We start from the raw sequence: 56,491 nt of genomic DNA, 5'->3' as shown, positions 1-56,491 counted from the left end.
CGGAGATCGCGCGATCCCCCCGACCCTGGCCGACCATGGGACGGAGGTGACCCGATGACCGAAGTGTTCCTGCTGCTGGTGGCGGTTCTGCTGTCGCTGGCCTGCGGCGGCTTCGTGGCGGCGGAGTTCTCGCTGACCACGGTCGAACGCAGCGAGCTGGAGCGTGCCGTGGAGCGCGGCGAGCGGGGCGCCTCCGGCGCCCTCAAGGCCGTACGGAACCTCACCTTCCAGCTGTCCGGCGCCCAGCTCGGCATCACCGTGACGAACCTGGTCGTCGGCATGCTCTCCGAGGCGTCGATCGCCAAGCTCATCGCGGGTCCCCTGGAGTCGATCGGGGTCCCGCCCTCGGCCTCGAACTCGGTGGCCCTGATCATCGGAACGGCGCTCTCGACGCTCTTCCTGATGGTCGTCGGCGAGCTGGTGCCCAAGAACTGGGCGATCTCCGCGCCGCTGGCCGTGGCCAAGCGGGTGGCGACGCCGCAGCGCTGGTTCAGCGCCGCGTTCCGCCCGTTCATCGCCCATCTCAACAACACGGCGAATCGTGTCGTACGCCGCTTCGGCCTCGAACCCGCCGAGGAGCTGGCCTCCGCCCGCGGGCCCCAGGAGCTGGTGGCGCTCGCCCGGCACTCCGCCAAGGAGGGCGCGCTGGCGGCGGACACCGCCGAGCTGTTCGTGCGCACCCTGAACCTCGCCGACCTGACCTCGGAGAACGTGATGACACCGCGCGTCCAGGTGATAGCGCTGGACGTCCAGGCCACCTGCGAGGACGTGGCGAACGCGACCCGGGCCACCGGGCTGTCCCGTTTCCCCGTCTACCAGGGAACCCTCGACGAGGTCGTCGGCGTCGCGCACATCAAGGACGTGCTGACCGTGCACGCCTCGAGCCGGACGCAGACACCCGTCTCGCAGATCATGCGCGAGCCGCTGCTCGTACCGGAGTCGCTGACGGTCGACCGGCTGCTGGACCGGCTGGCCGGCAAGCGCACCATGGCTGTGGTCATCGACGAGTACGGCGGTACGGCCGGGGTCGCCACCCTGGAGGACATCGTCGAGGAGGTCGTCGGCGAGGTACGCGACGAGCACGACCCGCACGAGACTCCCGACCTCGCTCCGGCGGGCACGGACGACGAGGGCCGGGCGCTGTACTCGGCCGACGGGTCCGCCCGCACCGACCAGCTCGCCCGGGTGGGGCTGCGGGTGCCCGACGGGCCGTACGAGACGCTGGCCGGTTTCGTCGCGGCCGAGCTCGGCCGCATCCCCGTAGAGGGAGACACCGTCGAGGTCGCCGGGTGGCGGCTCGACGTGGTGGACGCCTCGGGGCGGCGCGCCGCGCGCGTGCTGCTGCACGCACCGCACGACGCCGAGGAGGGCGCGCGATGACCGCCGTACAACTGCTGATCGGGCTCGCGACGCTTGTCGTGAACGGCTTCTTCGTGGGCGCGGAGTTCGGGCTGATCTCGGTGCGCCGCAGTCAGATCGAGCCGCACGCCGAGCGGGGCGACCGGCGGGCGCGCAGCGTGCTCTGGGGCCTCGAACACGTCTCGGTGCTGCTCGCGACGGCGCAACTGGGCATCACGCTGTGCACCCTGGTGCTCGGCATCGTCGCCGAGCCCGCGATCGCGCACCTGCTGGAGCCGGTGTTCCACGCGCTGGGTGTTCCGTCCGGTGCGGGCCACGCGGTCTCCTTCGTCATCGCGCTCACCCTGGCAACGTATCTGCACATGCTGCTCGGCGAGATGGTGCCGAAGAACGTGGCACTCGCGGAACCCGTGCGGACGGCGCTGACGCTCGGACCGCCGCTGGTCACGCTCTCCCGCGCGCTGCGCCCGGTGATCTTCATGGTCAACGCCTTCGCCAACGGGCTGCTGAAGCTGTTGCGGGTCGAGACGAAGGACGAGGTCTCGGCGACGTTCTCCGACGACGAACTGGCCCGGCTCGTCCAGGACTCCAGCGCCGCCGGGCTGATCGACCACCGCGCCCAGGAGCGGCTGCACGACGCGCTGGAGCTGGGCCGCCGTCCCGTGCACGACGTCGTGCTCCCGGTGGAACGCGTCGTCTACGCGCGCGTGGGCGTCACTCCGGAGGGGCTGGAGCGGCTGTCGGCCGAGTCGGGCTTCTCCCGCTTCCCGGTCGTCGACGAGGGGCGCCGCATCGTCGGCTATCTGCACGTCAAGGACGCGCTGGACGCGACCCCGCGCGAGGAGCCGTTCCGTGTGGAGGACATGCGGCCGATCGCCCGCGTCCGGGAGAGCACTCCCCTGGACGACGTCCTGACGGCGATGCGCCGCAGTCGTACTCATCTCGCGGGCGTCATGGGCAGCGACGGTCGGCTCACGGGGCTGGTGACGATGGAGGACGTCCTCAGGGAGCTGTTCGGGTAGCCGGTGTAGCTGTTCGGGCAGCCGGTGCAGGAGAGCCGTGCACACCGTGGACACCATGCGAACCGCACCGGTCGCACCGGCCGCAGCAGCCGACCTGCCGACCGGCTCCGGGCGGCACCGGCCGCCCGACCCAGCCCGACCGACCGATGAGTATGTGTTCGGGTTACCATCTTTCCCGCCATGCAGATGAATGCCACCTACACCAGCCTCGTCGCGGTCGGCGACTCCTTCACCGAGGGCATGTCGGACCTGTTGCCCGACGGCTCCTACCGAGGATGGGCCGACCTCCTCGCGGCCCGGATGGCTGCCCGGACACCCGGTTTCCGCTACGCCAACCTCGCCGTGCGCGGGAAGCTGATCGGGCAGATCGTCGCCGAACAGGTGGACGTGGCCGTCGCCATGCGACCCGACGTGATCACATTGGTGGGCGGCCTCAACGACACCCTGCGGCCCAAGGTCGACATGGGACGTGTGCGAGGCCTCCTGGAGGAGGCCGTGGAACGGCTCGCCCCCGCCTGCGAGCGGCTCGTCCTGATGCGCAGCCCCGGCCGCGACGGTCCGGTCCTCGAACGCTTCCGGCCCCGCATGGAGGAGCTCTTCACCGTCGTCGACGAGCTCGCCGCGCGGCACGACGCGTTGGTGGTCGACCTCTACGGGGCGCCCTCGCTCGCCGACCCGCGCGTGTGGGACGTCGACCGGCTGCATCTGTCCGCCGAGGGGCACCGCCGGGTCGCCGAGGCCGTCTGGCAGACCCTCGGCTACGAGGCCGAGGACCCTGAGTGGCGCACCCCGATGGCGCCCACGCCGCCGCCCGGCTGGGTCGCCCGGCGCGGCGCGGACGCCCGCTTCGCCCAGCAGCATCTGCTGCCGTGGATCGGACGACGGCTGACCGGCCGCTCGTCCGGGGACGGACGTCCGGCGAAACGACCGGAGCTGCTGCCCTACGAAGGTCCTGTCGCGGGCGGCCACGGCGGCTGAGTGCGTGGTCCACCGAGGCGACTCCGGGAGCCGCGGGCCGCGTCCGTCCGTGGTGGAGTCCGCCGAGCCGCGGGGCGCGTCCGTCCGTGGTGGGTCCGCGTGGCGCCCGTGCGGTGCCCGCGAGGGCTGAAGGGAGCGCCGGCGGGACGGCTTCCGCCGTGCCCCTCTCTCGAGCGACACGGCGGCCCATGCTCCGCATGAAGGAGGACGCTACCGGTTCGCCCCTCGGCCGCCACAGGGCGCACGGGGGGCGCTCGACAGCGCGGGTGTGCCGTTGATGCGCTCACCCACGCGCCCCGGTACTACGGCCGGGCCCGGCGCGTACGCCGGGCCCGGCCGACGGCCCCTCCAGCTTTGCGGAGCATGGAGAGGAGCCGTCTCGCCACCCTGGAGGGGATGGCAAGTAACAGGCCAGCCGGGAAACCCCGCTGGAATCAACATCAAAGCACTCATGCGTGGGCCTGAGAAGTACGCCCCTGAGCACCGCCCATTGAACTTCCTGGCGCCTCTCTGTGGGCGTGGCCGGGGCAAAGACGCGTGCGTACCTTTTGGCACCGACACGCCATCGGTGGACGGATCAGGGCCGATGTGCCCCATCGGCACCGTTGCGGGGAACTGTCGGGAGGGTGGGAAACCAGCCACGTCGAGCGATGGCGCCTACTGCTGATCAGGGTTGCTCTGCGCCAGGTGCAGTACAAGACCCGGCGACATCTGTGGACGCGGGGCCCTGGTTCACCTCGTGCAGAGGTGAGGGGCGCCATGGATGAGAAACGGCCAGCGGAAGCGGCGGCCCCCGCCGACGATCACGCACTGTCCCCGGCCATTCCGTCGGAGGGGAGGGGGGTGGCCGTCAGCGGGCCGTGCGCCATGACGATCGAAGCCAGCGGATAAGGGGGGCCGTCCGTGCCTCGCAGGATCAGCAGGGGCATACCGCGCTCGTCCTGTCTCCGGCCGAGGGACAGCCAGATGCGATCGGTCCGGTCGACCTGCCCCATTCCGAGGTCGTAGATCCGCCCCCAGAGGTAGAAGGGGTCGGCGGCCGCGTCGCTCGCTTCCTGGAGGAGTTCGGGGACGCCGTGCGCGGTCAGGTGGACAGCGACTCCGTCCAGGGTTCCCGCGGCCACCTGGGCGTGCCCGGCCGTCCTGGTCCGGACGTTGCGAGAAGCCCCGATGGCGTCGAGCCAGTACTCCCAGTCGGCCAGGCACGTGGCCTTGATCGCCACCGTGACCCGCTCGCCGTCCGCCGAGATCTGCATGGCTTCCAGGCGCGCGAGGTGGTCCGACTGCAGGCCCGCGGCGACGGAGACCGCGCGGGCGGAGGCACTGCCCCATCCGACGGCGCGCGGACGCGCGGCGGCCGGCCGCACCCGCGGAACCTGGCCGTCGATACGCCTGGGCACCGACGCCGGCCCGTAGTCCGCCATGGACCGTCCGGCGCCCCGGTCGGCGAGACGCAGCACGATCGCACCGCGTGCGGCCGGCACGAGCGGCGAGGACTCCGAAGCACGGTCGTGCCGCACTTCGGAGTCCTCGCCGTCGGGAACCGGCCCGTTGCGGCTCGGCGTCGACGCGGGAGCATGGTCGGGGCGGGGCTCGGGGCCTTCGCCACCCAGGGCCGGCCCGTTGCGGTTCGGCCCGGAGACGGGCGCACGATCATGCCGGGGCTCGGAGTCCTCGCCACCGGGAGCGGGCTCCGTGCGGTTCGGCGCGGACGCGGGCGCGCGGTCGGGCCGGCGCCCGGAGTCCTCGCCGCCCGGGATCAGCCCCTTGCGGTTGAGCGCGGTGGCGATCCTCATCGCGACCTCGCTCGGGTAGCCGCAGTCCTCGACGATCGTGTCGACGGCCGCGTGGTAGGCCTCCGGGAAGTTCTGCCAGGCCTCGACCTGTGCCCGCAGCCGTTCGAGGACCCCCGCACCGCCCACCTCCACCAGGCGCCCCTGCGCCTCCAGCTCGGCGACGAACTCCCGCGCGAACGTGCCGAGTTGCTCGGCAAGGTCCGCTTCGACGGCCGTGCGGATCCCGGGCACCGTGGTCATGCCGCCACCCCCAGGTACTCGCTGCGCAGCTTGGCCAGAGCCCTGAACTGAAGCGTCTTCACCGCGCCTTCGGACCGTTCCATCTGACGCGCCGTCTCCAGCACCGAGAGCTCCATGAGGAACCGACGCGTGAGGACTTCACGTTGTGGCGGTCGCAGTTGCTCCAGAGCCTGCAGCAGCAACTCCTCGTCCAGGTTGATCAGTACGGTGTCCTCGGTGCTGACAGTGAGGTCCTCGTCGAAGCCGAGCATGTCCTCGACGACGAACTCGCGACGCTGGGCACTCTTGCAGTGGTCGATGACCTTGTTCCGGGCGATGGTGATCAGCCACCCGACGAAGCCGATGCCGCGGTAGGTGAAAGTGCCGCGTTTCATCCAGGCGTTGAGAAAGGTCTCACCGGTGATGTCCTCGGCGACCTGCCGATTGCGTACACGGCGCTGTACGTAAGCCAGCACCGCGGGGTGGTGCAGAGCGTAGAGCTCCCCGAACGCGTCCCGGTCACCCGCGAGTGCACGGGCGATAAGGGCCGGTTCTCTAGTGTCGAACCGCGGTGTGGCGGCGTTAGCCTCGGCGATCAAGGCCTACTCCGTTCATGAGTGGATGAACTGTGGCGGGCAGGTGCTGCGACGGTCCGCTCCGGCCATGGCCGGCCTCGGGCGCCGGATGACCGGGTCGTCGTGTCCGAAGGTTTCGAGGCGTCCCCCGCAGATGCCTCGCAGCTCCGGAGCCTGGTCGAGCTGACGTCGAGGCGGTGCAAATAGGGTCCCCTCAAAGGGACTTGCATACGTGCGACTAACTCACAGTCATGCAACATATGCAACTTGCGTACACGTACGCAAGTTGCTTCGCCGGTATGACGACGAGACTTTTTGTTGGGAACTGGAGTGCGAGCCGTCCCCCTTGGCCTGCCACGACACCCACACGCCCGTTGACCTGCGAAGATGCACGCATGCAAGTCGCGTGCAAGTTGCATACATGCGCGCTACTCTCCGGGCATGCGGAGCATGGAAGAGTCCCCCCACGAGTCCCGCGGTGAGCGACAAGCTCTCGCAAGGAGGGTTGGCGAGTACCTGACGAATGCCGCGACAGCGGCCGGGTACGACGTCCGCCCACGAGCCGGTGGCCGGGCTCAGCTGGCCATCTCGATTGGAGTCAGCCTGACGACGATCAGCAGAACACTGGAAGGGAAGACCCTCCCCCTCCCCTCGCAACTGAACACATGGGCGTCAGTACTTGGCCTCGACCAGCGAGAGATGTTGGTCAACAGCGGGATGCTTCCGCCGGAACACGGGCCTCAGCCTGCGGTACGGAGGGTAGCCTCAGTCACACTCACCCCGGAGGAGGCCATGGACGCATGGGGAATCACTGATCTCAGAATCCGCACAATGCTCAGCGGGAACATCGTCCAAGCTATCGAGCTCCAGAAGGATCTCGACGCCGACGACAACCGGGGGGCCACTGCAAGGGGGTAACGAAACGTGGCGTACAGACTGGCATTCGCGTCCGCCGCCAGCTGCACAGCCGGCTGGACATTCGTGGGCGAAGGCGTCTGGCACCATACATGGGAGTTTGCGGCAGTCGGGGTCGGCCTGTTAACCGTGGGAGCGGCCGGGGTCCTTGCGGCCCTGCTCCGTCACACGATCAACCAGGTCGACGCCCGCACACGGCATGATCTCAGCGTCCTGGCGGAGCATCGCAGACGTCTCGAGCTGGACATGCACAAGCGCGAGCTGGAGCTGTCCCAGCGAGAGAAAGCCATGGCCCGCAGGGCCACCGTCACAGCCATCAGACTCGGCAGCCATGCCAGAGCCCTCGACGAGGCGCGCAACGCGAACACCGCACTGCGCGCCAAGAACTCCCAGCTCATGCAGGAGATCGAGGAAGTCAACGATGAGCGCAACCAACTGATCACGGCAGAGCTCACCCTCGCCCACGACCGGTTCACCTCGAAGACGTACGGGGGTCTGCGCGCTGTAGTCGGCAGCGAGCAGTCCCACCCCGATCCCCATGCGCAGGCGGGCTACGGAAGTCGCCCACCACGTTCGGGATCATGAGAACGATCCTGCGAAAACGGTCCACCAAAATATCTCTCCACTACATACGATGAACAACTCCCTTCTACTCAAAGGAAGTTGAGCGTCTTTTCGCCGGGACCACCGGCGAACGGCAGGAGCGACGACGCGGTCTGTGGTGCCCGCGAAACGCGGCACCTGGTCCCGTCCCCGCACCTCTCACGCACACCCCGGTCCGCCGGGGGGTGCCGCTCCGCCCCGACCTGCGCATTCGGGACGCGGCGGACCTGACAGGCCCGGCTCCGGACAGCCGGTATGCTCCATACACGTGACTGCCGCGCCTGCAAAGCCCCGTATCCCCAACGTTCTCGCCGGACGCTACGCCTCCGCCGAGCTCGCAACGCTCTGGTCCCCCGAGCAGAAGGTGAAACTGGAGCGTCAGCTCTGGCTCGCCGTGCTGCGCGCCCAGAAGGACCTCGGGATCGAGGTGCCGGACGCCGCCATCGCCGATTACGAGCGCGTCCTCGACCAGGTCGACCTCGCCTCCATCGCCGAGCGCGAGAAGGTCACCCGGCACGACGTGAAGGCGCGGATCGAGGAGTTCAACGACCTCGCCGGGCACGAGCACGTGCACAAGGGCATGACGTCCCGCGACCTCACCGAGAACGTCGAACAGCTGCAGATCCGGCTCTCCCTGGAGCTGATGCGCGACCGTACGGTGGCGGTCCTCGCCCGGCTGGCCAAGCTCGCCGGCGAGTACGCCGAGCTGGTCATGGCCGGCCGGTCGCACAACGTGGCCGCGCAGGCAACCACCCTCGGCAAGCGCTTCGCGACCGCCGCCGACGAGCTGCTCGTCGCGTACGGCCGTCTCGAGGAACTGCTCGACCGCTACCCGCTGCGCGGTATCAAGGGCCCGGTCGGCACGGCACAGGACATGCTCGACCTGCTGGGCGGGGACGCGGCCAAGCTCGCCGACCTGGAGCAGCGGATCGCCGGGCACCTCGGCTTCTCGCAGGCCTTCACCTCCGTGGGCCAGGTCTACCCGCGCTCCCTGGACTACGACGTCGTGACCGCGCTGGTACAGCTGGCGGCCGCCCCGTCCTCGACGGCGAAGACCATCCGGCTGATGGCCGGGCACGAGCTGGTCACCGAGGGCTTCAAGCCCGGCCAGGTCGGCTCCTCCGCGATGCCGCACAAGATGAACACCCGCTCCTGCGAGCGCGTCAACGGCCTGATGGTCATCCTGCGCGGCTACGCGTCGATGACCGGCGAGCTGGCCGGCGACCAGTGGAACGAGGGCGACGTGTCGTGCTCGGTCGTCCGCCGGGTCGCGCTGCCGGACGCGTTCTTCGCGCTGGACGGTCTGCTGGAGACCTTCCTGACCGTCCTCGACGAGTTCGGCGCCTTCCCGGCCGTCGTCGCCCGCGAGCTGGACCGCTACCTGCCGTTCCTCGCGACGACCAAGGTCCTGATGGGCGCGGTGCGCGCGGGTGTCGGCCGTGAGGTCGCCCACGAGGCGATCAAGGAGAACGCCGTCGCCTCCGCCCTCGCCATGCGCGAGCAGGGCGCGGAGCGCAACGAGCTGCTCGACAAGCTCGCCGCGGACGAGCGGATCCCGCTGGACCGCGCGCAGCTCGACGAGCTGATGGCCGACAAGCTGTCCTTCACGGGCGCCGCCGCCGACCAGGTTGCCGTCGTCGTCGGCCGTGTCGAGGAGATCGTGAAGCAGCACCCGGAGGCCGCCGCCTACACGCCCGGGGCGATCCTCTGACGCGGCTCACCCGAGCGGACCTGGAGGCCGCCCGCGACCGGCTGGTGCCGGATGTCGTCGCGGACGGCCTCTCGGTCCTTTTCTGCGGCATCAATCCGGGCCTGATGACGGCGGCCACCGGCCACCACTTCGCCCGGCCCGGCAACCGGTTCTGGCCGGTGCTTCATCTCTCCGGGTTCACCCCGCGGCTCCTGAAGCCCTCCGAGCAGGACGAGTTGCTCTCGTACGGACTCGGCATCACGAACGTGGTGGCGCGGGCGACGGCCCGCGCCGACGAGCTGAGTGCCGAGGAGTACCGCGAGGGCGGGCGGCTGCTCGGCGAGAAGGTCGAGCGGCTGCGCCCGAGGTGGCTGGCGGTGGTGGGGGTGACCGCGTACCGAGCGGCGTTCGACGACCGCAAGGCCGGCATCGGCCCGCAGGATCGGGTGATCGGGTCGAGCCGGGTGTGGGTACTGCCCAACCCCAGTGGGCTCAACGCGCATTGGACCGCGGCGACGATGGCCGAGGAGTTCGGCCGCCTGCGGGCGGCGGCGCAGGCTCCCTGAGTCAGGGTGGGTCCGTCTCGGTGATCACCGCCAGCAGCTGGAACGGCAGTTCGCTGTCCCACCGCGAGATACCGAGGGCGACCCAGCGGTCGTGGCCCTCCGGCTTCCAGAGGTGCGCGTCGGGCACGTGCGAACTCAGGACGCCCCAGGGCTCGGGTATGTCCTCGCCGTCCGTCACCCGGTCGAGAACACCTGCCAGGCTGAAGACGTACGGGCTCCCCCAGCGGCGGGTGAGCACCTCCGAGAGACCGTCCCGGTCGGCCTCGAACTGCTCCTCCGTCTCCTCACGTGCCGCGCCGTCGGCTTCCCGGAAGTCCTCGCTCGTCACCAACTCGGCGATGTGGTGGCCGGGTCCGCCCGTGCCGGCATCCGACCGGCCGCGCTCCGCGGGAAAGTCCTCGGAGCACAGCCGGTCGATCACGGCGAGCTGCTGCGCGATGGCCATGACGTCCAGTAAAGCGGCCGCCACCGACAATTGGTGAGGCGTCAGGAGGCCAGTGCGGTCAGGCGTCCCGGCGCCGGACGCACCACGCGCCCGCGCCCAGTGCCGCGGCGGTCCACAGCGCGGTCACCGCGAGCCCGCTCCAGGGGCCCAGAGCGCCGTCGGCCGTCTCGTGCAGGACCGCCTGCCCCGCCTTGTCCGGAAGGAAGTCCGCCACGCTCCCCGACGCTCCCCCGACGACGAAGGACACGATCAGGAGGAAGGGGATCAGGATGCTCAGCGTGGCGACCCCGCTGCGCAGGACGGCTGTCAGGCCCGCCGCGAACAGCGCCATCAGGGCCAGGTAGATCGCGCAGCCGACCACTCCCCTCAGTTCCTCCGTCCCGGTCAGCCCGTCAGCCCGGGAACCGAGCACGGACGTCCCCACGACCAGACCGGCCACTCCCGTGACCAGGCCCATGACCAGAGCCGGTCCGCCGATCGCCACCGTCTTCGCCAGGAACCAGCGGCCCCGGTCGGGAACCGCCGACAGCGAGACGCGCAGGGCGCCGCCCTGGTACTCGGCCGAGACCGCCTGCGCCCCGAAGGTGATGGCGGCGATCTGGCCGAAAACGACACCGAAGAAGGTCGAGAAGAGCGGGTCGAACTCCGGGTCGCCGGAGTTGTCGAGTCCGGCGAGTGCCGAGAACGCCACCGTGGCCGCGAGGACGGCGAGCAGGCCCCAGAGGAGCGAGCGCAGGGTTCGGATCTTGATCCACTCCGCGCGGAGTGCGGGTGCGAAGGACACGGTCAGGCCTCCTGAGGCTGGGTCGGGGCGGCGGCGAACTCGGTCTCGGTGGCGGTCAGATCCAGATAGGCCTGCTCCAACGTGCCTTCCTCCGCGGCGAGTTCCAGAATCGGAAGACCGGCGGCCGAGGTGAGGCGCCCGATGTCCTCCAGCCGCGCGTCGAGGGCGGTCCAGAGGCCGTCCTCGCCCTCGACGGCCTCGATGCCGTGCTCCGCGAACAGGCTCGCCAACGCGCCGCCGTCCGTGCTGCGTACCCGGACGCGAGGCTGCACGCGTGCGTGGATGAACTCGCGCATGGGCATGTCGGCGAGCAGCCTGCCGCGGCCGAGGACGACGAGCTGGTCGGCGAAGGACGCGGTCTCGTTCATGAGGTGGCTGGAGACGAGGACGGTGCGCCCCTCCCGGGCCAGCCGGCGCAGCAGCTCCCGGATCCAGATGATCCCTTCCGGATCGAGCCCGTTCGACGGTTCGTCCAGGAGCACCACGGGCGGGTCGCCGAGGAGCGCGGCGGCGATGCCCAGACGCTGACGCATTCCCAGGGAGTACGTCTTCACCCGGCGCCGGGCCACCGAGGCGAGCCCCGTCTCCTCCAGTACGTCGTCCACCCGGCGTTCGGGGATGCGGTTGGTGGCCGCCAGAGCCCGCAGATGGTCCCGGGCGGTCCGCGATCCGTGCGCGGCCCCGGCGTCGAGCAGGGCGCCCACCTTCCGGAGCGGCTCGTCGAGGGTGGCGTAGGCACGGCCCCCGATGGTGGCGGTGCCGGACGTGGGCCGGTCCAGGCCCAGCACGAGCCGCATGGTGGTGGACTTTCCGGCGCCGTTCGGGCCGAGGAATCCGGTGACGCGGCCCGGGAGAACGCTGAAGGTCAGGCGGTCCACGGCGCGCTTGCTGCCGTACTCCTTGGTCAGGTCTTGGACGTCGATGCTGGTCATGGGCCCAGCGTGGCGGCCGCGGACCGGCTCCCGCCTCCCCCGCGGGTGGAGATCCTCTCCCCCGCCCGGGGGAGGTCCGTTGTCAGTGCCTGCTGGCACGATGACGCAATGGCCCGATTTCTGCGCCCGCTGCTGTGGGGGACGACGTACACGCGTTTGCTGCACTTGTGGGTGCCGATGCTGTTCACCAGTGTGTGGCTGTTCATCGACTCGTCGAAGCCGTGGGTGCCCGCCGTGATGGTGATTCCCCTGGGCCTTATCCCGGCCGTGCGGCGGGGCGAGGGTGTGCAGGCCCGTTTCATGCTGGCGCCGGACGAGCGGACCGGTGAGGACACGGCGTTCTCGATCGCTCCTTCGGTCGGGTGGCGGGACCGGTGGCGGACCGTGCTCTGGCTGGAAGCGCGCATCCTGCTGGGCTGGGCGGCTTGCGGTGTCACCGTCTGGCTGCCCGTGTTCGCCGTCGATCTCGGCAGGGCGGCCACCGGCTACCGGCCCACCGACGATCCGGTGGTGATGCTCCTGGACCCGCACTGGACCTGCGCGCTGCTCGTCCCGCTGCCCCTGATCGCCCTGTACGGCGTGGTGGTCGGCCTCGGCGAGCTGACCACGGTGCTGGCTCGGCAGCTCCTCGGTCCCTCGCCCACCGAGCGGCTCGCCGCGCTGGAGGAGCGGACCGAACAGCTCCTGGAGCGCAACCGCATCGCCCGCGAGCTCCACGACTCCATCGGACACGCGCTGACGGTCGCGGTGGTACAGGCCGGTGCCGCGCGGGCGGCCGGCGACCCGGCGTTCACCGGCCGGGCCCTGGTCGCCATCGAGGAGACCGGACGAGCCGCCCTGGAGGATCTGGAGCGGGTGCTGGGCGTGCTCCGCGAGGCACAGCGTCCGGTGAGCGGCCGCCCCACGCTGGCCGACGCGGACCGGCTGCTGGAGTCGGCGCGCACCTCGGGGGCCAAGGTGGACGCAGAGGTCTCGGGCCCGTTGGAGACGGTGGCCGGTCCGGTGTCCAGAGAGGGCTACCGCATCCTCCAGGAGTCGCTCACCAATGTGCTGCGGCACGCCGGGGGCGTCCCGGTGCGGGTCCGTATCGAGGTCAGGGACGGCGCGCTCACCCTGGAGATCCGCAATCCGCTGCTGGACGGCAGAGCGGGGCCCGGACGCGGCAGCGGCCTGCGCGGCATACGGGAGCGGGCCGCGCTGCTCGGCGGCAGCGCCCGGACGGGCCCGCACGAAGGCGACTGGCAGGTGCACGCAGAGCTGCCGTTGAGCTGATCTACGCTGGCCGGATGCCGGTCACCGTTCTGCTCGTCGACGACGAACCACTCGTACGCGCGGGGCTGCGCGCCGTTCTGGAGGCGCAGCCCGACATCGAGGTGGTCGGTGAGGCGGCCGACGGCGCGGCGGTGATCCCGCTGGTCCGGCGGTTGCGGCCGGACGTGGTGGCCATGGATGTCCGGATGCCGCTGATGGACGGCATCGAGGCCACCCGCGCGGTGCTGCGGACCGTCACCGATCCGCCGAAGATCCTCGTCGTGACGACGTTCGAGAACGACGAATACGTCTACGAGGCGCTGCGCGCGGGTGCTGACGGTTTCCTCCTCAAGCGGGCGCGGCCGGCCGAGATCGTGCACGCGGTACGTCTGGTGGCCGAGGGCGAGTCCCTGCTGTTCCCCGCCTCCGTACGGCAGTTGGCCGCCGAGTACGGGGAGGGCGGGGGGAATCCGGCGGCGCGTGCCGCCATGCGGCGGGCCGCGCTGACCGAGCGCGAGGCGGACGTGCTGCGGCTGATGACCCGGGGGATGTCGAACGCCGAGATCGCCACGCGGCTGGTCGTCGGGACGGAGACGGTCAAGTCGCATGTCAGCGCCGTACTGGCGAAGCTGGGGGCCCGGGACCGTACCCAGGCGGTCATCGCGGCCTACGAGTCGGGGTTCGTGGCACCGGGCTGAGAGCGATCCGTCGGTGGGAAAGGGTCCCCGGCCCTCGCCGGGGACCCCCGCGACGAGTACGATCCGGCCAACACGCGCACAAGCTGGGAGGACGGACGTTGGGGCGGTTGACCGGCGGGGATCCCTCTCTGCTGCGACGGATCAATTCCGCGGTGGTGCTGCACGCCTTGCGTGCCACGGACTGCGCGACCCTCACCGAGATCACCCGGGTGACCGGATTGTCACGGCCCACGGTCGAAGGGGTCGTCGAGGGGCTGATCGAGAACGGGCTGGTCGTCGAGAAGGCGGCCGAGGAGGGCGCCACGCGGCGCCAGGGGCGTCCGGCGCGCAGGTTCCGGTTCCGGGCCGAGGCGGGGCATCTGCTGGGCCTGGAGATCGGCCCGCACCGCGTCGCGGCGCTCCTCGCGGACCTGGACGGACGCGTGATGGGCGCGATGGCCAAGGACGTGGACGAGACGGCGTCCGCCGACGAACGGCTGGAACGGCTTCGGCTGGCGGTCGCCGAACTGCTGCGCAGGGCCGGCGTCGCCCGTAGCTCGCTGCGGGCGGTGGGCGTGGGAAGCCCCGGCATCGTGGAGGCGGACGGCACCGTACGCCTGGGCACAGCGCTGCCGGAGTGGACGGGCCTGCCGCTGGGCGAGCGGCTGAGCCGTTCCTTCAAGTGCCCGGTGCTCGTGGAGAACGACGCCAACGCGGCGGCTGTCGCCGAGCACTGGAAGGGTGCGGCGGCCGAGTCCGACGACGTCGTGTTCGTCCTGGCGGGACTGAGTCCGGGCGCCGGCTCGCTGATCGGCGGGCGGCTGCACCGGGGATACGGCGGGGCGGCCGGCGAGATCGGCGCGCTGCATCTGCTGGGCCGCGACGTCACTCCCGAGACGCTGCTGTCGACCACGGACGAACCATTGCACCCGCTCGACGAGCAGGCGGTCGCCAAGGTGTTCGCGCTGGCCAAGGGCGGCGACCTGCGGGCGCGCGCGGCCGTCGACCGCTTCATCCAGCGGCTGGTGCACGACGTGGCGGCCCTGGTCCTCGCCCTCGATCCGGAGCTGGTCGTCATCGGCGGCTGGGCGGCCGGTCTGGACGGTGTCCTGGAGCCGCTGCGGCGGGAGTTGGCGCGCTACTGCCTGCGCCCGCCGAAGGTGGCCCTCTCCATGCTGGGCGAAGCGGCCGTGGCGACCGGGGCGCTACGCCTGGCCCTCGACCATGTGGAGGAGCAGTTGTTCGCGGTGGAGGGGACCGTGACGGCGCGCCGCTGACCCGACAGCGACGCGGCGGCTGCTGCCTCAGCTTCGTGTGCAGGTACAGCTACCTCTACAGGGAGCTACAGCCACAGCTACAGATATAGCTACAGCTACAGCTACAGCTACAGCTACAGCCACGAAAAAACGTCACGCCCCGGAGTGTTCCGGGGCGCGACGGGTGTTGTCCGGGACGCGTGTCGAAGCGCGCGGCGGTCCGGGCGGAACGGCTCAGGAAGCGCGACGCTCCGGGTCGTGGTGGATCTCCACGCCACCGGAGTCACCGAACGTGAGCCGGCAGGTGTCCGCGCGGTACGTGGCCATGGAGACGGCGGCGGTACGCCCCTCGGCGAAGAAGCGGGTCGTGACGACGAGAACGGGCGCTCCGGGAAGGCGGTCGAGCTCCTTGGCGTCGTCCGCGCGGGCCGAGCCGAGCTCGACGGCACGGTCCTGGCCTTCCAGTTCCAGGCGCTGGAGTTCCCGCAGCACGGCACGCGCGCGTGCGGCGCCCGAGGGCGCGTCGATCGCCGACAGGTCCGGCACCGAGGACGCCGGGATGTACAGGAGCTCGGCGGCGACGGGCTGACCGTGCGTCACCCGGGAACGGCGCACCGTGTGCACCAGCTCGCCGGCGGCGGTCTCCAGGATGCCTGCCACTGACGCGGGCGGTGCCACCACGGTGCAGTCCGCGGCGTGCCAGGCGTCGCCGGCCGCCCCCGGCCACACGTGCTGTTCGGTTCCGACGGCCACACCCATACGCGGCGGCGCGACCGTGGTGCCCACGCCACGACGGCGCTGCAGCCGGCCTTCCAGTTCGAGCTGTTCGAGCGCCTGGCGCAAGGTGGCCCGAGCGACGCCGAAGCGGGCCGCCAGATCACGTTCGTTGGGCAGGATCTCGCCCACGGTGAATTCGGAGTCCAGTGCTTCACTGAGCACGGTCTTGAGATGCCAGTACTTAGGTTCCGGCACCGATTCCAACTGCGTGGTCCCCACCCTGTCCTCCGCAATCGCCGTGGCCCGGCGGCATTTTAACGCCCTTGTTTATTAAAGGTTCCTGCACTATCCCTGCGACGATAGGGCCGCCCCCACCCTTGGTCAAGACCAATCCTCGATCCCTTACCGATTGCACAGGCGGCCTGCAGCAGAGCGTTCACGAGGTGTTCTCGCTGGGCGATGTCCGTGACACGACGGCGAAAGCCCCCGTCCGAAGACGGGGGCTTTCGCTGTCCTCCGGCGCCTCGGGCCGAGGTGTCCGCGAGCGGTCAGTCGACGGAGAGCGACACCAGCTTCTCCGGGTTGCGCACGATGTAGACGCACTGGATGCGGCCGTCCGCCACGTCCAGTTGGATGACGCTGTCCGGCTTGCCCTCGGACAGCGCGAGCACCGCGACACCGCCGTTGACCTCGAGGAAGCGGAACGACAGGCCGGGCACACCCTTCCTGGTGACGCCGATGACGAACCGCCCGACCTTGTCGGCGGAGTCGAGCACGCGCAGCGGCGCCTGGGCCAGGCCTCCGCTGTCGCCGATGAGCCGCGCCTCCGGTGCCAGCAGGGACATGAGTCCCTCCAGATCGCCCTCTCCCGCCGCGGCGAGGAACCGCTCGGTGAGGTCACGGCGTTCGTCGGGGTCGACCTCGTAACGCGGCCGCCGTTCCTCTACGTGCTTGCGCGCCCGCCCGGCGAGTTGACGCACCGCCGGTTCACCCCGGTCGAGGACCACGGCGATGTCGGCGTAGGGAAATCCGAACGCCTCTCTCAGGACGAACACCGCGCGTTCCAGCGGTGACAGGGACTCCAGGACGACGAGGACGGCGAGGGAGACGGAGTCCGCGAGGACGGCCCGGTCGGCGCTGTCCGGGACGGTGTCGCCGAAGTCGGTGACGTACGGCTCCGGGAGCCACGGTCCGACGTAGGCCTCGCGGCGCGACTGGACCTGGCGCAGCCGGTCGATGGCGAGCCTGGTGGTGACGCGGACCAGGTAGCCGCGCGGTTCACGGACGTCCGACCGGTCGTCGGCGGACCAGCGCAACCACGCTTCCTGGACGACGTCCTCCGCGTCGGCCGCCCGCCCGAGCATGCGGTACGCCACGCCCATCAGGACGGGGCGATGTTCTTCGAAGACATCGGTCGCGGTGTCGATTGCCACCGCACCATCCCACCCGACACCTTCCTTCGTGTCCAGGCGAAATCGCCGTCCCGGAGCAGAATGGCCGCGGGCCCGCCGTCGGCCCGCGGTCTCGACACGGGAGGTACGACGATGCGGTACGGGGTTCTGGGCACGGGCGACGTGGGACGCGCGCTTGCCGGCAAGCTGGTCGAACTGGGCCACGAGGTCTCTTTGGGCTCGCGCACGAAGGACAACGCGGCGGCCGTCGAGTGGGCCGGCGGTTCGGGTCCCACGGCCCGTCACGGCACGTTCTCGGAGGCCGCGGCGTTCGGCGAGGTGGTCGTGAACGCGGTGGGCGGGCGGGTCGCGCTCACCGTGCTGGGGTCGGCGGGCGAGGAACACCTGGACGGCAAGGTGCTGCTCGACGTCTCCAACCCCCTCGCGTTCGAGGACGGCGGGATGCGCCTCTCTCCCGTCGAGTCCGACAGTGTGGGCGAGCAGATCCAGCGCGCGTTCCCGCAGGCCCGCGTGGTGAAGAGCCTCAACACCGTCAACTGCCAGGTGATGGTCGACCCCGCCAGGGTGCCGGGCGAGCACCAGATCTTCGTCTCCGGTGACGACGCGGGCGCCAAGGAGCAGGTGACGGCGCTGCTGGGCGAGTTCGGCTGGCCGGCGCACCGGGTGCTCGACCTCGGGGGCATCCGGACGGCACGGGCCGCGGAAATGTATCTGCCGCTGTGGCTGAGCCTGTTCCAGGGCATCGGGCACGCGGATTTCAATGTGGAGGTGCACAGGGCGCGGTAGCGGGCGACGAGGACGGGGCGGGTTCCGGAGACGGGGGCTACCCGCTGGTAGCAATTGCTGACAAGCTGTCTACAGATGGTTCGTCACGGCGTCCAGACGAGGAGCAGTCCCATGTCCGACACGGTCACCGTCAGCCTCCCCTCCCCGCGCGGCCCTAGGACGGTCACCCTGTCCTACGCGCGCGTGGGCACCGGTGAACCGCTGCTCCTGCTGCACGGGATCGGCCACCACCGGCAGGCCTGGGACCCGGTCATCCCCATCCTCGCGGCCGAGCGCGACGTCATAGCCGTGGACCTCCCCGGCTTCGGCGAGTCCCCCGCGCTGCCCGAAGGGCTCACCCACGACCTGTCGACGGTGGTGCCCGTGCTCGGCGCGCTGTGCGAGGCGCTGGGCTTCGAACGGCCCCATGTGGCCGGCAACTCGCTCGGCGGGCTGCTGGCCCTGGAGCTGGGCCGCGAGAAGCTCGTACGGTCCGTCACCGCGCTCTCGCCCGCCGGCTTCTGGTCACCGGTGGAGCGGCGCTACGCCTTCGGTCTGCTGATCGCCATGCGTGCGGCGGCCCGGCGCATGCCGCTGCCGGTCATCGACCGGCTCTCCCGCTCGGCGGCCGGGCGTACGGTGCTGACCAGCACCATCTACGCCCGGCCCGGCCGCCGTTCGGCGGACGCGGTCGTCGCCGAGACTCTCGCGCTGGCCCACGCCCAGGGATTCGACGAGACCCTCCGGGCGGGCACGAACGTCCAGTTCACGGACGACATCCCCGCGCTGCCCGTCACCGTGGCCTGGGGCACCCGCGACCGGCTGCTGATGCGCCGCCAGGGCGTCCGGGCCAAGCAGATCATTCCGCGGGCGCGGCTGGTGCGGCTGCCCGGCTGCGGCCATGTCCCGATGAACGACGACCCCGCCCTCGTCGCCCGCGTCATCCTCGACGGCAGCCGCTGAGCCGTCCCCGGCGCCGGCCCGTGAGCCCCGTCCCACGACGAGGCCCAACGCGCCTGATCCGAGGGCGACTCCGAGGCCCACCAGGACGCTTCCCGCGGCCTGCGCGACCCCGTAGGCGCCCGTGCCCACAAGCGGCGCCGTGCAGGCGGCGGCGACGGGAACGAGACCCGAGAAGAGCGTGGCGCGCTCCGCGCCGATGCGCTGGACACCCATGTACCAGCAGACGAAGCCGACGACCGTGACGACCGCCGCCTGCCACAGCAGCGCGGTCGCCTCGGTGGCGTCCGGCAGGCGCAGCCACGCTCCACCGCCGGTGATCACCCCGGCCACCGCGGACTCGACCGCGGCGATCCCGCACACGGTGGCCGACAGCAGCCGTGGCCCGAGGGGACGCAGCACCGGTACGGCCAGGACGGCGAAGCCGGCTTCCCCGGCCAGCGCGCCCACGGAACAGGCGATCCCGGCCCCGTCGGTGCGGCCCCACCCCTGAACCGCGAGGGCGCCCAGAGCGACGAGCGACGCCCCGTACAGGACACGGCGTTGTGGACGACGCCCCTCCTGAAGAGGCACGAGTACGGCGACGACGACCGGGGCGCACCCCACGAGGACGCCGGGAACCGCCGGTTCGGCCGTGCGCTCGGCGGCGAGCACCGCGAGGTTGAAGCCGACCATGCCGACGGCCGCGATCAGCGCGAGGCGCCCCCACTGGCGGCCTGTGAGCCGCCGCAGCGGGGCGGCACCGCCCCGGCCCACGAGGGGCAGCAGAAGGGCACACGCGAAGCTGTAGCGCAGGAACTGACCGCCCGCGTAAGGGTAGTGGCCAAGGACGCTGTTGGCCGTGAAGGATCCTCCGACGAGGACACAGGCGAGGGCGGCGAGGAGCGCGCCCCGGATGGTGGTGGCGTTCATGAAGGTGACGCTACGAACGGACCTGGTCCGGTTTAAGGTCCACTTCCATGACGTCATCGGGGACCAATCGAGGCGGGCCGCCGAACTCCCTTCCAACCATCCAGGCCCCCTGGCCGGCCGCCTGGGAGCTGCTCCTGCCCGCCGCGGCGGCGCCGGCACGCGCGCGTGGACGCACACTTCAGACCGCGCTGCGCGAGGCGGTCCGGTCCGGGCGGCTCGCTCCCGGCACCCGGTTGCCTTCCAGCCGTGATCTGGCCGGTGATCTCGGTGTGTCGCGGGGGCTGGTCACCGAGGCGTACGAGCAGTTGACGGCGGAGGGGTATCTGCGCAGTGACCGCGGTGCCGGTACCTGGGTCGGCGAAGCGGTCCGTGCGGTCGGCCCGCGCGCGCGTGACCGCGCCCCACGACGGGCCGGGGTGCTGGCCGACTTCGTGGCGGGAACGCCCGACCTGTCGCTCTTCCCGCGCTCCGCCTGGTCCGCCGCGCACCGCGGAGTACTGGCCGAACTGCCCCACCAGGCGCTGGGATACCCGGATCCGCGCGGTCTGCCGAGGCTGCGGACCGCCCTCGCCGAACTGCTCGTGCGCCGCCGTGGCGTGGTCGCGGACCCGGAGCGCGTCATCGTGGTCTCCGGGGTCGCGCAGGCGATGACCCTGCTCGGATTCGTGCTCCACGCGCGCGGGACGCCCGGCGTGGGCGTCGAGAATCCCGGCAGCCCGGAACACGGCTCGCTGTTCGCCTCGGCCGGTATCGGGGCCGTGGCGCTGCCGCTGGACGGCGAGGGCCTCGCCATGGCTGAGCTCAGGGCCTCCGGTGTACGCGCCGTGGTGACGACGCCCGCCCACCAGTTCCCCACGGGGATCGCGTACTCCGCGCGGCGCCGCGCGGAACTCCTCGACTGGGCCCGGTCCGTGGACGGGCTGTTGATCGAGGACGACTACGACGGCGAATTCCGCTACGACCGGGCCCCGGTGGGTGCCCTCCAGGGGCTCGACCCCGAGCATGTGGCGTACACGGGCTCGGTCAGTAAGTCGCTCGCCCCGGGACTGCGGCTCGGCTGGCTGCTCGTCCCGGCGTCCCACGTCGAGGAGGTCGTCGAGCGCAAACGCACCATGGACCTCGGCAACCCGGTCCTGGACCAGGCGCTCCTGGCCCGTTTCGTCGAGCGCGGCGACTACGACCGTCAGCTGCGCCGCTGCCGGCGTGCCTACCGGGAGCGGCGTGACGTCCTCGTCGCGGCCCTGGAGGAGCACTTTCCCGGCGCGCGGGTGTCCGGGATCGCGGCGGGCCTGCACGTCGTCGCCGCGCTGCCCGGCCGGTACGGTCCGCAGGACCGCTTCCTGGCACGCGCGGCGGCGGCGGGGGTGACGGTCCGGCCCACGGCACACTACGGGGAGACGGCCGTGGACGGCGTACGGCTGGTACTGGGATACGCCCATCTGCCGCCCGCGCGGATACGGGACGGCGTGCGCCTGATGGCGGACGCCGTGCGCGACCAGGGCGCCCGTCGGGAGCCCTCGGCGCCCTGAGGCACGCCGGCGAACGGGGACATCACACGGGCGGCGTCACCCACACCGGCGCGCGCCACCCGGGACGTCCGCTCCGGGCCGGGCCAGGCCGCCGGGCCGCGCCGAGTCCACCGAGCCAGGCCAGTCGCCGGGCCGGGCCGGGCCCACCGAGCCGATCCCACCCAGCCGAGCCAGGCCAGGCCGAGTCGGTCCGACCGGGCGGGTCCGGTCCCCCGGTCCCACCCCGCCTCCGACCTGAGCCACCCACCCCAGCCCGCCCCGGCCCGGCGAAACCCGGTCACCAGCCCCGCTATCACCATCACCGCGCCGCCAATTCCCGACTTTCCAGGGCCAGTTGTTCACCCGTGGTTTCCGTGTGCGCTGCGGCGCACCAGTAGTTGTGGCACTGCACACTGGCCGAATCCGTCCCCGGAGGCGTATCCATGTCGCACCGTCCGCCCAGCTCGTTTCCCGGCCGCCGCAGCGTGCTGCGCGGTTCCCTGGCCGCGTCGGCGGCACTGGCTCTGCCCACCGCGCTCGGTTCCGCACCGGCGTTCGCCCTGTCCGGCCGGCCGAAGGCGGGCTGGGGAGTCCAGGCCGGCGACGTGAGCGCCGACTCCGGCCTGGTGTGGGTCCGCTCCGACCGCCCCGCCCGGATGATCGTCGAGACCTCGGCGACCGGGACGTTCCGCAACCCGCGCAGATGGCACGGCCCGCTGCTGGGCACGGACACGGACTTCACGGGGACCACCCGGCTGCGCGGACTGCCCTCCGGCGAACAGATCCACTACCGCGTCCTGCTCGCCGACCCCGACGACCCCCGGCGCACCGGCGAGCCGGTGAGCGGGACGTTCCGTACGACTCCGCACGGGCGGCGCGACGGCGTTCGCTTCCTGTGGTCGGGCGACCTGGCGGGGCAGGGCTGGGGCATCAACCCGGACATCGGCGGCTACCGCATCTACGACGCGATGGCCCGGCTCGACCCCGACTTCTTCCTGTGCAGCGGTGACAACATCTACGCGGACGGCCCGATCGCCACGACCGCCGCGCTCCCCGACGGCAGCACGTGGCGGAACATCACGACCGAGGAGAAGTCCAAGGTCGCCGAGTCGCTGGCGGAGTTCCGCGGCAACTTCCGCTACAACCTGCTCGACGAGAACCTCATGAGGTTCAACGCCCAGGTGCCCTCCGTCATCCAGTGGGACGACCACGAGGTGCGCAACAACTGGTACCCGGGCGAGGTCATCGCGAGCACGGACGCGCGCTACACCGAGAAGAGCGTCGACGTCCTGGCGGCTCGGGCCCGGCGCGCGTTCAGCGAGTACTTCCCCGTCTCGACCCTGCGGCCCGGCGACCGGGAAGGCCGTGTGCACCGGGTCGTGCGCCACGGGCCGCTCCTGGACGTGTTCGTCCTCGACATGCGCACCTACCGCAACGCCAACTCCCCGGACAACCAGACCACGGACCCGCAGGGCATCCTCGGTGCCGAACAGCTCGAGTGGCTGAAGCGCGAGCTGTCGCGCTCGCGTGCCGTGTGGAAGGTGATCGCCGCGGACATGCCGCTCGGCCTCGTCGTGCCGGACACGACCGAAGGACAGCCGAACATCGAGGCCGTCGCCCAGGGCGACCCCGGCCTGCCGCTCGGACGTGAGCTGCAGATCGCCGAACTGCTGCGGTTCATCAAGCACCGACGGATCACGGGCACCGTGTGGCTCACCGCCGACGTGCACCACACGTCGGCGCAGCACTACCAGCCGTCGCGGGCCGCCTTCACCGACTTCGAGCCGTTCTGGGAGTTCGTCTCCGGGCCGCTCAACGCCGGCGCCTTCCCGGCGAGCACGCTGGACAACACGTTCGGCCCGGAGCGGGTGTTCGTGAAGGCGCCCGTCGCCTCGAACGTCTCGCCCGCCGGCGGCTATCAGTTCTTCGGCGAGGTCGACATCGACGGCGACAGCGGCGAACTGACGGTGCGGCTTCGCGAGCAGGACGGGACCGTGCTGTTCACGCGGGTGCTCCAGCCGGGGCGCGTAGGGCAGTAGGCGCACTCGAACCGCCGTGTCGCGCTTCGGGCCGTCCCGGGGCGCGCGGCACGGCGGGACCGCCGCCTTACGTAGGGCCGCCACACCCCAGGGCCAAGGCGCTCAGAGATCCGGCGGCCCTGACCAGGTGGGCAGTCCGCTCGCGCGTTCGAGGCAAAAGACCCGTAAAAAGAACTACAAAAAAGGGCAGAACGACTCTTAACCGATCAGTCACAAGCCGTTCGTGATCACGCAACACCATTCCTTCACAGTGACTGTATGACTCCAGACATGTCTGATGTGACGCGTGCGAAGCACGGACGGCCCGTCCACCACTGGCGGCGGGACATCGTCGAACTCGCCGCGCTGTTCACGGCCGTAGCGGTCGCGGACGGGGTGGCCAATCTCGTCGGGCACGGGCCGGACGGTCCCGCGCTGCTGGCCACCTCCGCGGCCGTCCTGGCCGCCACGGCCGGATTCCACACATGGTGGGCAAGGCGCCACGGTCACGCGCCGCCGACGAGCGATCCCGGCGCCCGGCCGCCTTCGGACGGGCGAGCGGGCGCGCTTCCCGGGGAAGCGGCGGGAACCTCCGCACCGGTGGACGTCGTCGAGGCGACGGTGCTGTGGCGGATGCGTACGACGGTCAAGGACGCGCCGGGTTCGCTCGCCGCGCTGTGCACGGTGCTCGCACAGCGCCAGGTCGACATCCTGAGCCTCCAGACCCACCCGCTGGCGGACGGGACGGTCGACGAGTTCCTGCTGCGCGCCCCCGCCGAGCTGGCCGCGTCCGAGATCACCCGCGAAGTGGCGCAGGCGGGCGGCAGCGCGACCTGGATCGAGCGGGCCGACGCCCACGATCTGGTGGACGCGCCGACCCGGGTGCTCGGCCTGGCCACCCGCACCGCTCTCGACGCCTCCGAACTTCCGCTCGCACTGCGGCAGTTGCTCGGCCGGTGCACGATCCGTTCGCTGCCCGCCACCTCTCCCGTCTCCGGCCGGGCGACAGAAGGGGCTCCCGTCGAGGGGGCACTCGAGGACACGGTGATGCGGCTGCGGGCACCGGAGGGCGGGGTGATCACGGTGGAGCGGCCGTATCTGCCGTTCACGCCGACCGAGTTCGCCCGGGCGCGGGCACTGGTCGAGCTGGACGCGCGGCTCGGTCCGCGCGTTCCGCGCGGGCAGGACCTGCTGACGCTGCCCGAGGGGAACGCGATCACCGTACGGCGCGCCGACGCCTCCGACGTCGAGGCCGCCAAGGCGATGCACGAGCGCTGCTCGCCGCGCACGCTGAGCATGCGGTACCACGGCCCGGTCGGGGACGCGGACCGCTACCTCAACCACCTGCTCAGCCCCAGTTTCGGGCGCACCCTGGCCGTACAGACGGCATCCGGCAGGATCGTCGGGCTCGGCCATCTCCTGTGGGACGGCGATGAGACGGAGGTCGCGCTCCTCGTCGAGGACGACTGGCAGCGGCGCGGCATCGGCGTCGAACTGCTGGGCCGCCTGGTGACGATGGCCGTCGACGCCGGCTGCGAGAGCGTGTACGCCGTCACGCAGGCATCCAACACCGGCATGGTGGCCGCCATGCGCGGCCTCGGCCTCCCGCTCGACTACCAGATCGAGGAGGGCACCCTGGTCATCACCGCCCGACTGGACGCCACGCCGGTGAGCTCGCGTCTGCCGTACGACCAGGGCCACAGCCACGCACAGCACGGAACGTGGGCCGGCAGGGACTAGCCGGCCCCGAGAATTCAGGTCCACGTCCCATCGGCCCGCGGCCCCGCCGGGCCCGCGGACCTGGGCGTCGGAGCGGACGGGTCGGCGGACCCGTCCGCTCCACCCGCCGCTCCACCCGCCGCTCCACCGCCGGGATGCCGAGCCGGTCAGCCGCTCCCGGCCCGGCGCGGGCAGGCCCGGTGGCGGCGTTTCGCCCGACGCGAAGCCCCGGCCCCCTCAGCCCCCTCAAGCCCCCGCCCCCCTCAGCCCCCGCTGGTGAACCCCAGCGCTCCCTCAAGGTCGGACCACAGGTCGTCCACGTCCTCCAGGCCCACCGACAGGCGCAGCAGCCGGTCGCTCACGCCTGCGTCCTGGCGGTCCGCCGTGGGGACTATGCGGTGGCTTATCGAGGCCGGGTGCTGGATGAGGCTGTCGACACTGCCGAGGCTGACGGCGGGGGTGATCAGCCGGACTCCGGCGATGACGTCGTGCGGGTCGCCGTGCACCTCGAAGGCGATCATGGCACCGCCGATGCGCGGATAGTGGACGCGGGCGACGCGAGGATCGTCGGCCAGCCGGCGGGCGAGTTCCGCGGCGTTCGAGGACGCGGCCCGGACCCGGACCGGCAGGGTCGACAGGCCGCGCAGCAGCAGATAGCCGGCCAGCGGGTGCAGGACACCCCCCGTCGCGAACCGCACCTGGCGCAGCTTCCGGGCGAACTCCTCGTCGCACGCCACCACTCCGGCCATCACGTCCCCGTGTCCGCCCAGGTACTTGGTGGCGCTGTGCAGGATCAGGCGCGCACCGTGCTCGGCGGGGCGTTGCAGCACGGGCGTCGCGAAGGTGTTGTCGGCGAGGAGCGGGACCGAGCCGCAGGAGTGGGCCACGGCCCGCAGGTCGAGTTCGGCGAGCGTCGGGTTGGCCGGGGACTCGACCATCACGAGGCCCGTGTCGGGACGCAGCGCGTCGGCGATACCGGCCGGGTCGACCCAGGTGACCTCGCTGCCGAGCAGCCCGGCCGTGAGGAGGTGGTCGCTGCAGCCGTACAGGGGACGTACGGCGACGACATGGCGCAGACCCATGGCGTTCCGCACGAGGAGGACTGCGCTCAGCGCGGCCATGCCGCTCGCGAAGGCGACCGCGCTCTCGGTGCCTTCGAGTCGCGCGAGGGCGGTCTCGAAGCGGGCGACGGTCGGGTTGCCGAGCCGGGCGTAGACGGGCGGGCCCTCGGGTTCGGCGCCGTCGGCCGCGAAGGCGTCGATCCGGGCGGCCTCACCGCGGCTGTCGTACGAGGGGTAGGTGGTGGACAGGTCGATCGGGGCCGCGTGCAGCCCCAGAGCCGCCAGATCCTCCCGGCCGGCGTGCACGGCCTCGGTGGCGAGTGCCCGGGTCGGAGCCGCGAAGACCCGGCCGTTTCCGCTCGGGTCGTCCGGCGCGTCAGTCGCGCCCTGCTTGTCGTACACAACGGAGTCCATGGGCGGAAGCCTGAACACCGGGCGGGGTTCGGGCGCCACATCCCGTGTTACGTTCGCGCCATGGCCGATTCCGTCGTACTCGATCCGGTGGATCTTCATCTGTTGCGGCTGTTGCAGAACGACGCACGGACGACGTACCGCGATCTCGCCGTGCAGGTCGGGGTCGCGCCCTCGACCTGCCTCGACCGGGTGACCCGGCTGCGACGGGCAGGGGTCATTCTCGGCCATCAGCTGCGGCTGGACCCGGCGAAACTCGGACGGGGTCTGGAGGCGCTGCTGTCCGTACAGGTGCGGCCGCACCGCCGGGAACTGGTGGGGCCCTTCGTGGACCGGATCAGGCTGCTGCCGGAGTCGCGGACCGTCTTCCATCTCACCGGTCCCGACGACTACCTCGTCCATGTCGCGGTCGCGGACATGGCGGATCTGCAGCGACTGGTGCTCGACGAGTTCACCTCGCAGCGTGAGGTGGCGCGGGTCGAGACGCGGTTGATATTCCAGCAGTGGGACTGCGGCCCGTTGCTTCCTCCCGCCGCGCCGGGCACGTCGCCCCCGGCCAAATCCGGCTGATGCGGCGAAAAAGCCCGGCTGACCGGGCTGACGCGGCGCCCGTCCGCGTATGAGGATGTGCGCATGTCACAGACGAAGAAGCCGCTGCCCCGCGAGGTCGCCGACGCGTACGTCGACGACCTCATCGCCCTCGACCCGGTTCTCGGCACCTACCTCGGTGTGAAGGAGAGTCACGGCAGGCTCCCCGACACCTCGCCCGCCGGCCAGGACGCCGTCGCCGAGCTGGCGCGGGTGACACTCGCGCGGCTGGACGAGGCGGAGCGGCAGCCCGGCGCGGAACGTGACATCGAGCGGCGTTGTGCCCGGCTGCTGCGTGAACGGCTCACCGCCGCACTCGCGGTCCACGACGCGGGCGAGGGTCTGCGGTCCGTCGGCAATCTTCACACTGCGGCGCACAGCGTGCGGGAGATCTTCACCCTGACGCCGACCGAGACCGACGAGGACTGGGCCACGGTCGCCGAGCGGCTGCGCGCGGTACCGGCCGCGCTCTCGGGCTACCGGGAGTCCCTGGCGCTCGGACTCGACCGCAAGCTCTACGCGGGCCCGCGCCCGACCTCGACCTTCATCGGGCAGCTCACCGAGTGGACGGACACGGACGGCCAGGGCCGCGGCTGGTTCGAGGACTTCGTCTCGGCGGGCCCCGGCTCCGCGCGCGAGGAACTGGACACGGCGGCGCGTGCCGCGACGGAGGCGCTGGTCGGCCTGCGGGACTGGATGCGCGAGGTGTACGCGCCCACGATCGAGGGCGCGCCGAACACGGTGGGTCACGAGCGGTACGCGCGGCTGGCCCGCTACTTCAACGGTACGGATCTCGACCTCGACGAGGCGTACGCGTACGGCTGGGCCGAGTACCACCGGCTCCTCGCCGAGATGAGGACCGAGGCCGAGAAGATCCTGCCCGGAGCGGCGACTCCCTGGGTGGCGCTCGCGCACCTCGACGAGCACGGCCGGCACATCGAGGGGGTCGACGAGGTCCAGAGGTGGCTCCAGGGGCTGATGGACGAGGCGATCACGGCCCTGGACGGCACCCACTTCGAACTCGCCGAGCCGGTACGGAGGGTGGAGTCCCGCATCGCCCCGCCCGGCGGCGCGGCGGCTCCCTACTACACCGCCCCGTCGCAGGACTTCTCCCGGCCGGGCCGTACCTGGCTGCCCACGATGGGGCAGACCCGCTTCCCCGTCTACGACCTCGTCTCGACCTGGTACCACGAGGGCGTACCCGGCCATCACCTCCAGCTCGCGCAGTGGGCGTACGTCGTCGACGACCTGTCCCGCTACCAGGCCACCGTCGGCCAGGTCAGCGCCAACTGCGAGGGCTGGGCACTGTACGCGGAGCGGCTGATGGACGAGCTCGGCTTCCTCACCGACGCGGAGCAGCGGCTCGGCTACCTCGACGCGCAGATGATGCGGGCCGCCCGGGTCATCGTCGACATCGGCATGCACCTGGAGCTGGAGATCCCGGCCGACGCTCCGTTCCATCCGGGCGAGCGGTGGACCCCGGAGCTGGCGGAGGAGTTCTTCGGCTCGCACAGCAGCCGCCCGGCCGACTTCGTGGAGAGCGAGCTGACCCGCTATCTGACGATCCCCGGACAGGCCATCGGCTACAAGCTCGGCGAGCGTGCCTGGCTGCTGGGCCGCGAGAACGCGAAGAAGCGCCACGGTGACGCCTTCGACGCCAAGGCCTGGCACATGGCCGCCCTGTCCCAGGGGTCGCTGGGCCTGGACGACCTGGTGGACGAGCTGTCCCGGCTCTGACGGCCCGCGCGGCGGCCGACTCCGGCCGCCGCGCCCTCTCGCCAGGGCGCCCCGACGCCGGTCCGTCAGAAGATCAGGGCGTCAGCCGACGCAGTTGTACGAGGCCCACCCAGGTCTCGGGGCCCGGTTCGACACGGGCCGCGCGGACCCCGTACCGGCCCGGTTCGAGCGCCACCCTCAGGTGGTCCGTGCCCTCGGAGGCGATGCCCGGCCACGCGGCGTCGAAGAGAACGACGGGGCCTGGCACGTCCCACTGCGCTTCCGGCTCCCACACGGCCTCCGCCAGCGCGGCCGGGACAACAGCGAGCAGTTCGTCCTCGGACTCGGCGGCGCACCAGCGTACGAAAGCGCCGTGCTCGGGGAGGTAGGTGGTCGAGGCGGGATCGTCGCCGAGGACGAGGGCCCTGGTGTCGCCCACGGGCAGGAAGCCGATGAATCCGTCGACGTCACAGGCCCGGTCGTAGTCGCAGGACATGTCGTCGCCGTCGGCCCCCGACCAGAACGGGAGGACCGCTTCCGGAATCGCTATGAGCGGCCCGCCGCCCGACTCCACCCACTGGACCGCACCAGGGTCCGCGCATCTTGGCATGCGCAGAAGTTACACGGCACTCGTCTGCCCCCGTACGGCAGGCATCCCCAGAAGGCCCGAGGCGGACATCGGCGCGAAACGCGCGTGCCGAAGCCGTCGGCGCGATGCCCGTTCCCCGGAGTCGGCGCGATGCCCGTTCCCCGGAGTCAGCAGCCACAGTCCTCCGTGTCCACGGGCGCCGTCAGCGGGTCCGCGGCGGGACGCTCACGCCCCTCCCAGGTCTCGAACTCGAATCCCTCGCGCGCCCAGTACTCGAAGCCGCCGAGCATCTCCTTGACCTGGAAGCCGAGTTCGGCGAGGGCGAGTGCCGCCCTGGTCGCGCCGTTGCAGCCGGGGCCCCAGCAATAGGTGACGACCGGCACCGACTTGTCGAGGAGCTGCCCGGCCTGCTCGGGGATGAGCGCGGTGGGCAGGTGGACAGCGCCGGGGATGTGGCCCTGGTCCCACGAGGCGGTGGAGCGGGAGTCGAGTACGACGAATCCGGGGTCGCCGTCGGCTGCGAGGGCCGCGGCCACGTCGGACACGTCCGCGTGGAAGGCGAGGCTCGCGCCGAAGTAGGCGGCGGCCGCGGCCGGGGACGCCGGTGCCACCCGCAGAACGGGGTTCGCCACCGTCACGGAACCGGCCTCGGAGCCGGTCGGCGGGTGCGCCGCGGCCGTGGTCGACGCGGCACCGGTCAACGTGTCCGCCCCGGGGGTGTTCGACGCGGCACCGGTCGCCGTACCGGTCGTGATGCCCTCAGCAGTCGCGATCATGGCCTGCCTTTCCTTGCTCCAGGCCCCGCCGGACCGGTGCCGCCCTTGCCACCCCGGTGCTTCTCGCGCACCGAGTCCCGCGGGACTTCCTGACCAGAAATCTACGTCTGCCGGTCTCCGTCCTGAAGTGACGATCCACGGCAGCGCTCTTGATCGGCCGGTGATTCTCCTGGTATTCATCACGGATGACCGCGTATTCCCCGGACACCACCGACTGGCTCATCCTCGACGTCCTCCAGCGCGAGGGCCGGTCCAGCTTCGCCGAGCTGGCACGGGCCGTCTCCATGTCCGCGAGCGCGGTCACCGAGCGGGTGCGCCGCCTGGAGGAGGCGGGCGTCATACAGGGGTACGCGGCCGTCGTCGACCCCGAAAGCCTCGGGCTGCCGATCCTGGCGTTCGTCCGGCTCAGGTATCCGAACGGCAACTACAAGCCGTTCCACGACCTCGTCGAGGTCACGCCCGAGATCCTGGAAGCACACCACGTCACGGGCGACGACTGCTTCGTCATCAAGGTCGCCGCGCGCTCGATGAGCCACCTGGAGACGGTGTCCGGCAAGATCGGCACGCTGGGCTCGGTGACGACGAGCGTCGTGTACTCCTCACCGCTGCCGCGCCGCCCACTGGGCCGCTGAGACCGCTCCCCGAGGCCACCGCGGGAAGGCTGTCCAGGACCGTCCGTGCTCAGCCGGACCGTCCGTGCTCCGGCGTCGGCACCCGAAAACCAGGCGCCCGGCACCCGGCCACCGGGCCGGTCGGCTGGTCGGCTGGTCTCAATAATCAGGCCTCCGCACCCCGCTGCCTTACGACCGACCCCGTTCTCCCCTTCACGACCTCCAGCTGGGCGTGGATACGACGGCGCAGGTCGGCGACGTGGCTGACGATGCCGACGCTGCGGTCTCGTTCCCGCAGCGAGTCGAGGACGTCGAGCACCTCGTCGAGGGTCTGGTCGTCGAGGCTGCCGAAGCCCTCGTCGATGAAGAGCGTGTCGAGCCGCACTCCGCCGGCCTCGTCGGTGACCACGTCCGCGAGGCCGAGGGCCAGGGCGAGGGAGGCGAAGAAGGTCTCGCCCCCGGAGAGCGTCGCGGTGTCACGCTCGCGTCCGGTCCAGGCGTCCACGACATGCAGGCCGAGCCCGCTGCGTCCGCGGCCCGCCCGGTCGTCGGAGTGCACCAGGGTGTAGCGCCCCGAGGACATCCGCTGGAGGCGCACGGTCGCGGCGGCGGCGACCTGCTCCAGACGGGCGGCGAGGACGTACGACTCCAGGCGCATCTTGCGTTCGTTGTCCGCCGACGTGCCGGCCGCCAGACCGGCGAGCCGGGCCACGCGGTCGTACTCCTCGCGCAGCGGGGCGAGCCGGTGGACTCCTCTGGTCGCCCGGGTGGAGAGGGCGTCCAGCTCCGCGCAGCGCCGGGTCGCCGCGTCCTGCGTCGACGCGGTGTCTCGCAGGCGCCGGGCGGCGGACTCGGCCGTCCGCTCGGCGGCCCGCAGGTCGACGGACGGGCGCCGCGCCGCGGCAGCGGTGTCGGCCTCGGCGAGCACGGCGTGCACCGCCGACTCCTCCAACTGCCAGGCATCGAGGCGTCGTTGGAGATCGCGGTGGGCCGCGTCGTCGAGCAGCGCGGCAGCCGCGGCCTGCGGGGTCTCGAATCCGGCGCGGAAGGCCGCGTCGGAGAGGCGCGCGTCGGCTTCCTTGAGACGCCGCGTGAGGTCCTCGGCCGTTCGAACGCGCTCCGCGGCCTCGCTGAGCAACCCGACCTGGCGTTCCAGCTCCACGGCCCGCTCGGACACGCTCCCGGCGGTCCCCCGGGCCTGCTCCAACTCCCCGTCCAGCGTCGCCCTTTCGCGGTCGAGGGAATCCCGGAGCGAGGCCCGCGAGGCGACCCGCCGGGCGGCCTCCTGCTGAGCGGTCAGCCGCCGCTCGTGTTCCCGCTCGGTCTGTTCACGGGCCTCGCGCGCGGCGTGCAGCCCGGAGGCCACGGCGCGGGCCTCGCCGTGCAGCCGCTCCAGTTCCTCGGCCTGTTCCGCGAGTCGGTCCGTCGGCGCGTCACTCGCCTCGGCGGTCGCGGCGGCCAGCGCCTCGCGTACGACACCGAGCCGGCGCTCGGCCTCGGCGCGCTCCTCGTCGGCTTCCCGATAGACGGCGAGGGCGCGTTCCTCCGTCTCGCGGTCGACGTGACCGGCGATCTTCCGGGCGGGCGCGGGGTGTTCGGTGGCGCCGCACACGGCGCAGGACTCGCCGGCCACCAGTCCGGCGGCGAGTTCGGCGGCGATCCCCTGGAGGCGCTGTTCCTTCAGGTCGAGCCAGCGGGCGTGTGCCTCCGTCGCGTGCTCACGTGCTGCGAGGCTCAGCGCGTGGGCGTTCTCGGTGTCCTGGGCCAACTCGTCGCGCAGGCGGGCCGCGGCGAGCCGCTTGAACGCCGGTTCCCGCTGGACGGCGAGCTGTTCGGCGCGTGCCGCGGCCTGCTGCGCGCGGTCGATCCGCGCCTCGACGCCCGCGCGGGTGTCCTCCCAGCCGGCCAGCCAGCTCTCCGCGTCCAGGAGGACGTCCTCGTCGGCGCGCTCCTGACGGTCCAACAAGGCGCGCTCCGAGCCGAGTTCGCCGAGGCGACGCTCCGCGCGGCGCGCCGACTCCAGGCCGCCCAGTTCCTCGGCGGCCTTGCGCGCGGCGGCCACGAGACCGGGCGCCCCGGCTCCGGCGAACGCCTCCGGCAGGGCGGCACGCGCGCGTGTCTCCTCGGCGGCCGCTCGCCGGTGCTCCGCCTCGACGGAGTCACGCAGGTCGAGTGCGGGGGCCACCGCCTCGGCCTTGCGCGCCCGCTCCATGCGCGTCCGGTCGTCCCGGTGGGCGCCGGCGCGCTCCTCCAGACGCGCGGCGCGCTCCTGCGCCTCGGTGAACCGGCGCTGCAACCGGTCCACTTCGCGCACGCCGTCGAGCGCGCGATCGGCCGCGGCCTGCGCCGATTCGGCGGCCCTGCGCGCGCAGTGGGCGATGGTCAGCCCCTCGCGAGCGGCGCTGCGGGCCACCGCGGCCCAGGAGAGCACGGACTCGGCGAGGCCCGGATCACCGGGCGCGAGGTCGGGCAGCGGCTCCTCGACGGTGGCCCCGGCCTCCTGGTGCATCCGGTGCGCGTCGGCCAGCAACGCGGCGTCACCGGCGCGCACTTCGGCCTCGGCGGCGCGCCGGCGCTCGGCGAGGCGCTTTTCGACCTCGGCGAAGCGGTGGGTGTCGAAGAGGCGGCCGAGCAGCTTGCCCCGGGCCTCGGCGTCGGCTCGCAGGAAGCGCGCGAAGTCTCCCTGGGGCAGCAGTACGACCTGGCAGAACTGCTCGCGGCTCATGCCCAGCAGTTGGGTGATCTCCTCGCCGATCTCCTGGTGGGAGCGGCTGAGGTCCTTCCAGGAGCCCGCCGAGGAGTCGTACTCGCGAAGCCAGCTCTGCGCCTTCTCCGTCGTGGTGCCAGTGCCGCGCTTCTTGGCGCGCTCCCACGGAGGCTGCCGGGTGACTTCCAACCGGCGTCCGGCGACGGTGAGTTCGAGCCGGATCTCGGTGCGGGTGGCGGGTGCCGCGTGGTCGCTGCGCAGGCCGAGGCCCTGACCGCTCTGCCGGGCGCCGGGAACCGCTCCGTACAGCGCGTAGCAGACGGCGTCGAGGACGGAGGTCTTCCCCGCGCCCGTCGGTCCGTGGAGCAGGAAGAGCCCTGCGGCGGACAGCTCGTCGAAGTCGACCTGCTGGGCGCCGCCGAACGGGCCGAAGGCGGTGATGTCCAGGCGGTGCAGCCTCATCGGTCCACCTCGGTCTCCGGGCGGTCGGCCCCCTGAGTGTGCGGCGGGCGGGAGGTCACCGGGCGGTCTCCCGTACGGTCTCGTCGGCGCGGACGGCGTCGAACGCGTCCCGGAGCACGGCCTGTTCGTGGGCGTCGGGGCCCGCGCCGCGCACATGGGCGACGAAGTCCTCGGCGATCTCCTCCTCGGTGCGGCCCGCGAGCCGACGGGCGTACGAGACGTCCGGGGCGTGCGGGGAGCGTTCGGGGTCGAAGACGAGGCTGAGCGTGTGCGGGAAGCGCTCGGCCAGCCGCGCCATCGGGTCGGCGGGCCGCACCGGGTCGGTGAGGGTCGCCTCGACCCAGGAGGCCGTGTGGCGGTGCAGCTCCTCGTCCGCGAGCAGGTCTTCCAGATGTCCGCGGACGCGGGCGAGCGGGCGGGGCACGGGGCAGTCGATCCGCTCCGCGGCCAGGGAGCCGCCGGGGCCGAGGTCCACGAGCCACATGCTCTTACGGTGGCCGGCTTCCGAGAAGGAGTACGGCAGCGGGGAGCCCGAATAGCGCACGCGCTCGCCGATGATCTGGCTGCCGTGCAGGTGGCCGAGGGCGGTGTAGTCGACGCCGTCGAAGACCGCGGCGGGCACGGAGGCGACACCGCCGACGGTGATGTCCCGCTCGCTGTCGCTCACCTCGCCGCCGGTGACGAAGGCGTGGGCGAGGACGACGGAGCGGGTGCCCGGAGCACGGGTGGCGAGGTCGGCGCGGACCCGGTCCATGGCGGCGGCGAGGACGGCTTCGTGCCCCGCCTTCTCCACCCCGAACCCGTCCTTCACCAGAGCGGGTTCGAGATAGGGCAGGCCGTAGAAGGCGACGTCGCCGTGGGCGTCGGTCAGCACCACCGGGGTGCCGCACGCCGCGGGGTCGGTCCGCAGGTGGACGCCCGCCCGCCCGATGAGTCCGGCGCCTACGCCGAGCCGGCGCGCCGAGTCGTGGTTCCCGGAGATCATCACGGTGGGCACGCCGAGGTCGGCCAGCCGGTGCAGGGCGTCGTCGAAGAGCTGGACCGCCGCCAGCGGCGGGACGGCACGGTCGTACACGTCTCCCGAGACGACCACCGCGTCCACCTCGCGCTCGCGCGCGGTCGTGACGAGATGGCCGATGAAGTCGGACTGGGCGCCGAGCATGTTCACCCGGTGGAACGCCCGGCCCAGGTGCCAGTCGGAAGTGTGCAGGAGCCTCATGATCCCCGAAGGGTAACGGCCGGGTCTGACATCACGGGCGGTTACTCCCGTATCGGCCCGCCATGACCTTCATTGAAATATGCCAATCTGTAAATAATTGCCCGAATTATCACGCGTCTCCGTAGGCCTCTCCGCCCAGCTCGAAGCCGGCCGTGCCCGCGGTCGTGTCGGCCAACCACGCCCGGAAAGTCTCCACATCGGCGTCCGGCAGCCCGATCTCGATGGTGACCGCCTCGCCGTAACGCACATCACGTACCTCGCGACCGGTGGACCGCAGATCGTTCTGCACCTTGCCGGCCCGCTGGTGGTCGACGGTCACCGTGGCCAGCCGGAACCGTCGGCGGGTGATCGTGCCGAGCGCGTCCAGCGCCTCGCCCACCGAGCCCCCGTAGGCCCTGATCAGCCCGCCCGCACCCAGCTTGACCCCGCCGTAGTAGCGGGTGACGACGGCGACGACGTACCGCATGTCGCGGCGCAGCAGCATCTGGAGCATGGGGACGCCCGCGGTGCCGCCCGGTTCGCCGTCGTCGCTCGCCCTCTGCACGGCGGCGTCGGCGCCGATGACGTACGCGAAGCAGTTGTGCGTGGCGTCCGCGTGCTCCCTCCTGACGGCGGCGATGAAGTCCTGGGCCTCCCGCTCGGTGGCGGCCGGGGCGAGGGCGCACAGGAAACGGGAGCGGTTGATCTCGGTCTCGTGCACGCCCGCGCGGGCCACTGTGCGGTACTCGTCCTGCATCACGCCAGCGTATGCGCTGCACGCGCGCGTGCCCGACGGGCCAGGACGGGGACGACGCCCGTACCCGGGATCATGTCACCGGACGCCCGCGAGACCGACGAGCCGGAGCGGCAGGACGGCCGGGCCCGCGATCACGCACCGCACGCGCGCGTGCTCGACAGGCTGACACCAGGACCAGGACCGGCACGCGCACGGGACCGGGACGGGACCGGGACGGGACCGGGACCGGGACGGGACCGGGACGATGACCATCCGTCCGCCGGGCGAGGGCGCACGTCGGCCGGGATTCACTCCTTCTCGCCCCTCGGCACGAGGATGTCCGTCAACAGCGCTCCGCCGGGCCCGAGTTCGTTCCAGGCATCGCCGTGCCAGACCAAGACCGCGACGGCCGAGGTAGGGAACTTCGTCCGGACCCGGTCCAGCGTGTCGCCGAAGCCGTCCCCGGCCAGTTCGAGGACCAGCTCCTCAAGTCCCGGGTTGTGCCCGACCAGCAGCAAGGTCCGTACGTGTTCGGGAACTTCGCGCACGGACACCAGCAACTCCGCTACGTCCGCGCCGTACAGCCGCCCATCGAACCGTACGGGCGGCGGAGTACCCCACTGTTCGGCCGCCAACTCCCAGGTCTCCCGGGCGCGTACGGCCGTCGAGCACAGCGCGAGGTCCGGCAGCAGGTCGGCTCCCGCCATGGCGCGTCCGGCGGCCGGGGCATCGCGACGGCCACGCGTCGCGAGCGGCCGATCATGGTCGCGCACTCCGTCGGGCCAGGCGGACTTGGCGTGCCGCAGGACGACCAGTCTTCGCCTCGGGCCCGCGGCGGCGCTCGCGTTCACGGCGCCGTTCCGATCTCGCGGGTGAGTTCGAGGCCGAGCAGTCGGTCGGCGTAGGCGTACGTCTCGAAGCGGGCGCCCTCCGCGACGTCCGACGTCTCCACCCACCGCAGCACGTCCAGCACGGCGAGGACGTCCAGGTCGTCCTCCCAGGCGGCGCGCAACCGCAGGCGTACGTCCTCGGGAATCGCCTTGGAGGGCCGCGTCGCCCATCCCGCGACGGCGGCACGCCAGCGCTTGAGCGTGCCCTCGGCCTCCGCCAGGGCGTCCGCGTCGAGGCGCAGGGGCAGGTCCCGGCGCCGCGCGAGCAGGGCCAGACGCAGTACGGCGGGATCCCCGGGAGCGGGAGCGGGACCGCGCCCGGTGTCGACGCGGGCCACCTCGACGCGCGGCCCGTCCGTCGCGGCGGCCCCCGGAGCGAGGACTTCGATGGTCCGCGTGGCCGCCGGTCCCGGCTCCGTGTCGCGGTGGTGCTCGAACGGCCGGATCCCGAGTTCGGCGGCGCGCGCCCGGAGTCCCGCCTCACCCCAAGGGTCTGCCGGGTTCATCGGGTCTGCCGGGTCCACCGGGTCCGGTGGGACCGGTGGGACCGGTGGGGTCGCCTCGTCCGCGGTTGCCGCGCGGTCCATGACGTCTGCCCGGTCCATGGCGTCCGGCCGGTGCGGCGGCGAAGTCAGCGTCGCCCAGACGGGGTTGCCGCCGATCTCCAGGGCGCGCACCAGGATGTCGGCGACCAGGAGCACCCGCAGACCCGTGATGTCGGAACCGGGCAGACGCACATGGACGCGGACCAGCCCGCGGCGGGCAAGGGCCGCGTCGATGGGTTCGCCCGTACGGGCGTCGAGGATACGGAGCACGAGGTGAGCCTAGGCGGGCGTACGGCCGGGTGCGGGGAGGTGGGGGCCGTTCCGGACATATGCGCCCGCGCTTCGGGATGCCGACCGAGGACATGCGGGCCGGCCTCCAGGAGGGGTGGGCGGACGGTCCGGGGGATCGCAACGCCGAGTTGCTGGGAACCATCGCGTGCCACGCGCCGCACGCGTCGGCCCGGAACGCGCGGATTCAGCGGCAGGCAGACCGGGCACGCCCTAGGTCAAACTGCCGGTCCGACTCACGGGGACTCCGGTGGTTCGGTCGCTCCGCCTCGAGACTCGGCAGCCGCGGGGCTGGACACCCGCGCCGGGGCGGGCGACGAGCACGACCTTGACAATCCGCGCCCGCGGCCTGAAGGCTGACCGACCAGTCGGTTCGAGGGAGTGGATCGTGGCCGAGTTGAGCATCTCCACCGCCGCGGGTGTGTTCGACGCCATCGCGGCGGGTCCGCCCGAGGGCCGCCCGGTCCTCCTGCTGCACGGCTTCCCCCAGACCGGGCCGGCGTGGCAGCGGCAGATCGCGGCGCTGGCCGCCGAGGGCTGTCGCGTCGTGGCGCCCGACCAGCGCGGCTACTCCCCCGGGGTCCGCCCGAAGCGGCCCGAGGACTACCGCATCAACGTCCTGGTCGACGATGTCGTCGCGATCACGGAGGAACTGGGCTGGCCGACGTTCGACCTGGTCGGTCACGACTGGGGAGGCGCGGTCGCATGGTGGACGGCCGCCGCCCATCCCGGCCGCCTCCGCACTCTGACGGTCGTCTCGACCCCGCACCCGGGCGCTCTGGCCGACGCCCTGCGCACCGACGAGGATCAGCGCACCCGATCCCGCTACATGCGCGACTGGCGCGAGACGCCCGCGACCGAGGACCGCATGCTGGCCAACGACGCCGAGCTGCTTCGCACGCTCTACGCGGGAAAGGTGCCGCAGGCCGCCGCAGACGCCTACGTCCGGCACCTGTCCCGGCCGGGCGCCCTCACCGCGGCACTGAACTGGTACCGGTCCGGCCGCCCCGACGGCGCGATCGGCGTCATCGAGGTCCCCACGCTGTACGTCTGGAGCACGGAGGACACCGCTTTCGGCCCGGCCCCCGCACGGGAGACGGGGCGGTGGGTCACCGGGCCGTACCGGTTCGAGATCCTCCCTGGCCTCAGCCACTGGATCCCCGAAGAGGCACCCGAGACGCTGAACCGTCTGCTGCTCGACCACCTGCGAGCACACGGCGAGCACGGCATCACGGCGAACACCCCTCCCGACGGCGCGCCCGAGAGCGGAGCGCGGGACGTACGCCGCCACTGACCACCGGCCTCGCGAGGAATCACCGCGCTCCACCCGCTGTTGTCGCTCACGACGGACCCCGACCCATCCCCGTGGAGGCCGAACGTGTACGGCGACGCAGAGACGATCCGCAAGATCCTCACCGAGCGGGGTGACACCTGGGCGATCGTCGGACTCTCGTCGAACCAGCGCCGCGCGGCCCACGGCGTCGCGGACGTCCTCCAGCGCTACGGCAAGCGGATCGTGCCCGTGCACCCGAAGGCCGAGACCGTCCACGGCGAGCAGGGGTACGCCTCCCTCGCGGACATCCCCTTCGACGTGGACGTCGTCGACGTCTTCGTCAACAGCGACCTGGCCGGGCCGGTGGCGGACGAGGCTGTCGCCATCGGCGCCAAGGCCGTCTGGTTCCAGCTCGACGTCATCGACGAGGCCGCCTACGAGCGGACGCGCGCCGCCGGGCTCGACATGGTCATGGACCGCTGCCCGGCCATCGAGATCCCGCGACTCGGCTGAACGGACGGGACCGAACCGACGGGGTTCCGTCGGCCCGGCTGCGGGTTCCGTCGGCCCGGCTGCGGGTTCCGTCGGCCCGGCTGCGGGCTGCGGGCTGCGGGCTGCGGGCTGCGGGCTGCTCAGCCGACCCGACCTGGCGGACCGGTTCAACAGGGGCCCGGGTGCGTGATGTTGACGTCACGCGGCCTTTGCGGGTTTCCTGCTCCGGTGTCCATCCTTCGCATCGAAGCGCCGGACGACGAGGCCCGCCTCGCGGACTGGCGCCACGTCCACAACGTGATCGTCCCGCCCGCCGCCATGTCCCTCGACGACGTGCGCGAGCGCGTCCGGCGCAACCGCATGGAGGTCGCCTACCTGGGCGACGTCCTGGTGGGCTGCACGACCGTGCGTCCGCCCGCCGACGACGGCGCGACGGCGACCGTGATCGCGCGGGTGCTCGCCGAGCACCGCGGACAGGGCTTCGGCGAGGAGCTGTACGCCCGCGGTCTGGACCAGGCCCGCGCCTCGGGCGCCGAGGTGATCGAGACGGTCGTCCTGGCGGCCAACGAGGACGGACTGCGCTTCGCCCGGCGACACGGCTTCGTGGAGATCGAACGCTACGTCCTGCCGGGCGAGACCGCGGAATACATCGACCTGAGACTGAACTGAGCGCCGGCGGCACCCCGGCGACCGGCCCGAACCTTCGAACCCGCCCCTTGACCCGCCGATCGCCCTTCCGGCCGACCGGCCGCCGTCCGGCTCGCCCGCGACGAGCGGCACGCGGGCGTCACGGGCTGACGGCGTAGAGGAGCGTGAGGTCGTCTGCCGCCGATCGGGCGAGCAGATCGACCCGGGCACGCGTCGCCTTCGTCTCCGGTTCTCCCGGCGTACGCCTGCGATTGCTTCCATCGGGAGATGGACCACATCACGTTCACCGGTGGCGGTCGTCATGGTCGTCATCGTCACGGCGGTTTCCGCGACGGTGACGCTCGTCCACGCCCGTCCGGGGTTCGCGCTCTCCGCCACGCGGGTCCGCCCGGTCGGCGTTCCCGGCGCGGGAACGGGCAGGAAACCGGCCGGGGTTCGCTGGGGAACCGCGGGCCGCGTGGCGGTCGCCCGGCCGGTCACGCCGCCGGCCGCCGCGGTGGTCGGCGGGGTGGCGGCGAGCGTGCTGAAACACGGCGGGACCTTCTGCACCGTGGTGATCGCGACCTTCGCGGCGGCCGGCGCCTCGGTCACCGTCACGGCCTCACGCCGCAACCCGGTGCACGCCTCGAACATCGACGACCGGCACGCGGTCACCGTCCCTTTCCTCGGCTGCGCGGCCGTGGCGGCGCACGGGACCTTCCGATCGTGCCGCAGTGCCGCTGACAGGGCGGGAACAGGCCGATCGACGGACAATCGGAGCACGGGAAGAGGAGGGCCGGATGACGGAACTGCTGGCAGGCATGCAGGTGGACTACTCCGACCACGACGACCCCGTACTGATCCGGCCGGACGGCAGTCCGGTGGACACTTGGCGGGAGAACTACCCGTACGAACAGCGCATGGAGCGCAAGGAGTACGAATGGCACAAGCGGCTCCAGCAGATCGAGCTGCTGAAGCTGCAGAGCTGGATCAAGGCGACCGGCCGACGGCTCGTCATCGTCTTCGAGGGGCGCGACGCGGCCGGCAAGGGCGGCACGATCAAGCGGTTCACCGAACATCTCAACCCGCGCGGTGCTCGTGTGGTGGCACTGGAGAAGCCGACCGAGCGGGAGCGGGGGCAGTGGTACTTCCAGCGGTACGTGGAGCATCTGCCGACCGCGGGCGAGATAGTGATGTTCGACCGGTCCTGGTACAACCGGGCCGGTGTGGAGCGCGTGATGGGGTTCTGCACGGACGACGAGTACCGGCGTTTCGTGCGGCAGGCGCCCGCTTTCGAGCGGATGCTCGTCGACGACGGTGTGGACCTGATCAAGTTCTGGTTCTCGGTCTCCCAGAGTGAGCAGCGCACCCGCTTCACGATCCGTCAGGTCGACCCGGTACGGCAGTGGAAACTCAGCCCCATGGACCTGGCCTCGCTGGACCTCTGGGACGACTACACGGCGGCCAAGGTCGCCATGTTCCGCGAGACGGACACCGAGCAGGCCCCCTGGACCGTGGTGAAGAGCAACGACAAGAAGCGGGCCCGCGTCGAGGCCATGCGCAGCGTCCTGGCCCGCTTCGCCTACGCCGACAAGGACGAGGTGGTCGTCGGCAGCCCCGACCCGAGCATCGTGGGCGCGGCGGCGAACCTGCTGGAGGAGGGCGAGGACGACGCGGCCCCCACGGGCGACCGCGCGGCCGCACACTGAGGGCGTCGCCCGCACGCGGACTGGACCGCGGGCCACCGAGTGCGGGCGGACTCGACCGCGCCTCACCGCGTATGCGCGCCCGCTCGACCGCACGTCACCCCGGGCACACGCGAACCCGGCCGCACGTCATCCCACGTGCACGCGGGCCCGCCCGCGGATCGGCACCGGCGCAGGACCGAGCCCCCCACGAGGTGTCTCAATCGTGCGCCGGACGGTCGGAGAGCCGGTGGTCGGCCAGGCTCAGCGCCTCGTCGACCACCCGGCGCAGATGCCCGTCCCCGAGCGAGTAGATCACCCGGCGGCCTTCCTTCCTCGTGTTCACGAGCCCGGCGAGACGGAGCCGGGCCAGGTGCTGACTGACTGCCGGACGAGCCGCCCCGCACTCCTCGGTCAGCGTCGTGACATCGGCCTCGCCGCCGGTCAGGGCGTGCAGCAGCGCGAGGCGGGTGCGATCACCGAGCAGGGCGAGGAGCTCGGCGGCGAGCGCGAACTGTTCCTCGCCGGGGGTGCGCGGGTGCGCATCGTGCGCAGGTGATAGGTGCATGCGTGCGCTCATACGCACATAATGGCGTCGTGGACACCCGCGCGTCCACTCCCGCGCACGGAAGGGGACGCACGTGAACGACCGGCACGACCACGACCACGACCGACGCCACGACGTGGACGGCAACAGCAACAGCAACAGCAACCATGGTTACGGGGACCCTGACCGGCGGGTCCACGGACACGAGTACCGGCACGGACACGAGCACGCCGACGGGCCCGGCCACGGTCACGAAGACGGCCGTGGAGAGGACCCTGGGCACGCGCACGGCCACGCCCACCTTCACGGCCACGCTCCCGCGCACACTCACGCCCACTCCCCCGGTCGACCCCATCCGCACCCCCGCACCCGACCTCGGGATCACGGTCATCCGCGCGGCCTCGGGAGCCGACTGCGCCATCTCCTCACCCCCCACTCCCACGAAACGGCCGACAAGCTCGACTCCGCTCTGGAATCGTCGGCCCGGGGCATGCGGGCGCTGTGGGTCTCCCTGGCCGTTCTCGGTACAACGGCCCTGACACAGGCGGCCGTTGTCGCACTGTCGGGGTCGGTCGCGCTGCTCGGCGACACCGTGCACAACACGGCCGACGCGCTGACGGCCCTGCCGCTCGGGGTCGCCTTCGTGCTGGGCCGCCGCGCGGCGACACGGCGCTTCACCTACGGCTACGGCCGGGCGGAGGACCTGGCGGGCATCGTGATCGTGCTGACGATCGCCGCGTCCGCCGCCTTCGCGGCCTGGGCGGCGGTCGGCCGGATGCTCGATCCGCAGCCTGTGCGGCACCTCCCCGTGGTCGCGGTCGCCGCGCTCATCGGCTTCGCCGGAAACGAGTGGGTCGCCCGGCACCGCATCCGGGTAGGGCGTGAGATCGGCTCCGCCGCGCTGGTCGCGGACGGACTCCACGCCCGTACCGACGGGTTCGCCTCACTCGCGGTACTGGTGGGCGCGGGCGGCGCGGCCCTCGGATGGCAACTAGCCGACCCACTGGTGGGGTTGGCGATCACCGCCGCGATCCTGCTGGTACTGCGCGATGCCGCCCGGGAGGTCTTCCGGCGCGTGATGGACTCCGTGGACCCGGAGTTGATGGACCGCGCCGAACGCGCGCTGCGGAAGGTCGTCGGGGTGCGCGACGTGGGCGAACTGCGGATGCGCTGGATCGGGCACCGGCTGCGCGCTGAAGTGGCGGTCGTGGTGGACGGCGAGGCGACCCTGCGCCGGGCCCACGACATCGCCGTGGAGGCCGAACACGCCCTGCTGCACGCCGTTCCGAAGCTGACCGCCGTCCTGGTCCACGCGGATCCGGCGCCGGCACCCGGCGAGGCGGATCCGCACCGAACGCTCGCCCATCACACCGCCGCGTGAACGGGCAGCGACCCCCGGCCGGAGCGCATCCGTGCCGGAGAAGGACCCAAAGGAGACGGGCCCACCTGACGTGGACCCATCGGACACGGGCCCACCTGACGTGGACCCATCGACGAGAGCAGATCCCGTCGGCCACGCACCGTTCACCACCAGGCGTACGTGATCACACGATGCCCAGCCCCTCCAGCACCACCGCGTTCGGCAGTTCCGCGAACGCCTTGCCCGGGACCAGGAGTTTGCCGCGTCGGCGGCCGCTGCCCACGAGGACGTACGGCAGCTCGACGACGGCCGAGTCGACCAACACCGGCCAGCCGTCGGGGAGTCCGACGGGCGTGATGCCGCCGTACTCCATGCCGGTCTCGCCGGTCGCGGTGTCCATCGGAGCGAACGATGCCTTCCGGGCGCCCAGTTGACGTCGTACGGCACCGTTGACGTCGACGCGCGTGGTGGACAGGACGAGGCAGGCGGCGAGCGTGGTCCGGCCACCGCGCTTGGCCGCGACCACCACACAGTTGGCGGACCGGTCGAGCAGTTCCTTGCCGTAGTGCTCGACGAAGGTGGCGGTGTCGGCCCACTCGGGGTTCGTGTCGACGTAGACGATCTGCTCGGCGGGGGTGCCACCGCGCCAGACGCGCACGGCGTCGGCGACGGGACGGGTGAGTTCGTCCAGGCAGTCGGGGGCGGGGACGGCGTGGTCGAAGTGTCCGATGGGTGCGTGCATGACGGCACGCTAACAGCCACGCGGACCCACCCGACGGGAGCCGTCGACGCACGGACGAGCCGACCAGCCGAAGGCCGTCGGCACACGATTCGCAACCGGCCCGCCAGGGACTCCGGCGCACACATCGAGACCGGCCCACCGGGAACCCCGGTTCACGGATCGAGTCCGGCCATCAGGGATTTCAGTGGACGAGCGGAACCGACACGGCCATGACCATCTCGACCGGCACCTCGCCCTTGTTGGCGTACGTGTGCGGGGTGTTGGCCTCGAACGACACGCTCGCCCCCTCGGGGACGAGATGCTCGACGCCGTCGACGGTGAGGGTCATGTCGCCCGCGATGACGTGCACGAGTTCGACGGTGCCGGTCGGGTGCGGGTCGGAGGGGCTGCCTTCGCCGGGCATGAGCCGCCAGTCCCACATCTCCAGTGGGCCGGGCGCCTCGGTACCGGCCAACAGCCGGTTGTAGCTGCCCGCTTCGGTGTGCCACAGCCGTACGGCCTGGTCGGCGGGAACGATCCGGACCTTGGGCCCCTGCTCGTAGTCGAGGAGGCTGGTGACGCTGACGCCGAGCGCGTCGCCGATCTTGACGACGGTACCCAGGCTGGGATTGGTCCTGGCCTGCTCGATCTGGATGAGCATGCCGCGGCTGACTCCGGCGCGAGCGGCGAGCGCCTCCAGGGTGAAGCCGCGCTCGGTGCGCCAGCGCTTCACATTGCGCGCCAGGGATTGAGTCAGCAGGTCGAGATCCGACACATTCCGTCCAATATTTTGAATGGCAGAGTTCAATCAGGTGAACTATCCTGTGGTGCACCTGATCGTCCACCGAACTGTACTGCGAGGCACCCCGTGACAGCACTCTTCGCCCTGGCCACCAGCCTCCTGTGGGGCCTGGCCGACTTCGGCGGAGGTCTGCTGACCCGGCGGACGCCCGCCCTCACGGTGGTCGTCGCCTCCCAGTCGATCGCTGCGGTGGTCCTCGGCGCGATCGTGCTGGCCACCGGCGGCTGGAGCGCGGCGGGCCCGCAGCTGTGGTTCGCGGTCGCCGCGGGACTGGTGGGCCCGGTCGCGCTGCTCTCCTTCTACAAGGCGCTCGCCCTCGGACCGATGGGCGTGGTCTCCCCGCTCGGATCGCTGGCCGTGGCCGTCCCCATCGGCGTCGGCCTGTTCCTCGGGGAGCGTCCAGGGCTGCTGCAGATCGCGGGCATCGCGGTCGCCGTGGCGGGTGTCGTCCTCGCGGGCGGACCCCAGCTGCGGGGCGCGGCCGTACAGCGGCGGGCGATCCTCCTGACGCTGATCGCGGCCGCCGGGTTCGGCACGGTGTTCGCCCTGATCGCGGAGGCGTCGTCGTCCGTCACCGGACTCTTCCTTGCGCTGTTCGTGCAGCGCGTGACCAACGTCGTCACCGGTGGCGCGGCCCTGGCCGTGTCCGTCCGGCGCGGCTCGCCCGCCCTTCCCGAGGGCGGCTTCCCCTGGGCCTTCCTGCCCGCGTTGGCCTTCGTCGGTCTCGCCGACGTCGCGGCCAACGGTACGTATTCGGTCGCCGCCCAGCACGGTCCGGTCACCGTCGCCGCCGTTCTCGCCTCGCTCTATCCCGTGGTCACGGCCCTGGCCGCGCGCGGTGTCCTCAGGGAGCGGCTGCGCGCCGTACAGGCCGCCGGAGCGGCGCTGGCGCTGGTCGGCACGGTCCTGCTGGCGACCGGCTGAACCGGCTCCGGCGGACGGACCCGGCCCGCACCGGGTCCCCGGACCGGCCACCCGGTCGAGGATCCGGCCGACCCCGCCCTGCCGACCGGCCCGCACCGCGCGACGAACCGTCCACCTCGCACGACGGACCGGCCCGCCCAGTCGGCGGAAGCGGTCTGGCCCGGTTCAGGACTCGGCGCGGATGTCCCCCGACGGCGCGTGTACGTCCTCGGCGGCGTCCCGTGCGTCGAGGTCCAGCTCCGCGAGCCGCGCGACCGTCTCCTCGTCCAATTCCGACAACGCCAGCAACTGCTCCGGGGTCACGCCGTCCGGAATCGGCACCGGCGGCGGTGTGCGCAGCGGCGGCTGCCATCCGTCCACGGGGTCCCAGCGCCGGACGACCCGCGCGGGGGCGCCGGCGACGACGGAGTGGTCCGGCACCGATCCACGTACCACCGCACCGGCGGCGACCACGACATTGCGTCCGATCCGCGCGCCCGGAAGGATCACCGCACCGGTGCCGATCCAGCAGCCGGGCCCGATCTCCACGGGCTCCATGCGCGGCCACTGCTTGCCGATGGGCTCGTGCGGATCGTCGTACGAGTGGTTCGTGGACGTCACATACACGTAGGGCCCGAAGTAGCAGTCGCTGCCGATCGTGACCGTCGTGTCGGCGATGACATGGCTGCCGCGGCCGAGGACGACACCGTCCCCGATGCGCAGGATCGGGTCGGCACCGAGGTCGAGATCCGGCATCAGGCCCGCCGTCAGCGTGACCTGCTCCGCGACGATGCAGTACGAGCCTAGGTGGATCCAGCGTTCACCGAAGACCGTGCCCAGCGGGAAGGCCAGCCTGGTGTTCTCCCCCATGGCACCGAAGCGGAACCGTCCCGGGTGCTCGGCCGAGACCGAACCCGCGCGCTGCACCCAGGCCCAGCCCGCGTGGACGGCGCGCTGCGCGAGGCGTCGCCGCCATGATGAGAACGTGTTCTTGCTCCTGGGCACCCGTTCACGGTACTCAGGGCGGCGATGCCGATGCGGCCGCACGGCTGTGATCTTCGCCCCACCGGCGGCGCGCGGCCTATGGCATACGGTGCCGGTGTACTCAGAGGGACCGGACCACGAGACGACGAGACGGTGACACGGTGACTACCCAGCAGGCGCTGATCAAGGGAATCGGCGGCAAGGACCCGCAGGTGGACCAGGAGGCGTTCGTGGCGCCCACCTCCGTGGTCATCGGAGACGTCACGCTGAACGCGGGCGCGAGTATCTGGTACGGCGCGGTGCTGCGCGCCGACGGCGGTCCCGTCGTCATCGGCGCCGACAGCAATGTGCAGGACAACTGCACGCTGCACGTGGACCCCGGTTTCCCCCTCACCATCGGGGAACGGGTCTCGATCGGCCACAACGCCGTGGTGCACGGCGCCACCGTCGAGGACGACTGTCTGATCGGCATGGGCGCCACGGTGCTCAACGGGGCCGTGATCGGGGCCGGCTCACTGGTGGCCGCGCAGGCGCTGGTGCCCCAGGGAATGCGGGTGCCGCCGGGCTCACTCGTCGCCGGTGTCCCCGCCAAGGTGAAGCGTCCGCTGACGGACGAGGAGCGCGAGGGCATCTCACTGAACGGCGTCTTCTACGTGGAGCTGGCGAAGGCGCACCGCGAGATCCACGAGTAGCCGCTCGGCCCGGAGCGTCGGAGGCGGGGCAGGAGCTATTCGGCGGCGGGGACGGGCTCCGGCTCCGCCGCGGCGTGCGCCGTCGCCGTCTTCTTCGCCTTGCGGCGGACGATCAGCATCGAGGCGACACCGATGAGCACCGCGGCGACCAGGCCGAGCCAGGAGAAGCGCTTCAGCCAGGACTCGGCGACGACACCGACGTAGTAGATGACGGCGGTGGTGCCGCCGGCCCAGATGACGCCGCCGAGGACGTTGGCGATCAGGAACTTCCAGTACGGCATCCGCAGAACACCGGCGAGCGGGCCCGCGAAGATCCGCAGCAGGGCGATGAAGCGGCCGAAGAAGACGGCCCACATGCCCCACTTCTGGAAGGAACGCTCGGCGGTGGCGACATGGGCTTCGCCGAAGTGCCGGGGGAATTTCGCGCCGAGCCAGGCGAGCAGTGGGCGTCCGCCCTTGCGGCCGATGGCGTAACCGATGGAGTCGCCGACGATCGCCCCGAGGCTGGCACACACGCCGAGGACGACCGGGTTGATGCCGCCGTGCTGCGAGGACAGCAGCGCCGCCGAGACCAGGACGATCTCTCCGGGCAGCGGGATGCCCAGGCTCTCCAGGCCGATGACCAGCGCCACGAGCGCGTAGATACTGACCGCGGGCACCGTCTCGAGCCAGTCCTGGACGTGCAACGCCGCATCCTCCCGTTTCGGTGTACGTGACCGGGCGACCGCGTCTCGCGTGATCATCCGGGATGCGTTTCCCCGGGGCGCCCGCCGGGAAGCCTACCCGCTCGCCCTGAACGACGGCCCGGACGTGCGGCTTGTCACGTCGGGTTCCGCCAGCTCTCGTAGTGGTCGAGGAGGGTCTCCTCGACCGGGCGGTACGTGATCCCCAGTTCCCGCACGCTCCGGCTGTTGTCCACGCGAAACCGGATACCGAGGTGTTTGCGGATGTAGTCCTGGGTGAGTCCGAACGCAGGACCGAGGATGCGGACCGGCCAGTGCGGGAGCGCGGTGCGAGGCAGCCGGAGGGCGCGGGGATACCGGCCTCGGATGACGCGCGCCATCTCGTGGAAGGACGTCATCGTCTCGGCCGCGACGATGTAGCGGCCCTTGGCGCCGCTGTGCTCCGCCGCCGCGATGTGCGCGTCGGCGACCTCGCGGACGTCCGCCGTGGTGAAGCTGAAATCGGGGGCGCCGTAGAAGAAGTAGCCCTTGAAGAGTTCCTCCAGCAGGAACAGGCTGCCGGATTCCGACGCGGGGGTGAGGGACGGGCCGAGGACCAGGCCGGGGTTGACGGAGACCAGACGCCAGCGGTCCTGAGCCGCCTCCGCCTCCCACGCCACGCGTTCCGCGAGGGTCTTCGCGTAGTGGTACGGGTTGTTGTCGACCGTGCTGGTGGTGTTGAAGTACTTCTCCGACAGGACGCCGCCGTCCATGCTCCGGACGTCGATGTAGTCGCCGAAGATCGCGCCGACGGTGGAGGTGAGGACGAGCTTCTCGACCGTCGGCGTCCGTTCCACTCCCGCCAGCACGTTGCGCGTGCCGAGCAGGGCCGGGTCGACCATGTCCCGGCGGCCGTCCTTGATCCTCTCCGGCATCAGGAACGGCGACGCCACATGGAAGACCACTCCGCAGCCGCTCATCGCGGCGTCGAAGGACCCGTCGGCCAGCAGATCCGCCTCGAACAGCTCAAGCCTGCCGGGAAAGGCCTCCTGCATCTCCCGGAGCGGCCGCACCTTCGCCGCGTTCGCCCTTGCCCGTACGGTGGTGTGGACCCGGTAGCCCCGCTCCAGCAGCCGCCTCACCAGATGGCTTCCGACGAACCCGCTGCCACCGGTCACCAGAACGGCGCTCCGCCCGCGTACACCCACGCTCGTACTCCTCGTTCCCGGTCCCCGGCGCCTGACCGTGTCCTACAGGCGACGCGCGCGCACCACCCGTAGGTCAGGGTCGGGCATGAAGGGCCGCAAGGGAACAGGTATTCACTGCCTCGGCCGGGACGTGGTGAGGTCGGTGATGAGGTCTGGCACGGCCGAACCGTCGGCGGCCGAGTCGGGGTCCATGACGTCGGACCGCCGGACGCGACAGCGGGCAGCCGCTCGCGCGGCGGCCCGGCCTCGCCGGTGTCCCGCATGGTCGCGGCGACGGTGTGACCGGCCTGCTCGGCGAGGACGGGGGTCACCAGCGCTGACGTGCTCCAGTGCTGACCGGGCGCGAGTCCCCGGAAAATGCGAGGGGGCCCGTGCGCTCCTCCTTCCGACGGGCACTCCCCCGGGGGCCCGGCCGGCCCGGCCCGAACTGCCGGACCGTCCGGGCGCCTCGACGAGAGGCCGCGACCGGGGGCCGATGTCTAGGCGAAGGGCATGAGGAAGTCCCGTACGGGCAGGGCGTGGTCGACGATTCGGGTGTCGCCGATCCAGCCGCAGAAGCCCTGCCCGAAGCTCTCGTCGAACTGGGTGGCACCGATGACGAAGGGTTTGCCGAGCGTCGCGATCCCGGTGGACGGCTGCGTGGGATTGCGGGCGATCTTCGAGCCGTCGACGTACAGCATGGTGCGGCGGCCGTCGTTGACCACGGCGACATGGGTCCAGCGGCCCACGGGGAGGGCGTGGCTCCACGACGTCGGGTCGGCGTCCTGCCCCGCCGGATAGACGACGAACTGCAGGAATCGCTCCGGTGACAGGTTGAGGCTGCAGGTGGGCTCCAGCGGGGACCAGCCGGTCGTCTTGCCCGCGTCGCCGTTGCGGCCCTCCCAGCTCAGGATGCCCATCCAGGCGTGATCCCCCTCGAAGGGGTCGGGCAGTCTGATGAACGTCTCGATGGTGTAGCCGCGGGTGAACTTCGCGCTGTTCAGAGCGGCTTGGGCACTCGTTGTCAGGACGGCGCCGCGGTCCGGGCTCTTGCCGCCGTCGAAGTGGAGGCTGGCGTGGGCCGGTTGACCGGGGTGGTGGTCCGGCGACCAGGTGAGGACGGCCGGGCCGCTCGCGTGCAGCCGGCTCACGGTCAGGTCGTTCCCGTGGCCCGTGAGGTCCGGTACGACCGTGCCGTCCACGACGGGAGCGCCCGGCGCCGTCCCGGAGCCGTCGAAACGCCAGTACGCCACCGTGCCGCGCGGCATCACGGCGGAGGCGGGGCGCGGCTTCGGCGGGACGACGGGCGCGAAGCCCTCGAAGCGCTCGTCGAAGTCGACGCGAAGGCTGAACCGGTCGACGGGGCCGGTCAGTTCGATGGTCTCGGCCTCCAGCGGCGACCGCTTCCCGGGATCCCGGGCGAGGAACCACGGGGCGAACGTCTCGACGTCGATGACACCCCGGACCAGGTCGAAGGAATAGGTGCGGATCATCCCGGCGCCGCCGTAGTAGCGGTCCTGGTAGTTGGTGATGTGGACGTGGACATCGTTGTCGGCGTCGTTGGACAGGACCGTGCGCCCGGGCGGCCAGTAGTGGCCGCCCAGGGCGAGGAAGATCTGGTCGTTGCCCCGGATCAGGCCGTCCCACAGGCGCTTGCCGTTGTCCGAGAGCTGGGCCTTGCCGTCGTCGTCCGACCACGCGATGTCGTGCGTGGTGAGCACGGCGGGCAGCGTGGGGTGGGCGTCCAGGACGCCCTGCGCCCAGCGCAGCCCCTTGTCCGACACCCGCCAGTCGAGGGCGAGCACCAGCCACTCCCGGCCGCCCGCGCGCAGCACGTGGTAGCTGTTGTAGCCGTCGGGAGAGGCGCCGCGGAAGGTGGGCATGGAGGAGTAGCGCTCGGGGCCGAACGCGGCGAGGTAGGCCGTGTCCCCCCGCTGGTCGTCCGTCGAGGACGGGATGTCGTGGTTGCCGGCCAGGACGCTGTAGGGGACCTTGCCGTGGAGGGTGCGGAAGGTGTCGGCGGCGCGTCCGATCTCGTCCTCGGTGCCGTGTTCGGTGACATCGCCTAGGTGCGTCATGAAGGCGATGTTGGCCTCGGCCCGCTCCGCCACGAGGTAGCGGAACGTCTCGCGCAGCGGCGCCGGGTCCGCGCTGTCGGCGTCGAAGAGGTACTGCGTGTCGGGAAGGACGGCCAGCGCGAAGCGCGGGCTCTCGGTGTCGAACCGGCCTCCCCGACCGGTGGTCGCGGCCCGCGCCGGGGCCGCCTCGAACGCCACTGCCGCCGCGCCGGCCGCCGGTACGGCGACCGCGGCGCGCAGCAGAGCCCGTCTGTCCGGCCCGTTCTGCTGTCCTGCCGTGCCCATATGCCCTCCAGGTGAGCGAGATCGGGGTCGAGTGGCACGGTGCTGACCGGCCATGGCCGGGCAGTGGCAGTCAGCTGAACGACGCATTGTGTTCGTCGCACGATTGGCGCCCGGCGTGGTGGCCCGGGGCGCGCGGCCCCCGGTTCCGGGGCGAACGGCCGGGATCGCGTTCCCTCTCTCGCTGAAGGAACTCCCCTTGCACTCAAGGGAGTTGATAGAACGGATCATCGACTTCCGTCCCACCTCTCCCACAAGGAGCTTGCCGTGACCGTCACCGCCGAGGACATCTACGCCATGGCCCCCTACGCCAGGACGCTGGGCGTGCGCTTCACCGCCCTGTCGGCCCAGGGAGTGGACGCCGAGCTCGACTTCGTGCCCGAACTGTCCACCGTGGGCGGCGGGTTGCACGGTGGCGCGCTGATGGGCCTGGCCGACGTCGCCTCGGCGGTGTGTGCCGCGCTGAACGGCCCGGCGGGTGCCGTTCCCGCCACCACCACCTCCACCACGCATTTCCTGCGGCCGGTTCGCGAGGGTGCCGCGTACGCGAAGGCCCGCGTGCTGCGGGTCGGACGCGACACCGCGGTCGTGGAGTGCGACATCGAGGACGACCGTCAGCAGCTCTGCGCCCGGGTCACACAGACGGTGAGCATTCGGGTGCCGCGCGGCTGACCGGGGCCGGAGCGCCGGACCGGAGCCTTGGGCCGCGGACCCCGGCGCGACGGCCGAGGGCCCCGATCGGGTGGCACTCCCCGATCAGGGCCCTGTGCGCGAATCGGGCCTCAGCCGTTCGGACGGAGCGTCCAGACAACGGTCATCTCGCCGGTCACGGCCCCGTCGGCGCGCTGGATGGCGATGGCGACGGGGAACTCGGGGCGCTGACCGGCGTCGAGTTCGGCGACTACGTCGGCGGCGGGCCGCCCGAGCGTCGCGGTGGCCGTGACGGGGCCCATCGCGAGCTTCTTGTAGGCGATCTCGGCGCGGACCGCGAGCGGCACGGCGCGGGAGAGCTGGTCCCCGAAGGCGGCGAGAACGATCGCCCCGCTCGCCGACTCCCCCAGCGTGAACATGGCCCCGGCGTGCGGTCCGCCGACGTGGTTGTGGAAGTCGCCCTGGTCCGGGAGCGCCACGACGGCCTTCTCCGGAGTGGTCTCCACGAACTCGAGGTTCAGGGTCCGGGCCATCGGCACGGTCGCGGCGAGCATCTCGCCGATCGTCATCTGGTCTGCGCTCATACCTCGATGTTACCCATGGGTAGCAATTCTTGACCAGCCCCGGCGCGCCGCGCCGAAGTCGATCAGCGGTGTCGATCAGTGGCGCAGGCGAATCCGCACTCCGGTACAGGCCTGACGAGACGCGGTGACAGAAACGTTTCACAAGCGCCACTAACGTGACTGCCCATGTGGCCAGAACAGCAGCCGCCCGGGGGCGAGCAGAACCCGCAGGACCAGAACCCGTACCAGCAGCCGGGGTACCAGCAGCCGAACCCCTACCAGCAGCCCGGATACCAGCAGACCGGGCACCAGCAGCCGGGGTATCCGCAGCAGGTGCCGGGCGCGTACGGACCACAGCCGGGACAGCAGCAGTGGGGTGCGCCGGGCCTCGCGGGCACGCCCGAGCCGCCGCGCGGGGGCGGCAACCGGACGAAGGTGACCGCGATCGTGGCGGCCGGCGCCGTGGTCGTGGCCGCCGGGGTGACCGGCGCCCTCCTGCTCGGCGGGAGCAAGGACCAGAAGGCCGACGGGGGCGACAAGGGCAAGGCCGCGAATCCCACGACGAGCGCCCCCCAGGAACCGAGCGCGTCGCCCTCCGACGGCGACCCGCGCGGCGGTGCGGAGGAGCAGCCGACGGTCGCCGGCTGGAAGGTCGTCGTCAATCCCAAGTGGGGCACGGCTTTCGACGTCCCCGCGGACTGGGAGGTGGCCTCGCCGGGCACCTCGGTCGGATTCGAGAAGGACAACGCGAAAGCCGGCGACAAGCCGCTGATCGTGATGTCGGCGCCCGCGTACTTCAAGTCCAAGTGGTGCTCGTCCGACGACGACAGGGACGGCCGTACGGAGGACACCGCCCTCGGTGCCGCGGGCACCAAGGGCGCGAGCGGAGCGAAGAACACCGACGAGGTCGCCGTGAACCAGGTCCCCTGGTGGGTGTTCGGGGGCTACACCCAGCCGGACAAGAAGAGCCTCACCTTCGACGAGAAGGCCAAGCCGTACACCACCGAATCGGGCGTCACGGGCAGCATCGCCTGGGCCAGGTCCAAGAACACTCCCCAGAAGGGGAAGTGCGCCAGCGACGGCAAGGCCATCACGTTCGGATTCAAGAACTCCGCGGGCGACTACGTGGCGTGGAACCTCTACGGTGCGACCGGCGTGAAGGACGAGATCCCCGACGCGACCATCCTCAAGATCCTCAGCACCGTACGTCTGCACGGTGACCCGACAGGGGCCTGAATCGGAATCAGAGGAAGTCCCGAGCCGGGATCAATGGGACAAGTGACCTGACCGCAGGACCGTTTCGGGGACCGCCGTGGTACTCGGGTCACCAGCCCCTCTATCGTTACCGGCCATGTGGCCAGGACAGCAGCCGCCCGGGGGCGAGCAGAACCCGCAGGACCAGAACCCGTACCAGCAGCCGGGGTACCAGCAGCCGAATCCGTACCAGCAGCCCGGTTACCAGCAGCCGGGGTATCCGCCGCCGCCGGGCCCGTACGGTCCGCAGCCGGGACAGCAGCCGTGGGGAGCTCCGTCGGACCCGCTCGGCGCGCCTCAGGCACCGGGTGGAGGTGGCGGTGGCGGCGACAAGACGAAGATCACCGCGATCGTCGCGGCCTTGGTGGTCGTGGTAGCCGCCGGAGTCACCGGATTCCTCGTCCTGGGCGGTGGCGGCAAGGACGACAAGGCCGGCGCCGACACGACCAAGTCCCCGAAGGCGTCGGCCGCTACGTCGCCGAGCGGGAGCGGGACCGACGACGACCCGCGCGGCGGCGACGGGGAGAAGCCGACGATCGCCGGCTGGAAGGTGGTGGTGAACCCCAAGTGGGGCACCGCCTTCGACGTCCCCCCGGACTGGGATGTCAAGACGCCCGACACCTTCATCGGTTTCGAGGACGACAAGAAGGGCGACGGGGCCGTGCTCATCGGCATGTCCGCGCCCGCGTTCCTCAAGGAGAAGTGGTGCACGTCCGACGACGACAAGGACGGTCACACGAGCGACTCGGCCCTGGCCGCCGCGGGCACCAAGGGCCAGAGCGGTGCCAAGAACACCGACGACGTGGCGCGCAATGATTCGGCGTGGTGGGTCTTCGGCGGCTACACCGACCAGAAGGACGCCTCGAAGAAGCTGCTGAAGATCGGCAAGCCCCAGGCGTACACCACGGCCTCGGGCGTCGAGGGCAGCCTCGCGACGACGTACTCCTCGGGCGTCGTCAAGAAGGGCAAGTGCGACTCCGACGGCAAGGCGGTCACGTTCGCCTTCAAGAACTCGGCGGGCGACTTCGTGTCCTGGACGCTCTACGGCGCCAAGGGCGTCTCGGAGGAGATCCCGAACGCGACCGTGCAGAAGATCCTCAGCACGGTACGGCTGCACGGCGACCCGACGGGTTCCTGAGGCCGGCGACCGAAGCGCGGAGTCTCGACCTCGGCGTCTCCCGGGGCCCCGAGCCGGCGAGCCGCGCGTCGGCGATGCCTTGACGGCGTCGGAGGGCGAGGGCGCCTCGGTGGCGCGGCCCTCGGCGACGCACTGGTGGCCGCGATCGGGCCGGTCCGGCCACCGCGGCTCCGTCGGCCGGTTCGGCCGGTTCGGCCGGTTCGGCCGGTTCGGCCGGTTCGGCCGGTTCGGCCGGTTCGGCCGGTTCGGCCGACGGAGCTCAGCCGGCCAGTTCGGTCACCAGGGCGCGGACGCGCCGCTCGGCCGGCGGGGCGGACGGAGGCCAAGTCCGCGACGGGCTGCGGCTGCCGGGACCGAGGAACCTGCCGAGGAACCCTCGCTACGGGTTCCGGCGCGCGGGGCACGCGTCAGCCGATGCCGAAGGATCCGCCGGGCGGCTCGGGTGAGGGAACCGCGTTCTCGTCGCGCACGGGAGCGGCCCGGCCGATGAAGTCCCGCAGCCCCGGGCCGTGTTCGACCCGTGCCGGAAAGGCGTCGGCGGCGGTCCGACGGGCCAGGGCGGCCGTGTCGAGCGGGCGGTGGGAGGCCACGAGCACCGCGTTGCCGAAGCGCCGGCCGCGCAGTACGCCGGGTTCGGCGATGAGGGCGATCTCCTCGAACACCGCGGAGAACGTCGCGAGTTGGGATCGGAGAAAGGCGAAGGGCGCCGCGTCCGCGAGGTTGGCGAGGTAGACGCCGTCGGGACGCAGCACACGCTCGGCGGCGCCGGCGTAGGCGGTGGACGTCAGGTGCGCCGGCACGCGCGAGCCACCGAAGACATCCGCGATCAGGATGTCCGAGGAGTCGGGCGCGGCGGCCTCGATCCAGGTTCGCGCGTCGGCGCAGTGCACCTCGATGCCGAGGCCGCCGGGCACCGGCAGGCACTCGCCGATC

General features: G+C 71.7%; 52 protein-coding genes and 1 pseudogene (1 of these 53 cut by a window edge). 28 read left to right on the top strand and 25 right to left on the bottom strand.

The window, feature by feature from the left end:
* Positions 1-54 precede the first annotated feature (54 nt).
* The 3 genes from ACFYW8_RS21160 (at position 55) to ACFYW8_RS21150 (ending at position 3,359) form a co-directional block, all read left to right on the top strand.
* Complete coding sequence (locus tag ACFYW8_RS21160) at positions 55-1,380, top strand: hemolysin family protein (RefSeq protein WP_389077681.1); 1,326 nt, start codon at positions 55-57, stop codon at positions 1,378-1,380.
* The gene (locus ACFYW8_RS21155) at positions 1,377-2,381 is read left to right on the top strand and encodes a hemolysin family protein (protein WP_389077676.1); all 1,005 of its coding nucleotides are present in this window, start codon (positions 1,377-1,379) and stop codon (positions 2,379-2,381) included. Before ACFYW8_RS21160 ends, ACFYW8_RS21155 begins: the two co-directional genes overlap by 4 nt.
* Positions 2,382-2,561: 180 nt before the next feature.
* Entirely contained in the window at positions 2,562-3,359 is a 798-nt protein-coding gene (locus ACFYW8_RS21150; protein ID WP_365870586.1) for an SGNH/GDSL hydrolase family protein, read from the top strand.
* 803 nt (positions 3,360-4,162) lie between these two features.
* Here ACFYW8_RS21150 and ACFYW8_RS21145 read toward each other — a convergent pair.
* Together ACFYW8_RS21145 and ACFYW8_RS21140 are read right to left on the bottom strand one after the other, a co-directional pair.
* Entirely contained in the window at positions 4,163-5,395 is a 1,233-nt protein-coding gene (locus ACFYW8_RS21145; protein ID WP_389077671.1) for a BN159_2729 family protein, read from the bottom strand.
* On the bottom strand, positions 5,392-5,973 hold the full coding sequence (locus tag ACFYW8_RS21140) for an RNA polymerase sigma factor (RefSeq protein WP_261704212.1): 582 nt from the start codon (positions 5,971-5,973) through the stop codon (positions 5,392-5,394). Before ACFYW8_RS21140 ends, ACFYW8_RS21145 begins: the two co-directional genes overlap by 4 nt.
* A gap of 417 nt (positions 5,974-6,390) precedes the next feature.
* Here ACFYW8_RS21140 and ACFYW8_RS21135 point away from each other — a divergent pair, with 417 nt between their 5' ends.
* The 4 genes from ACFYW8_RS21135 to mug all read left to right on the top strand — a co-directional run bounded on the left by ACFYW8_RS21135 (position 6,391) and on the right by mug (position 9,723).
* Entirely contained in the window at positions 6,391-6,867 is a 477-nt protein-coding gene (locus tag ACFYW8_RS21135) for a transcriptional regulator (RefSeq protein WP_389077664.1), read from the top strand.
* A gap of 126 nt (positions 6,868-6,993) precedes the next feature.
* Positions 6,994-7,449, top strand: a complete 456-nt coding sequence (locus tag ACFYW8_RS21130; protein ID WP_389077660.1) for a hypothetical protein — start codon at positions 6,994-6,996, stop codon at positions 7,447-7,449.
* A gap of 286 nt (positions 7,450-7,735) precedes the next feature.
* A complete protein-coding gene (purB, locus tag ACFYW8_RS21125) occupies positions 7,736-9,178 on the top strand; it encodes an adenylosuccinate lyase (RefSeq protein WP_365870591.1) in 1,443 nt (480 codons plus the stop codon).
* Positions 9,179-9,222: 44 nt separating this feature from the next.
* On the top strand, positions 9,223-9,723 hold the full coding sequence (gene mug / locus ACFYW8_RS21120) for a G/U mismatch-specific DNA glycosylase (RefSeq protein WP_389077655.1): 501 nt from the start codon (positions 9,223-9,225) through the stop codon (positions 9,721-9,723).
* 1 nt (position 9,724) lies between these two features.
* Here mug and ACFYW8_RS21115 read toward each other — a convergent pair whose 3' ends face one another.
* The 3 genes from ACFYW8_RS21115 to ACFYW8_RS21105 are packed head-to-tail and all read right to left on the bottom strand — an operon-like array spanning position 9,725 to position 11,884.
* Positions 9,725-10,168, bottom strand: a complete 444-nt coding sequence (locus ACFYW8_RS21115) for a hypothetical protein (RefSeq protein ID WP_389077651.1) — start codon at positions 10,166-10,168, stop codon at positions 9,725-9,727.
* 58 nt (positions 10,169-10,226) lie between these two features.
* Positions 10,227-10,952 (bottom strand): ABC transporter permease subunit, encoded by a 726-nt coding sequence (locus ACFYW8_RS21110; protein WP_389077646.1) that lies wholly within the window; start codon positions 10,950-10,952, stop codon positions 10,227-10,229.
* Positions 10,953-10,954: 2 nt separating this feature from the next.
* On the bottom strand, positions 10,955-11,884 hold the full coding sequence (locus ACFYW8_RS21105) for an ABC transporter ATP-binding protein (protein ID WP_389077641.1): 930 nt from the start codon (positions 11,882-11,884) through the stop codon (positions 10,955-10,957).
* 108 nt (positions 11,885-11,992) lie between these two features.
* Between ACFYW8_RS21105 and ACFYW8_RS21100 the strand changes: the two genes are divergently transcribed.
* The 3 genes from ACFYW8_RS21100 to ACFYW8_RS21090 all read left to right on the top strand — a co-directional run bounded on the left by ACFYW8_RS21100 (position 11,993) and on the right by ACFYW8_RS21090 (position 15,089).
* A complete protein-coding gene (locus tag ACFYW8_RS21100) occupies positions 11,993-13,156 on the top strand; it encodes a sensor histidine kinase (RefSeq protein WP_389077636.1) in 1,164 nt (387 codons plus the stop codon).
* Positions 13,157-13,170: 14 nt separating this feature from the next.
* Positions 13,171-13,833, top strand: a complete 663-nt coding sequence (locus tag ACFYW8_RS21095; protein ID WP_389077631.1) for a response regulator — start codon at positions 13,171-13,173, stop codon at positions 13,831-13,833.
* Positions 13,834-13,931: 98 nt separating this feature from the next.
* Positions 13,932-15,089 carry an ROK family transcriptional regulator gene (locus ACFYW8_RS21090; RefSeq protein ID WP_365870598.1) on the top strand — a complete coding sequence of 386 codons (1,158 nt, stop codon included), beginning with the start codon at positions 13,932-13,934 and terminating at the stop codon, positions 15,087-15,089.
* Positions 15,090-15,302: 213 nt separating this feature from the next.
* Here ACFYW8_RS21090 and ACFYW8_RS21085 read toward each other — a convergent pair whose 3' ends face one another.
* The gene (locus ACFYW8_RS21085; RefSeq protein ID WP_365870599.1) at positions 15,303-16,064 is read right to left on the bottom strand and encodes a GntR family transcriptional regulator; all 762 of its coding nucleotides are present in this window, start codon (positions 16,062-16,064) and stop codon (positions 15,303-15,305) included.
* A gap of 269 nt (positions 16,065-16,333) precedes the next feature.
* Positions 16,334-17,218, bottom strand: coding sequence for an RNA polymerase sigma-70 factor (locus ACFYW8_RS21080; RefSeq protein ID WP_389077623.1), 885 nt, complete (start codon positions 17,216-17,218; stop codon positions 16,334-16,336).
* Between the two features lie 111 nt (positions 17,219-17,329).
* On the opposite strand from ACFYW8_RS21080, the gene ACFYW8_RS21075 reads away from it, so the two are divergent.
* Together ACFYW8_RS21075 and ACFYW8_RS21070 are read left to right on the top strand one after the other, a co-directional pair.
* A complete protein-coding gene (locus ACFYW8_RS21075; protein WP_389077618.1) occupies positions 17,330-17,983 on the top strand; it encodes an NADPH-dependent F420 reductase in 654 nt (217 codons plus the stop codon).
* 111 nt (positions 17,984-18,094) lie between these two features.
* The gene (locus tag ACFYW8_RS21070; RefSeq protein WP_365870602.1) at positions 18,095-18,925 is read left to right on the top strand and encodes an alpha/beta fold hydrolase; all 831 of its coding nucleotides are present in this window, start codon (positions 18,095-18,097) and stop codon (positions 18,923-18,925) included.
* A 120-nt stretch (positions 18,926-19,045) separates the two neighbouring features.
* On the opposite strand, the pseudogene ACFYW8_RS21065 reads toward ACFYW8_RS21070, so the two are convergent.
* Positions 19,046-19,834 (bottom strand): annotated as a pseudogene (locus tag ACFYW8_RS21065) (DMT family transporter); the annotation flags it as partial.
* 47 nt (positions 19,835-19,881) lie between these two features.
* On the opposite strand from ACFYW8_RS21065, the gene ACFYW8_RS21060 reads away from it, so the two are divergent.
* The 3 genes from ACFYW8_RS21060 to ACFYW8_RS21050 all read left to right on the top strand — a co-directional run bounded on the left by ACFYW8_RS21060 (position 19,882) and on the right by ACFYW8_RS21050 (position 25,100).
* On the top strand, positions 19,882-21,363 hold the full coding sequence (locus tag ACFYW8_RS21060) for a PLP-dependent aminotransferase family protein (RefSeq protein ID WP_389077610.1): 1,482 nt from the start codon (positions 19,882-19,884) through the stop codon (positions 21,361-21,363).
* Between the two features lie 422 nt (positions 21,364-21,785).
* Positions 21,786-23,381: an alkaline phosphatase D family protein gene (locus tag ACFYW8_RS21055; protein WP_389077606.1), complete on the top strand. Its 1,596-nt coding sequence runs from the start codon at positions 21,786-21,788 to the stop codon at positions 23,379-23,381.
* Positions 23,382-23,651: 270 nt separating this feature from the next.
* The gene (locus ACFYW8_RS21050; protein ID WP_389077602.1) at positions 23,652-25,100 is read left to right on the top strand and encodes a GNAT family N-acetyltransferase; all 1,449 of its coding nucleotides are present in this window, start codon (positions 23,652-23,654) and stop codon (positions 25,098-25,100) included.
* Between the two features lie 242 nt (positions 25,101-25,342).
* Here the strand turns inward: ACFYW8_RS21050 and ACFYW8_RS21045 are convergent, their stop codons facing one another.
* On the bottom strand, positions 25,343-26,554 hold the full coding sequence (locus ACFYW8_RS21045) for a trans-sulfuration enzyme family protein (RefSeq protein WP_389077599.1): 1,212 nt from the start codon (positions 26,552-26,554) through the stop codon (positions 25,343-25,345).
* Between the two features lie 60 nt (positions 26,555-26,614).
* Here ACFYW8_RS21045 and ACFYW8_RS21040 point away from each other — a divergent pair, with 60 nt between their 5' ends.
* A complete protein-coding gene (locus ACFYW8_RS21040) occupies positions 26,615-27,121 on the top strand; it encodes an Lrp/AsnC family transcriptional regulator (RefSeq protein ID WP_389077595.1) in 507 nt (168 codons plus the stop codon).
* 63 nt (positions 27,122-27,184) lie between these two features.
* A complete protein-coding gene (locus ACFYW8_RS21035) occupies positions 27,185-28,876 on the top strand; it encodes a DUF885 domain-containing protein (RefSeq protein WP_389077593.1) in 1,692 nt (563 codons plus the stop codon).
* 73 nt (positions 28,877-28,949) lie between these two features.
* Here the strand turns inward: ACFYW8_RS21035 and ACFYW8_RS21030 are convergent, their stop codons facing one another.
* Positions 28,950-29,465 (bottom strand): immunity 21 family protein, encoded by a 516-nt coding sequence (locus ACFYW8_RS21030; RefSeq protein ID WP_365870611.1) that lies wholly within the window; start codon positions 29,463-29,465, stop codon positions 28,950-28,952.
* A 146-nt stretch (positions 29,466-29,611) separates the two neighbouring features.
* A complete protein-coding gene (locus ACFYW8_RS21025) occupies positions 29,612-30,220 on the bottom strand; it encodes a rhodanese-like domain-containing protein (RefSeq protein WP_389077587.1) in 609 nt (202 codons plus the stop codon).
* 185 nt (positions 30,221-30,405) lie between these two features.
* On the opposite strand from ACFYW8_RS21025, the gene ACFYW8_RS21020 reads away from it, so the two are divergent.
* Positions 30,406-30,852, top strand: coding sequence for an Lrp/AsnC family transcriptional regulator (locus ACFYW8_RS21020; protein WP_365870613.1), 447 nt, complete (start codon positions 30,406-30,408; stop codon positions 30,850-30,852).
* Between the two features lie 145 nt (positions 30,853-30,997).
* Here ACFYW8_RS21020 and ACFYW8_RS21015 read toward each other — a convergent pair whose 3' ends face one another.
* The 5 genes from ACFYW8_RS21015 to ACFYW8_RS20995 form a co-directional block, all read right to left on the bottom strand.
* Positions 30,998-34,000 carry an AAA family ATPase gene (locus tag ACFYW8_RS21015; RefSeq protein WP_389077582.1) on the bottom strand — a complete coding sequence of 1,001 codons (3,003 nt, stop codon included), beginning with the start codon at positions 33,998-34,000 and terminating at the stop codon, positions 30,998-31,000.
* A 55-nt stretch (positions 34,001-34,055) separates the two neighbouring features.
* Positions 34,056-35,219: an exonuclease SbcCD subunit D gene (locus tag ACFYW8_RS21010; protein ID WP_389077578.1), complete on the bottom strand. Its 1,164-nt coding sequence runs from the start codon at positions 35,217-35,219 to the stop codon at positions 34,056-34,058.
* Between the two features lie 109 nt (positions 35,220-35,328).
* A complete protein-coding gene (locus ACFYW8_RS21005; RefSeq protein WP_389077575.1) occupies positions 35,329-35,955 on the bottom strand; it encodes a YigZ family protein in 627 nt (208 codons plus the stop codon).
* Between the two features lie 287 nt (positions 35,956-36,242).
* On the bottom strand, positions 36,243-36,785 hold the full coding sequence (locus ACFYW8_RS21000) for a histidine phosphatase family protein (protein WP_365870617.1): 543 nt from the start codon (positions 36,783-36,785) through the stop codon (positions 36,243-36,245).
* Complete coding sequence (locus ACFYW8_RS20995; RefSeq protein WP_389077568.1) at positions 36,782-37,639, bottom strand: hypothetical protein; 858 nt, start codon at positions 37,637-37,639, stop codon at positions 36,782-36,784. The genes ACFYW8_RS21000 and ACFYW8_RS20995 overlap by 4 nt, the downstream gene beginning before the upstream one ends.
* Before the next feature lie 403 nt (positions 37,640-38,042).
* On the opposite strand from ACFYW8_RS20995, the gene ACFYW8_RS20990 reads away from it, so the two are divergent.
* The 4 genes from ACFYW8_RS20990 to ppk2 all read left to right on the top strand — a co-directional run bounded on the left by ACFYW8_RS20990 (position 38,043) and on the right by ppk2 (position 41,758).
* Positions 38,043-38,951: an alpha/beta fold hydrolase gene (locus ACFYW8_RS20990; protein ID WP_389078395.1), complete on the top strand. Its 909-nt coding sequence runs from the start codon at positions 38,043-38,045 to the stop codon at positions 38,949-38,951.
* An 84-nt stretch (positions 38,952-39,035) separates the two neighbouring features.
* A complete protein-coding gene (locus ACFYW8_RS20985) occupies positions 39,036-39,443 on the top strand; it encodes a CoA-binding protein (protein ID WP_261704180.1) in 408 nt (135 codons plus the stop codon).
* 168 nt (positions 39,444-39,611) lie between these two features.
* Entirely contained in the window at positions 39,612-40,091 is a 480-nt protein-coding gene (locus tag ACFYW8_RS20980; RefSeq protein WP_389077562.1) for a GNAT family N-acetyltransferase, read from the top strand.
* Positions 40,092-40,849: 758 nt separating this feature from the next.
* Positions 40,850-41,758 (top strand): polyphosphate kinase 2, encoded by a 909-nt coding sequence (ppk2, locus tag ACFYW8_RS20975; RefSeq protein WP_365870623.1) that lies wholly within the window; start codon positions 40,850-40,852, stop codon positions 41,756-41,758.
* Positions 41,759-41,954: 196 nt separating this feature from the next.
* Here the strand turns inward: ppk2 and ACFYW8_RS20970 are convergent, their stop codons facing one another.
* A complete protein-coding gene (locus ACFYW8_RS20970; protein WP_365870624.1) occupies positions 41,955-42,314 on the bottom strand; it encodes a metalloregulator ArsR/SmtB family transcription factor in 360 nt (119 codons plus the stop codon).
* A gap of 61 nt (positions 42,315-42,375) precedes the next feature.
* On the opposite strand from ACFYW8_RS20970, the gene ACFYW8_RS20965 reads away from it, so the two are divergent.
* Complete coding sequence (locus ACFYW8_RS20965) at positions 42,376-43,662, top strand: cation diffusion facilitator family transporter (protein WP_389077553.1); 1,287 nt, start codon at positions 42,376-42,378, stop codon at positions 43,660-43,662.
* Between the two features lie 163 nt (positions 43,663-43,825).
* Here ACFYW8_RS20965 and ACFYW8_RS20960 read toward each other — a convergent pair whose 3' ends face one another.
* Together ACFYW8_RS20960 and ACFYW8_RS20955 are read right to left on the bottom strand one after the other, a co-directional pair.
* On the bottom strand, positions 43,826-44,383 hold the full coding sequence (locus ACFYW8_RS20960) for a YbaK/EbsC family protein (protein WP_389077549.1): 558 nt from the start codon (positions 44,381-44,383) through the stop codon (positions 43,826-43,828).
* A 181-nt stretch (positions 44,384-44,564) separates the two neighbouring features.
* Entirely contained in the window at positions 44,565-45,137 is a 573-nt protein-coding gene (locus ACFYW8_RS20955; RefSeq protein WP_389077543.1) for a helix-turn-helix domain-containing protein, read from the bottom strand.
* A gap of 93 nt (positions 45,138-45,230) precedes the next feature.
* Between ACFYW8_RS20955 and ACFYW8_RS20950 the strand changes: the two genes are divergently transcribed.
* A complete protein-coding gene (locus ACFYW8_RS20950; protein WP_389077538.1) occupies positions 45,231-46,088 on the top strand; it encodes an EamA family transporter in 858 nt (285 codons plus the stop codon).
* A gap of 165 nt (positions 46,089-46,253) precedes the next feature.
* Here the strand turns inward: ACFYW8_RS20950 and ACFYW8_RS20945 are convergent, their stop codons facing one another.
* Complete coding sequence (locus tag ACFYW8_RS20945) at positions 46,254-47,072, bottom strand: acyltransferase (protein WP_365870628.1); 819 nt, start codon at positions 47,070-47,072, stop codon at positions 46,254-46,256.
* A 140-nt stretch (positions 47,073-47,212) separates the two neighbouring features.
* On the opposite strand from ACFYW8_RS20945, the gene ACFYW8_RS20940 reads away from it, so the two are divergent.
* Positions 47,213-47,743, top strand: a complete 531-nt coding sequence (locus ACFYW8_RS20940) for a gamma carbonic anhydrase family protein (protein WP_389077533.1) — start codon at positions 47,213-47,215, stop codon at positions 47,741-47,743.
* Between the two features lie 35 nt (positions 47,744-47,778).
* Here the strand turns inward: ACFYW8_RS20940 and ACFYW8_RS20935 are convergent, their stop codons facing one another.
* From ACFYW8_RS20935 to ACFYW8_RS20925, 3 genes are all read right to left on the bottom strand, one after another.
* Positions 47,779-48,429: a DedA family protein gene (locus tag ACFYW8_RS20935; protein WP_389077530.1), complete on the bottom strand. Its 651-nt coding sequence runs from the start codon at positions 48,427-48,429 to the stop codon at positions 47,779-47,781.
* Between the two features lie 134 nt (positions 48,430-48,563).
* Complete coding sequence (locus tag ACFYW8_RS20930) at positions 48,564-49,613, bottom strand: NAD-dependent epimerase/dehydratase family protein (protein ID WP_389077526.1); 1,050 nt, start codon at positions 49,611-49,613, stop codon at positions 48,564-48,566.
* Positions 49,614-50,092: 479 nt separating this feature from the next.
* Positions 50,093-51,955 (bottom strand): LamG-like jellyroll fold domain-containing protein, encoded by a 1,863-nt coding sequence (locus ACFYW8_RS20925; RefSeq protein WP_389077522.1) that lies wholly within the window; start codon positions 51,953-51,955, stop codon positions 50,093-50,095.
* Positions 51,956-52,219: 264 nt separating this feature from the next.
* Between ACFYW8_RS20925 and ACFYW8_RS20920 the strand changes: the two genes are divergently transcribed.
* Positions 52,220-52,624, top strand: a complete 405-nt coding sequence (locus ACFYW8_RS20920) for a PaaI family thioesterase (RefSeq protein WP_389077517.1) — start codon at positions 52,220-52,222, stop codon at positions 52,622-52,624.
* A gap of 110 nt (positions 52,625-52,734) precedes the next feature.
* Here ACFYW8_RS20920 and ACFYW8_RS20915 read toward each other — a convergent pair whose 3' ends face one another.
* A complete protein-coding gene (locus ACFYW8_RS20915) occupies positions 52,735-53,187 on the bottom strand; it encodes a DUF4442 domain-containing protein (protein ID WP_365870635.1) in 453 nt (150 codons plus the stop codon).
* Positions 53,188-53,352: 165 nt separating this feature from the next.
* Here ACFYW8_RS20915 and ACFYW8_RS20910 point away from each other — a divergent pair, with 165 nt between their 5' ends.
* Positions 53,353-54,402 (top strand): hypothetical protein, encoded by a 1,050-nt coding sequence (locus ACFYW8_RS20910; protein WP_389077510.1) that lies wholly within the window; start codon positions 53,353-53,355, stop codon positions 54,400-54,402.
* Positions 54,403-54,517: 115 nt separating this feature from the next.
* Positions 54,518-55,558: a hypothetical protein gene (locus ACFYW8_RS20905; protein ID WP_389077506.1), complete on the top strand. Its 1,041-nt coding sequence runs from the start codon at positions 54,518-54,520 to the stop codon at positions 55,556-55,558.
* A 407-nt stretch (positions 55,559-55,965) separates the two neighbouring features.
* Here ACFYW8_RS20905 and ACFYW8_RS20900 read toward each other — a convergent pair whose 3' ends face one another.
* Positions 55,966-56,491: the 3' portion of a fused MFS/spermidine synthase gene (locus ACFYW8_RS20900; RefSeq protein ID WP_365870638.1), read on the bottom strand. Its footprint extends 320 nt past the window's final position; the window shows 526 of its 846 coding nt (coding positions 321-846); its start codon lies beyond the right edge, outside the window — the gene reads right to left on this strand; it ends in the stop codon at positions 55,966-55,968.

Source organism: Streptomyces sp. NPDC002742 (genome assembly GCF_042888885.1).
GTDB lineage: Bacteria > Actinomycetota > Actinomycetes > Streptomycetales > Streptomycetaceae > Streptomyces.
The sequence above is the reverse complement of the archived record's forward strand: the minus strand, read 5'-3'. Positions and strand labels throughout refer to the sequence as shown.

Coding starts and splice junctions, on each gene's coding strand:
- ACFYW8_RS21160 (WP_389077681.1), top strand. CDS start 55: ATGACCGAAGTGTTCCTGCTGCTGGTGGCGGTTCTGCTGTCGCTGGCC.
- ACFYW8_RS21155 (WP_389077676.1), top strand. CDS start 1,377: ATGACCGCCGTACAACTGCTGATCGGGCTCGCGACGCTTGTCGTGAAC.
- ACFYW8_RS21150 (WP_365870586.1), top strand. CDS start 2,562: ATGCAGATGAATGCCACCTACACCAGCCTCGTCGCGGTCGGCGACTCC.
- ACFYW8_RS21145 (WP_389077671.1), bottom strand. CDS start 5,395: ATGACCACGGTGCCCGGGATCCGCACGGCCGTCGAAGCGGACCTTGCC.
- ACFYW8_RS21135 (WP_389077664.1), top strand. CDS start 6,391: ATGCGGAGCATGGAAGAGTCCCCCCACGAGTCCCGCGGTGAGCGACAA.
- ACFYW8_RS21115 (WP_389077651.1), bottom strand. CDS start 10,168: ATGGCCATCGCGCAGCAGCTCGCCGTGATCGACCGGCTGTGCTCCGAG.
- ACFYW8_RS21105 (WP_389077641.1), bottom strand. CDS start 11,884: ATGACCAGCATCGACGTCCAAGACCTGACCAAGGAGTACGGCAGCAAG.
- ACFYW8_RS21100 (WP_389077636.1), top strand. CDS start 11,993: ATGGCCCGATTTCTGCGCCCGCTGCTGTGGGGGACGACGTACACGCGT.
- ACFYW8_RS21095 (WP_389077631.1), top strand. CDS start 13,171: ATGCCGGTCACCGTTCTGCTCGTCGACGACGAACCACTCGTACGCGCG.
- ACFYW8_RS21075 (WP_389077618.1), top strand. CDS start 17,330: ATGCGGTACGGGGTTCTGGGCACGGGCGACGTGGGACGCGCGCTTGCC.
- ACFYW8_RS21070 (WP_365870602.1), top strand. CDS start 18,095: ATGTCCGACACGGTCACCGTCAGCCTCCCCTCCCCGCGCGGCCCTAGG.
- ACFYW8_RS21060 (WP_389077610.1), top strand. CDS start 19,882: ATGACGTCATCGGGGACCAATCGAGGCGGGCCGCCGAACTCCCTTCCA.
- ACFYW8_RS21055 (WP_389077606.1), top strand. CDS start 21,786: ATGTCGCACCGTCCGCCCAGCTCGTTTCCCGGCCGCCGCAGCGTGCTG.
- ACFYW8_RS21050 (WP_389077602.1), top strand. CDS start 23,652: ATGTCTGATGTGACGCGTGCGAAGCACGGACGGCCCGTCCACCACTGG.
- ACFYW8_RS21045 (WP_389077599.1), bottom strand. CDS start 26,554: ATGGACTCCGTTGTGTACGACAAGCAGGGCGCGACTGACGCGCCGGAC.
- ACFYW8_RS21040 (WP_389077595.1), top strand. CDS start 26,615: ATGGCCGATTCCGTCGTACTCGATCCGGTGGATCTTCATCTGTTGCGG.
- ACFYW8_RS21035 (WP_389077593.1), top strand. CDS start 27,185: ATGTCACAGACGAAGAAGCCGCTGCCCCGCGAGGTCGCCGACGCGTAC.
- ACFYW8_RS21030 (WP_365870611.1), bottom strand. CDS start 29,465: ATGCCAAGATGCGCGGACCCTGGTGCGGTCCAGTGGGTGGAGTCGGGC.
- ACFYW8_RS21025 (WP_389077587.1), bottom strand. CDS start 30,220: ATGATCGCGACTGCTGAGGGCATCACGACCGGTACGGCGACCGGTGCC.
- ACFYW8_RS21020 (WP_365870613.1), top strand. CDS start 30,406: ATGACCGCGTATTCCCCGGACACCACCGACTGGCTCATCCTCGACGTC.
- ACFYW8_RS21015 (WP_389077582.1), bottom strand. CDS start 34,000: ATGAGGCTGCACCGCCTGGACATCACCGCCTTCGGCCCGTTCGGCGGC.
- ACFYW8_RS21010 (WP_389077578.1), bottom strand. CDS start 35,219: ATGAGGCTCCTGCACACTTCCGACTGGCACCTGGGCCGGGCGTTCCAC.
- ACFYW8_RS21005 (WP_389077575.1), bottom strand. CDS start 35,955: ATGCAGGACGAGTACCGCACAGTGGCCCGCGCGGGCGTGCACGAGACC.
- ACFYW8_RS20980 (WP_389077562.1), top strand. CDS start 39,612: ATGTTGACGTCACGCGGCCTTTGCGGGTTTCCTGCTCCGGTGTCCATC.
- ppk2 (WP_365870623.1), top strand. CDS start 40,850: ATGACGGAACTGCTGGCAGGCATGCAGGTGGACTACTCCGACCACGAC.
- ACFYW8_RS20970 (WP_365870624.1), bottom strand. CDS start 42,314: ATGAGCGCACGCATGCACCTATCACCTGCGCACGATGCGCACCCGCGC.
- ACFYW8_RS20960 (WP_389077549.1), bottom strand. CDS start 44,383: ATGCACGCACCCATCGGACACTTCGACCACGCCGTCCCCGCCCCCGAC.
- ACFYW8_RS20925 (WP_389077522.1), bottom strand. CDS start 51,955: ATGGGCACGGCAGGACAGCAGAACGGGCCGGACAGACGGGCTCTGCTG.
- ACFYW8_RS20915 (WP_365870635.1), bottom strand. CDS start 53,187: ATGAGCGCAGACCAGATGACGATCGGCGAGATGCTCGCCGCGACCGTG.
- ACFYW8_RS20910 (WP_389077510.1), top strand. CDS start 53,353: ATGTGGCCAGAACAGCAGCCGCCCGGGGGCGAGCAGAACCCGCAGGAC.
- ACFYW8_RS20905 (WP_389077506.1), top strand. CDS start 54,518: ATGTGGCCAGGACAGCAGCCGCCCGGGGGCGAGCAGAACCCGCAGGAC.